The 57,671-nt window shown below is 65.3% G+C and carries 46 protein-coding genes and 1 pseudogene (2 of these 47 only partly in view); 30 read left to right on the top strand and 17 right to left on the bottom strand.

Annotation, left to right across the window (positions count from 1 at the left end; translation table 11 throughout):
• From AB4Z37_RS11825 to AB4Z37_RS11790, 8 genes are all read left to right on the top strand, one after another.
• On the top strand, window positions 1–92 hold the end of the coding sequence (locus tag AB4Z37_RS11825) for a type I secretion system permease/ATPase (RefSeq protein ID WP_441516921.1). The gene continues 2,044 nt to the left of window position 1, outside the view; 92 of the gene's 2,136 nt are visible here — the last part of the coding sequence; the start codon falls outside the window, past its left edge; the stop codon is at window positions 90–92.
• Entirely contained in the window at window positions 79–1,503 is a 1,425-nt protein-coding gene (locus AB4Z37_RS11820; RefSeq protein ID WP_441516920.1) for an HlyD family type I secretion periplasmic adaptor subunit, read from the top strand. The genes AB4Z37_RS11825 and AB4Z37_RS11820 overlap by 14 nt, the downstream gene beginning before the upstream one ends.
• A 1-nt stretch (window position 1,504) precedes the next feature.
• Window positions 1,505–2,008, top strand: a complete 504-nt coding sequence (locus tag AB4Z37_RS11815; protein WP_441516919.1) for a helix-turn-helix domain-containing protein — start codon at window positions 1,505–1,507, stop codon at window positions 2,006–2,008.
• 463 nt (window positions 2,009–2,471) lie between these two features.
• Window positions 2,472–2,942, top strand: a complete 471-nt coding sequence (locus AB4Z37_RS11810) for a hypothetical protein (RefSeq protein WP_441516918.1) — start codon at window positions 2,472–2,474, stop codon at window positions 2,940–2,942.
• Window positions 2,943–3,217: 275 nt separating this feature from the next.
• Entirely contained in the window at window positions 3,218–3,697 is a 480-nt protein-coding gene (locus AB4Z37_RS11805; protein WP_441516917.1) for a hypothetical protein, read from the top strand.
• Window positions 3,698–3,989: 292 nt separating this feature from the next.
• A complete protein-coding gene (locus tag AB4Z37_RS11800; RefSeq protein ID WP_441516916.1) occupies window positions 3,990–4,847 on the top strand; it encodes an imm11 family protein in 858 nt (285 codons plus the stop codon).
• Between the two features lie 99 nt (window positions 4,848–4,946).
• The gene (locus AB4Z37_RS11795; protein ID WP_441516915.1) at window positions 4,947–5,453 is read left to right on the top strand and encodes a hypothetical protein; all 507 of its coding nucleotides are present in this window, start codon (window positions 4,947–4,949) and stop codon (window positions 5,451–5,453) included.
• 18 nt (window positions 5,454–5,471) lie between these two features.
• Window positions 5,472–5,618, top strand: coding sequence for a hypothetical protein (locus AB4Z37_RS11790; RefSeq protein ID WP_441517050.1), 147 nt, complete (start codon window positions 5,472–5,474; stop codon window positions 5,616–5,618).
• Between the two features lie 158 nt (window positions 5,619–5,776).
• On the opposite strand, the pseudogene AB4Z37_RS11785 reads toward AB4Z37_RS11790, so the two are convergent.
• Window positions 5,777–6,546: pseudogene (locus AB4Z37_RS11785) on the bottom strand (IS3 family transposase); the annotation flags it as partial.
• 504 nt (window positions 6,547–7,050) lie between these two features.
• Between AB4Z37_RS11785 and AB4Z37_RS11780 the strand changes: the two are divergent.
• Genes AB4Z37_RS11780 through AB4Z37_RS11770 form a run of 3 tightly spaced genes read left to right on the top strand, consistent with a single transcriptional unit; the run spans window position 7,051 to window position 17,524 of the window.
• Window positions 7,051–7,380: a hypothetical protein gene (locus AB4Z37_RS11780; RefSeq protein WP_441516914.1), complete on the top strand. Its 330-nt coding sequence runs from the start codon at window positions 7,051–7,053 to the stop codon at window positions 7,378–7,380.
• Window positions 7,381–7,432: 52 nt separating this feature from the next.
• Window positions 7,433–16,033, top strand: coding sequence for a S8 family serine peptidase (locus AB4Z37_RS11775; RefSeq protein WP_441516913.1), 8,601 nt, complete (start codon window positions 7,433–7,435; stop codon window positions 16,031–16,033).
• 9 nt (window positions 16,034–16,042) lie between these two features.
• Window positions 16,043–17,524, top strand: coding sequence for a tetratricopeptide repeat protein (locus tag AB4Z37_RS11770; RefSeq protein ID WP_441516912.1), 1,482 nt, complete (start codon window positions 16,043–16,045; stop codon window positions 17,522–17,524).
• Window positions 17,525–17,627: 103 nt separating this feature from the next.
• Here AB4Z37_RS11770 and AB4Z37_RS11765 read toward each other — a convergent pair whose 3' ends face one another.
• The gene (locus tag AB4Z37_RS11765) at window positions 17,628–18,269 is read right to left on the bottom strand and encodes a Cj0069 family protein (protein WP_441517049.1); all 642 of its coding nucleotides are present in this window, start codon (window positions 18,267–18,269) and stop codon (window positions 17,628–17,630) included.
• 123 nt (window positions 18,270–18,392) lie between these two features.
• Between AB4Z37_RS11765 and AB4Z37_RS11760 the strand changes: the two genes are divergently transcribed.
• The gene (locus tag AB4Z37_RS11760; protein ID WP_441516911.1) at window positions 18,393–18,884 is read left to right on the top strand and encodes a cyclase family protein; all 492 of its coding nucleotides are present in this window, start codon (window positions 18,393–18,395) and stop codon (window positions 18,882–18,884) included.
• A 23-nt stretch (window positions 18,885–18,907) separates the two neighbouring features.
• Here AB4Z37_RS11760 and AB4Z37_RS11755 read toward each other — a convergent pair whose 3' ends face one another.
• The 3 genes from AB4Z37_RS11755 to AB4Z37_RS11745 all read right to left on the bottom strand — a co-directional run bounded on the left by AB4Z37_RS11755 (window position 18,908) and on the right by AB4Z37_RS11745 (window position 20,289).
• Complete coding sequence (locus AB4Z37_RS11755) at window positions 18,908–19,096, bottom strand: hypothetical protein (RefSeq protein ID WP_441516910.1); 189 nt, start codon at window positions 19,094–19,096, stop codon at window positions 18,908–18,910.
• A 24-nt stretch (window positions 19,097–19,120) separates the two neighbouring features.
• Window positions 19,121–19,288 carry a hypothetical protein gene (locus tag AB4Z37_RS11750; RefSeq protein WP_441516909.1) on the bottom strand — a complete coding sequence of 56 codons (168 nt, stop codon included), beginning with the start codon at window positions 19,286–19,288 and terminating at the stop codon, window positions 19,121–19,123.
• A gap of 401 nt (window positions 19,289–19,689) precedes the next feature.
• Window positions 19,690–20,289, bottom strand: a complete 600-nt coding sequence (locus AB4Z37_RS11745) for a TetR/AcrR family transcriptional regulator (protein WP_441516908.1) — start codon at window positions 20,287–20,289, stop codon at window positions 19,690–19,692.
• 140 nt (window positions 20,290–20,429) lie between these two features.
• Here AB4Z37_RS11745 and AB4Z37_RS11740 point away from each other — a divergent pair, with 140 nt between their 5' ends.
• The 8 genes from AB4Z37_RS11740 to AB4Z37_RS11705 all read left to right on the top strand — a co-directional run bounded on the left by AB4Z37_RS11740 (window position 20,430) and on the right by AB4Z37_RS11705 (window position 31,258).
• Complete coding sequence (locus AB4Z37_RS11740) at window positions 20,430–21,908, top strand: flavin monoamine oxidase family protein (protein ID WP_441516907.1); 1,479 nt, start codon at window positions 20,430–20,432, stop codon at window positions 21,906–21,908.
• Between the two features lie 234 nt (window positions 21,909–22,142).
• A complete protein-coding gene (locus tag AB4Z37_RS11735; RefSeq protein WP_441516906.1) occupies window positions 22,143–22,661 on the top strand; it encodes a formate dehydrogenase subunit gamma in 519 nt (172 codons plus the stop codon).
• Window positions 22,658–24,214, top strand: coding sequence for a formate dehydrogenase beta subunit (locus AB4Z37_RS11730; RefSeq protein WP_441516905.1), 1,557 nt, complete (start codon window positions 22,658–22,660; stop codon window positions 24,212–24,214). Before AB4Z37_RS11735 ends, AB4Z37_RS11730 begins: the two co-directional genes overlap by 4 nt.
• A gap of 12 nt (window positions 24,215–24,226) precedes the next feature.
• Entirely contained in the window at window positions 24,227–27,103 is a 2,877-nt protein-coding gene (gene fdhF, locus AB4Z37_RS11725; protein ID WP_441516904.1) for a formate dehydrogenase subunit alpha, read from the top strand.
• A gap of 3 nt (window positions 27,104–27,106) precedes the next feature.
• Window positions 27,107–27,928 (top strand): formate dehydrogenase accessory sulfurtransferase FdhD, encoded by an 822-nt coding sequence (gene fdhD / locus AB4Z37_RS11720; RefSeq protein WP_441516903.1) that lies wholly within the window; start codon window positions 27,107–27,109, stop codon window positions 27,926–27,928.
• Window positions 27,918–28,139 carry a formate dehydrogenase subunit delta gene (locus AB4Z37_RS11715; protein WP_441516902.1) on the top strand — a complete coding sequence of 74 codons (222 nt, stop codon included), beginning with the start codon at window positions 27,918–27,920 and terminating at the stop codon, window positions 28,137–28,139. Before fdhD ends, AB4Z37_RS11715 begins: the two co-directional genes overlap by 11 nt.
• Before the next feature lie 58 nt (window positions 28,140–28,197).
• Window positions 28,198–29,850: an OFA family MFS transporter gene (locus tag AB4Z37_RS11710; RefSeq protein ID WP_441516901.1), complete on the top strand. Its 1,653-nt coding sequence runs from the start codon at window positions 28,198–28,200 to the stop codon at window positions 29,848–29,850.
• Between the two features lie 148 nt (window positions 29,851–29,998).
• Complete coding sequence (locus AB4Z37_RS11705; protein ID WP_441516900.1) at window positions 29,999–31,258, top strand: NAD(P)/FAD-dependent oxidoreductase; 1,260 nt, start codon at window positions 29,999–30,001, stop codon at window positions 31,256–31,258.
• Between the two features lie 7 nt (window positions 31,259–31,265).
• On the opposite strand, the gene AB4Z37_RS11700 is transcribed toward AB4Z37_RS11705, so the two are convergent.
• A complete protein-coding gene (locus AB4Z37_RS11700) occupies window positions 31,266–32,480 on the bottom strand; it encodes an MFS transporter (protein WP_441516899.1) in 1,215 nt (404 codons plus the stop codon).
• 92 nt (window positions 32,481–32,572) lie between these two features.
• On the opposite strand from AB4Z37_RS11700, the gene AB4Z37_RS11695 reads away from it, so the two are divergent.
• Window positions 32,573–33,475: a LysR family transcriptional regulator gene (locus AB4Z37_RS11695; RefSeq protein ID WP_441516898.1), complete on the top strand. Its 903-nt coding sequence runs from the start codon at window positions 32,573–32,575 to the stop codon at window positions 33,473–33,475.
• Between the two features lie 119 nt (window positions 33,476–33,594).
• Entirely contained in the window at window positions 33,595–34,662 is a 1,068-nt protein-coding gene (locus tag AB4Z37_RS11690; RefSeq protein ID WP_441516897.1) for an agmatine deiminase family protein, read from the top strand.
• 36 nt (window positions 34,663–34,698) lie between these two features.
• On the opposite strand, the gene AB4Z37_RS11685 is transcribed toward AB4Z37_RS11690, so the two are convergent.
• Window positions 34,699–36,513 carry an ABC-F family ATP-binding cassette domain-containing protein gene (locus AB4Z37_RS11685; RefSeq protein WP_441516896.1) on the bottom strand — a complete coding sequence of 605 codons (1,815 nt, stop codon included), beginning with the start codon at window positions 36,511–36,513 and terminating at the stop codon, window positions 34,699–34,701.
• A 10-nt stretch (window positions 36,514–36,523) separates the two neighbouring features.
• Window positions 36,524–37,000 (bottom strand): YaiI/YqxD family protein, encoded by a 477-nt coding sequence (locus AB4Z37_RS11680; RefSeq protein WP_441516895.1) that lies wholly within the window; start codon window positions 36,998–37,000, stop codon window positions 36,524–36,526.
• A 159-nt stretch (window positions 37,001–37,159) separates the two neighbouring features.
• Here AB4Z37_RS11680 and AB4Z37_RS11675 point away from each other — a divergent pair, with 159 nt between their 5' ends.
• Window positions 37,160–37,954, top strand: coding sequence for a hypothetical protein (locus AB4Z37_RS11675; RefSeq protein WP_441516894.1), 795 nt, complete (start codon window positions 37,160–37,162; stop codon window positions 37,952–37,954).
• A 40-nt stretch (window positions 37,955–37,994) separates the two neighbouring features.
• Here the strand turns inward: AB4Z37_RS11675 and AB4Z37_RS11670 are convergent, their stop codons facing one another.
• Both AB4Z37_RS11670 and AB4Z37_RS11665 read right to left on the bottom strand, forming a co-directional pair.
• Window positions 37,995–38,927 (bottom strand): alpha/beta fold hydrolase, encoded by a 933-nt coding sequence (locus tag AB4Z37_RS11670; protein ID WP_441516893.1) that lies wholly within the window; start codon window positions 38,925–38,927, stop codon window positions 37,995–37,997.
• Window positions 38,928–39,050: 123 nt separating this feature from the next.
• Entirely contained in the window at window positions 39,051–41,438 is a 2,388-nt protein-coding gene (locus tag AB4Z37_RS11665) for a xanthine dehydrogenase family protein molybdopterin-binding subunit (protein ID WP_441516892.1), read from the bottom strand.
• A gap of 224 nt (window positions 41,439–41,662) precedes the next feature.
• Between AB4Z37_RS11665 and AB4Z37_RS11660 the strand changes: the two genes are divergently transcribed.
• A complete protein-coding gene (locus AB4Z37_RS11660; RefSeq protein WP_441516891.1) occupies window positions 41,663–42,757 on the top strand; it encodes a Ppx/GppA phosphatase family protein in 1,095 nt (364 codons plus the stop codon).
• 276 nt (window positions 42,758–43,033) lie between these two features.
• A complete protein-coding gene (locus AB4Z37_RS11655) occupies window positions 43,034–43,717 on the top strand; it encodes an RlmE family RNA methyltransferase (protein ID WP_441516890.1) in 684 nt (227 codons plus the stop codon).
• Between the two features lie 329 nt (window positions 43,718–44,046).
• Here AB4Z37_RS11655 and AB4Z37_RS11650 read toward each other — a convergent pair whose 3' ends face one another.
• Window positions 44,047–45,519, bottom strand: coding sequence for an MFS transporter (locus AB4Z37_RS11650; RefSeq protein WP_441516889.1), 1,473 nt, complete (start codon window positions 45,517–45,519; stop codon window positions 44,047–44,049).
• Window positions 45,520–45,940: 421 nt separating this feature from the next.
• Between AB4Z37_RS11650 and guaB the strand changes: the two genes are divergently transcribed.
• Complete coding sequence (gene guaB / locus AB4Z37_RS11645; protein ID WP_441516888.1) at window positions 45,941–47,434, top strand: IMP dehydrogenase; 1,494 nt, start codon at window positions 45,941–45,943, stop codon at window positions 47,432–47,434.
• A 648-nt stretch (window positions 47,435–48,082) separates the two neighbouring features.
• On the opposite strand, the gene AB4Z37_RS11640 is transcribed toward guaB, so the two are convergent.
• Complete coding sequence (locus AB4Z37_RS11640; RefSeq protein ID WP_441516887.1) at window positions 48,083–48,313, bottom strand: hypothetical protein; 231 nt, start codon at window positions 48,311–48,313, stop codon at window positions 48,083–48,085.
• Between the two features lie 267 nt (window positions 48,314–48,580).
• Entirely contained in the window at window positions 48,581–49,792 is a 1,212-nt protein-coding gene (zigA, locus tag AB4Z37_RS11635) for a zinc metallochaperone GTPase ZigA (protein WP_441516886.1), read from the bottom strand.
• Window positions 49,793–50,058: 266 nt separating this feature from the next.
• Between zigA and AB4Z37_RS11630 the strand changes: the two genes are divergently transcribed.
• Complete coding sequence (locus AB4Z37_RS11630; protein WP_441516885.1) at window positions 50,059–51,090, top strand: NADP-dependent oxidoreductase; 1,032 nt, start codon at window positions 50,059–50,061, stop codon at window positions 51,088–51,090.
• 191 nt (window positions 51,091–51,281) lie between these two features.
• On the opposite strand, the gene AB4Z37_RS11625 is transcribed toward AB4Z37_RS11630, so the two are convergent.
• Both AB4Z37_RS11625 and AB4Z37_RS11620 read right to left on the bottom strand, forming a co-directional pair.
• Window positions 51,282–52,130: a metallophosphoesterase family protein gene (locus AB4Z37_RS11625; protein ID WP_441516884.1), complete on the bottom strand. Its 849-nt coding sequence runs from the start codon at window positions 52,128–52,130 to the stop codon at window positions 51,282–51,284.
• A 279-nt stretch (window positions 52,131–52,409) separates the two neighbouring features.
• Window positions 52,410–52,766, bottom strand: coding sequence for a DUF4870 family protein (locus AB4Z37_RS11620; RefSeq protein WP_441516883.1), 357 nt, complete (start codon window positions 52,764–52,766; stop codon window positions 52,410–52,412).
• 291 nt (window positions 52,767–53,057) lie between these two features.
• On the opposite strand from AB4Z37_RS11620, the gene AB4Z37_RS11615 reads away from it, so the two are divergent.
• Entirely contained in the window at window positions 53,058–54,356 is a 1,299-nt protein-coding gene (locus AB4Z37_RS11615) for an RsmB/NOP family class I SAM-dependent RNA methyltransferase (protein WP_441516882.1), read from the top strand.
• A gap of 435 nt (window positions 54,357–54,791) precedes the next feature.
• Here the strand turns inward: AB4Z37_RS11615 and AB4Z37_RS11610 are convergent, their stop codons facing one another.
• Both AB4Z37_RS11610 and AB4Z37_RS11605 read right to left on the bottom strand, forming a co-directional pair.
• A complete protein-coding gene (locus AB4Z37_RS11610; RefSeq protein WP_441516881.1) occupies window positions 54,792–55,163 on the bottom strand; it encodes a nuclear transport factor 2 family protein in 372 nt (123 codons plus the stop codon).
• 47 nt (window positions 55,164–55,210) lie between these two features.
• Window positions 55,211–55,393, bottom strand: coding sequence for a hypothetical protein (locus tag AB4Z37_RS11605; protein WP_441516880.1), 183 nt, complete (start codon window positions 55,391–55,393; stop codon window positions 55,211–55,213).
• 151 nt (window positions 55,394–55,544) lie between these two features.
• Here AB4Z37_RS11605 and guaA point away from each other — a divergent pair, with 151 nt between their 5' ends.
• Both guaA and AB4Z37_RS11595 read left to right on the top strand, forming a co-directional pair.
• A complete protein-coding gene (gene guaA / locus AB4Z37_RS11600; protein ID WP_441516879.1) occupies window positions 55,545–57,140 on the top strand; it encodes a glutamine-hydrolyzing GMP synthase in 1,596 nt (531 codons plus the stop codon).
• A 294-nt stretch (window positions 57,141–57,434) separates the two neighbouring features.
• Window positions 57,435–57,671, top strand: partial view of a tyrosine-type recombinase/integrase gene (locus AB4Z37_RS11595; protein WP_441516878.1) — the 5' end (the start) only. Its footprint extends 1,044 nt past the window's final position; only the first 237 of its 1,281 coding nucleotides appear in the window; the start codon lies at window positions 57,435–57,437; its stop codon lies off the right edge, out of view.

Genomic DNA, 57,671 nt, shown 5'->3' with positions numbered 1-57,671 from the left:
TCGAAGACGGCCACCATGACGAGCTGGTGCGCACCAACGGCCGCTATGCCAACCTCCATCGTCTCCAGGCGGGCCTGCATGAAGTCGGCTGAAGCCACCGTGATCCCGCTGCGCGCCACTGCAGGTCGTCGCGACGAGCTGGAGTTTCTGCCGGCGGCGCTGGAGGTGGTCGAGACCCCAGCATCCCCGGTCGGCCGCGCCATTGGCGCCACCATCATCGGTTTCTTCTGCCTTGCCGTGCTCTGGGCGTGCTTCGGCTGGATCGATATCATCGCGACGGCAAGCGGGCGCATCATTCCAACCGGCAACACCAAGGTCATCCAGCCGTTCGAGACCGGCGTCGTCAGGGCCATTCATGTCGTCGAAGGGCAGGCGGTCGCGGCCGGCGATGTGCTGGTCGAACTCGATCCAACAGCGAACGAGGCGGATCTTCGACGCCTCACCAGGAACCTGCAGCAGGATCGGCTCGATATCGCCCGGTTCGATGCGTTATTGAGTGGCGATCGCGCCGGCTTTGTACTGCCGCCCGGGAGCGATGCTCAGCTTGCGGAGGCCGCGCGGCGTCAGATGGAGGCGCAGGCGGCCGAACAGGAGGCGAAGCTGGCGAGCCTGGATCGCCAGATCGACCAGAAGCGCGCCGAAGCCGCGCAGGCCAAGGCCGTGATCGAGAAGATCGAGGCGGTGCTGCCGATCCTGCAGGGGCAGCGGGATATCCGCGAAAAGGCGATGAACATCGAGTTCGGCTCGAAGCTGCTGTTCCTGCAGACCGAGCAGCAATATGTCGAGCAGCAACACCAGCTTGTCGCGGAACGCCATCGCCTCGACGAGGTAACGCAGGCGCTTGAGGCGATCGGACGGCAGCGCATTCAGGCCGAAGCTGAATTCCGCAAGTCGCTGCTATCGGACTTGGCGAAGGCCAAGATCCAGGCCAACGAGCATGGTGAGGATGCGGTGAAGGCGGCGCAGCGGCGCGAACTGCAGACCCTGCGCGCGCCGCTCGATGGCACCGTGCAGCAGCTCGCGGTGCATACCATCGGCGGGGTGGTGACGCCCGCGCAACAGCTGATGGTGATCGTTCCGCGCGAGGCGCGATTGGAGATCGAGGCGAACCTTGCCAACAAGGACATTGGCTTCGTGCACGCGGGGCAGGACGTCGAGGTCAAGGTCGAGACCTTCAACTTCACCCGCTACGGCCTCCTGCACGGGACGGTTACGACAATCAGCCGCGATGTCGTTGCCCCCGATGCCGGCGCCTCAGATCGCAGGGATCGCGCGTCCGATCCGGCCCTTGCGCGTGGCGAAGAGGAGCGCCAGGCCCGGCAACCGGCGTATGTGGCGCACATCGCGTTGAAGCAGGCCGGCATCCAGACCGAGCAGGGCTTTACCAGGCTGGAGCCCGGCATGGCCGTGACGGCGGAGATCAAGACCGGCCGCCGCCGCGTCATCGAATACATGCTGTCACCGTTGCTGCGAGTTCGGCAGGAAGCAGCGAGGGAGCGGTAATATGGGAGTTCTTTCGTGCATCGTGCTGTTGATGCTCAAATGCAAGACGCTCATGCCGTTGATTTGTACGATCCCTCCGCCGGCGGCTGCTCTCAAGCGCGACAGCCGGCCGCTTGGCAAGCCGCAGCTGCATCGCATTCAGGTCCTGGTCGACGCCAACATCGCCGAGGCGCTCCCGATCACGCGTCTGGCCTCTGAGCTCGGGATGAGCCCGTCACACTTCAGTCATCGTTTCAAGGCGGCGCTGGGGATCACCCCGCACCTCTTCGTTTTGCGGCGCAAGATGTGGAAGGCGGCGCAACTCCTGGCTGAAGAGAGCCGCTCGCTGGAGGAGGTCGCCGGACAGGTCGGCTTCTCCAATATGAGACATTTCAGGCGCCAGTTCCGCAGGCATATCGGCCGTCGTCCGTCTGAACTGTATCCGGGTGCTCCGGCTGGTCCAGCGGACGATCGCCTCCAGCGGAATTGTAAGGGATCGAACGATCTGCATCTGCTCGCGGATTGACGCAGTAGCTCCTGTTCATCGGGCGCAGGCAGCAGCAACGCGCCAGACCGCTTTTGAGCGCAAGAGCGATGAATTTTCCCGTGAGAGCTGTCCTCTTCGCCCCGCCGACGGCCGTATCGTGTCTCCCTTCTGTCGATCGAGCGGCCCGTCAAGTTCGGTGCGCGATTGGCCGATTGGGATACGGAAATGCCGGCCGTCGGTTTCGAGGGCTGGCGTCACATGCATTGCCGCGTCCACTGTCATTTCTTTTATTCGTTGTCGTGGCCGGTCTCATTCACGTTGCGTCGGCTACGGCTCAGCATGGTCCCGATTGTGAAGAGATTTTTCCTGCTGGGTTAGGGTTGCGGCCGCGCGAGGTGCAGCCACAAGGCGATTTGTCTTTCTTGCAGAAGAGAGAGCGGCAGAACGTTACTTTTTACGTCGCCGACAAGATGCGTCGTGGGCAGAGCGTGCCGAAAACCGTTTGGCTGCTGCATTTGCCCTGGGTGGTCGATCGGCCGCGTTATACGCTCATATTCGAGGAAGGGCCTGCGAAAGCGTATGCCGTGGTGTTGCGGTTGTTCCTGGAAAAAACAAAAACCGTTTACAGGCCTTTTCCTATCGAAAGCATTTTGTCTACGCCTCGGGCGCTTGGCGGTGGGTCAAAGTCGACGGCTTCGAGGAGACGGTGTCGCCTGCTGTTGCGTTCATGGATGAGGATGAGCGGGACGCTATCGAGTTTGTCGATTTCTGGCGAATGCGGCGCCGCGTATTTGAAGGAAGTCCGGAGATCAAGCGGGCGATCACTGATCGATCTGAGGCCAGGATCGAGAGATCTCTTTCCCGCCATTTTGATTTTTCTGCGTGCTTCAGCGGCCTTCTTGCGCAAAAGGCGCAGACGCAGCTTCCATTGATCGAACGCAACGAGCGTCGGCCTGGCGATGCCGTTCGATAGACCTGTCTTTCCATCACTCTTGCCATAGATGGTTGGCTTCGGATTTTCTTTGCGTCATTCAATCGCGTCTGAAGATTGGCGCAGGGCAGGCGCTTCGGCGGAAGTAAGGGGGGCGACGCGGTGAGAGTGGCATGATCGAGACGACAGTAATGAATCGGAAGTCAATGCTATGCCTGCGATGCGTTGTCGAGCGTGCTTTTGTGCTTACTTAAAGGTGCGCGAAATGGTGAATAATAGATTTGCGTGCCATAATGTCACGGAAGGTTATAGTTGAGGTGGCCTACTGGATGCCGCTGATAGTGCTGTTCTCCTTGTCTCTGGGGCTTGCGGTATTGGAGCGGCTCCCAAAGAAACCCTCCTGGGGGAGGCGCTTGCTGATCCCTCCTTTCTATTGCCTCTCGCTACCTGTCGCCACGCTGATTGCAGGGGCAGAGTTTCTTGTTTGGGTTGGCTGCCTCTTGGGCAATGGCGCTGAATCTGGTGTTAGCAGGGGTACTCTACTTCTTGCCAAGCTATTCATGCTGATCATGGCAATATGGCTGTTTCCCCAGGATGCCATAGTGCTCGCAATTTTTGGATACGTCTTTTTAGCCGCGATGACATTCAGCGGATACATGATGATCCGCGCTTTGGTCGATGAACAGAACGATTGGCGATGTCCAGAAAGTAGGTCAAAGAATTGCGTTGAGGCGCTGCTATTGTCGTGCGCCTTCATCTTCGTGTGGTCCGGCGTGCGGTACGTCATCGTGTCCTAAGCGACCTAGCGCGTTCCTTATGTATGAAACCTCGGTAAAAGTCTCGGCGGTAAGCTCATCGGTAGACGCAAGCGCGGCGTTCATCGAAGCGCGAGTGAAAATAATCGCAAGAATCGACCTGTTCGGTGGTGGCGCTTCGGGGGAGGGTAAGGACGAGCCGGTGTGTGTTGTGAAAAGGGAACTGGGCAGCGGTGGCATTGGACACTGCCAGTCGCATTCGGGGGATCGCGTGTGCGCGCGTTACAAGCCGCCTAGCGACGTTCGTGCCGGTGCGCAGGGTGCATATTAGAACGTGGAACGAGAATATTCGCAGGAATCGACCTGTTCAGAACTTGTGTTGGACTTCACTCTGTCGCTGCATGCGATGCGTATCTCTGACGCCAACAATCGGCGTCAAGGCAGTAAAGTCGGGAGACTTGCTATGGCGGTCGAGGCGATTGTTCGGTTAGATTGTGGCTCTGGCAAGAGGGGAACTTCTGAGGAAGTGGCGCAGGCTTTCCCCCAGTCCCGGCAGAGTCGACTAAGGAACTTTACTATGGATCATGGTATTGATGAGGCGCCAGGAGCGCGGCGACATTTCTCTCTCGAAGTAGATTTCAATATAGCGAACAAGAAGCCGGTCAGGCAGTGGGTGAACGAAGCTGCGCAAAGCGTTGGCTTTAGGCCCGACCGAAGTCTGCCATTTCGAGGTTACCGGTTTTCAGAGCCGCCTCAGATTCGGTACGATCGGAAGGGGCGACGTGGGGCAATTCCCGACGCGGACCCGATCACGCTTGGGATCTGGTTGATATCTGATCGCTTGAAGCGGCTGTTCGAGCGAGTTGATTCGGCGGCGTTCGGCTTTCAACGAGTTGTTGTTGATTATAGCAATTTTCCCGAGCCCGGTCCTGATCGATGGTTTTGTTACATTACACGTGTCTTGGATTGCGTTGACGAAGAGCATTCCGTTGTGCGCTACCAGGACCATCTTACTGGAATTAGGGCGTATGCTGCCTTGATCGACGTGCGAATGAAACCCGAAGTGGTTGGTATGGCCCACGCATTCCGGCTCAAATATGCCGATAGCAAATTGATCGTGGACGATGTGATGGTCGACGCTATGTCGGCAAACGATATCAGCGGGTTCGAATACCAGCCTATACAGAAATAGCCGCCAGTACATTTCCATAATTTCGAAGTGACGCCAGGTGATTTGACTGGGAGGATTTGTCGTGCCCGCAGTGATGGGACGACAGGCAAGGCTGCTGCGGTGAACTTCCAGAACGACAGCATCGGCAATATCGTCAGCAGCGGCAGTGGCGGCGAGATCGTGACGTCACTGTCCGAAGGCGGCCCGACCAAGGCCACAACATTCGTTGCCGAGAACACCTCGGGGCATTCGTACACGATCCAGAACGGAAAGCTGACCGACACCACCACCGGGCAGGTGGTGGTCACCTCCGGCGTCACGGCTGCGCTCAGCTCGAACCAGAACGACGTCATCACGGTCGCTGCCTCTGACACCGGCACTTATTGGCTCGGCGGCGGCCCTGGTGCCGACACCTTGACGGGCGGTAGCGGAACCAACGTATTTCTGATCAATCCGACCACTGTGGTGCATGGCGGCACCGGTGCCAACAGCTTCAATATTGCCAAGGTGGTCGGGACACAGGGTGTTGCCATCGATATGGCGAAGACCAATCTGCAGGAGGTGATCGGTGGCTCGGGCGGCGACATCATCAATGCCTCTGGCACCACCTGGAATGTGTTCATCTAGGCCGGCAGTGGCAACAACATCATCATCGGCGGGGCGGCATCCGCGGCAATTTCGGGTGGCACTGGAGATGATCTGATCGAGCTTGGTTCGGGCGGCGGCGTGGTGCATGCCGGGCGCGGCAACGACGTGATCTATGGCGGCTCAGGTCTCTCCGCGGCGACGTAGCCTTCCTATGTCAATGCCGGCGCCTCCTCGAATGCGGCCTATGTCGAGCGGCTGTTCAATGGCGCGCTCGGTCGGGAGGCGGATCTCGCGAGCTTCACAGCTGATGTCGCCGGCCTCAACAACGGCACGCTGACACAGACCTCGCTTGCGGCGGCGATCAGCAGCTGGTCCAGTTCCCGCGCCACCCGGACGCCGGACAGCGAGGTGTTAGCCACCAACGCGAGGCACTTGCGGGTGCAATCATCGACGACCGTCAAGATGCGGAAGCGACGGCCATCGGTGAGCTGATCCGACACGAAGTCGAGCGACCAGCGCTCGTTCGGTGCCGTCGGCACCGTCATCGGCGCCCGGGTCCCGATCGCCCGCTTGCGGCCGCCACGGCGGCGCACTGCGAGCTTCTCTTCCCGATAGAGCCGGAACAACTTCTTGTGGTTGATGGCATAGCCTTCCCGCTTGAGCAGAACATGCAGGCGCCGATAGCCAAAGCGGCGGTGTTCATGGGCAATCGCCTTCATGCGCTGGCGCTGGGCGGTATCGTCTGTCCGGGCCCTCTGGTATCTCATGGTCATGCGGCAGCAGCCGATGGCTTTTCACGCCCGCCGTTCGCTTATCTCGAATGCATCGTGCAGATGGGCGACAGCTTTCCGCTTGGTCGCGGGTGTCACCATTTCTTTCCCAGCAAATCCTTCAGCGCGACGTTGTCGAGCATGACGTCGGCCAGCAACCGCTTCAGCCGCGCGTTATCATCCTCCAGCGTTCTCAGCCGCTTAGCCTCCGAGACCTCCCGCCCGCCGAATTTTGCCTTCCACTTGTAGATGCTGGCGTCGCTGACGCCATGCTTGCGGCACAGATCGGCCACCGAAGCGTCGGCCTCGTGCTCCTTCAAAATCCCGATGATCTGCTCTTCCGAAAAGCGGCTGCGCTTCATGCTCTGGTCCTCGTTTGGGGCCAGAGCGAACTTCAATCTGGATTAAGCCTGTGGGGCAAGGTCAATTTCATGGCCCATAATGGCATGATGCATTCCTCAACGAGATGGTAAGCGCGGATCCCTGTTACGAGGGCGCGCGGATCTCTCGCCAGAATATGAGTGAAAATAATCGCAGGAATCGACCTGTTCGGGCGCGATGTTATGGTGGAATTTAACGGCGATTAGATTGGGGCTGGCCTGTTGAAGTGAGGCGCGGCTGATGAATGTAAAAAACTCACTGCGGCCGCCGCGGATTACTGAAGCGTTGGAAGGTAGATCGCTGTGAGGGCTGAACTCTGGAGGTCGTGGGGGAGGGTGCTGCGAAGCGTATATCTCGCTCTTGCGGTGCCGGCGACGGGTGCTCTTTCCGGATGCTATCTAGGCGATCGCCTTACCGAGAGGATGGGCGCGGTAGTCGCGCAAAGTGGCAATGAGATCGTTTTCTATCTTCCGAGTAGGGTGGATATGGAAAATGTCGTCGCCATAGAGCTTGGCGACTTGGTCGTAAATAAGAGAGAGAGCGGGAGTGAAGGCCGCCTCATCGAGACGACGGTTTGGCGCGTCACGCGGATACCGTCTCCATCGTGGAGCTATCCATCGATCAAGTGGCCTATCAAGTACGGATCTCATATCGATGGCATGAGGCATGAGATTGGGCCAGTGGCGCTTTCGCCAGGAAATTATTTCTTCGAGGCGGATATTTATGTGCGTCGCTCCGGCGAGACGAGCGCTCAAGCAAAAGCCTTGGTGATCGTGAGGGAGTTCACCGTGAATGCCGAGATGCGTTTGGAGTGAAGTCTCGGATTCGTGATCAATATATCGATTTTATAAGATCAGGAGATATTTTATGGCCGGCCGTTCGCTCACCTCGGGTGAAATCACGCTGCTCTATTCCGTTTATGGCAATAGTCTGGATTATGCAGCTGTACGAGTGTCCTCTGGAGGGGTGGGCAGTGATATCGCCATAACCCACAATAACAATATATCGTTTCCATCTTCGTTGTACCAAGATGACTTCTCTCGCGCGGGGCTCGATTTTAAAGCGTGGTTTGTGCATGAAGCTGCTCACGTGTGGCAGCATCAGGTTCAGGGGCTTGATACGTATGCGGAAGGTCTGAAACTGATTATGCAGTTTGGTACGAGTTATATTCCTAATGCGTACTACTATTCTCTGAATTCTGCTCAGAGTTTTGGAAGTTTAAATATCGAACAGCAAGCGCAGGTTATTCAGGATCGTTGGTTGGTTCAGAACGGATTGCCGCCGCGTGGTGACATTGATCTTCGAAGCGGCGCGACAAGTCCGACAGTTGAGCAGTTCAACAGTGCTTTTAGTGGGGCATTGCGTCAGTTTGATGCCAATAGGAGCTATTCCCCCCTTGTGCCGAATGTAAGCCTGTCAGGTTCGACAAAGTTCGTGCAGGGGCAAAAGCAATTCACATATACAGTCGGAGCGAATGATCCTTCGGTGATCACTGATTTGGCTCAAGCATTCGGCATTAGTCCCTACGAGCTTCTCGCCGCGAATCCGAGCCTTTGGGGAGCAAACAACGTATCTCCAGGACAAACGCTCACGCTCCCCGATAACCTTTCCATTCTTGCGGGAGACATGTTGGAGACGCAAGGCGGGACGTTCACGGCATCGCAATGGCAGAGTCAGGTTGCTGCGATCAAGAACAACTGGGGCGCTGCATTCGGTCAATACCTTGGTAAAATCGATTTTTCGCAAGTTCTATCCTTATCGTTAAACGCTGGTGTCGGAACCCTGCCAGCAGGCGCCGTGACGTTGTTCGTTGGTAAGGATGGCTCGGTCTTGTATCGATCGCTGCCGGGAGCGGAAAATGGAGTTGTGGGTATCTATGGCCTGTCGAATCAACCGGGACTGCGGTTCAACAATGGCGAGGGCGATGGTGTCTCGACGATCAAAGCCGTTCCTGGCGGTGGAATTGAACTGGATTACTCGCAAGGCGGATCGCGTAAATTCACTTACGACGTCACAACTGGTTTGACGATGCAGACAGCGTCCGCGGATCCGCAGGATGCCCCGATTAGCCTTATAAAATATACAACAACGGTTACTGGAATCGATACAAACGGACCTCTCGATCCACACGAGGGGATAGTCGCAGCTACATTCAGTAACGGTAGTGTTGTTTCGTTTAGCGATTGGACGACATTCGAGTCCTACAGAAATTTGCTTTTTGGCAAGGTCATTGCCGCTCCGGTCTCGAGCATCAGCATTGATACGGCCGGTTTGCTTGGATTGATTTCGTCAAACGGGTTTGTGTCTTCGCCGTCGCCAAGTGTGCCACTGAACAACGGGCTGCTGTCTGCTGAAGTGCAGCAGCTCGCTCAGGTCGGGCAGATGAGCTTCGGCTCCGGCGGAGACGGGACGCCATTTTCCGGTAATAATGTCATCTATGCCATCGGCGGCGTCATCATCAGCGCCGCTGGCCAAGCCGGTACCGATCTAGCGAGCCTGTCTTCGTCTTCGATTGCTAACGCACTCTACCGGCCGTACTACCAAAGCATCCTTAGTTCTTTCAATAATATCCCGGCGGCGACGGACTGGCTGAATACATCAGCGGGATCGACGACGCTGCCTGGTTCGCAGGTGCCATACTGGGCATTGACGGGCTCCAATATCTGGACCAACCCGACGCCGAGCTTCACCGATCCGCTCCTGATCGATCTCACTGGTGCCGGCATTGGCGTATCCAGCTGGATCAAGAGTCCGGTCTATTTCGATACGAATGTCATACCTGATGCCAACGGCAATCCGACCACGACGCCGGATGGACTGCAGCATCAGACCGCCTGGATGCAGGGCGGGACGGCGATGCTGGTGTTTGAAGCCTCGGGTATCGTCAAGCCGATCACGAATATCACCCAGACGGTTTCGCAGTTTCTTAATGCGGGCCCGACGCCGGCCAAATACGTTGACGGGCTCGGGGCTCTCGCAAGTCTGGTCAAGACCGACCCGACCACCGGCAAACCCTACACGGTGTTCAGCGCGCAAACCGCGGCCATCGACTCCGCGACTGGGGTCTCCTATTGGAACGAGATCATGGTGTGGAACGACGCCAACCACAACGGCGTCAGCGATTCAGGGGAAATCGTCAGCCTCGCGTCGCTCGGAATCGCGTCGATCGGTCTGCAGGGGAGCGGCAATTTCGGCGAGAACATCAACGGCAGCGTGGTGACCAACCGCACGACTTACACCAGGAGCGATGGCACCACGGGCCAGGCCGCAGCCGTCAATTTTCAGAACAACAGTATCGGAGCCACTGTCAGCACCGGCAGTGGTGGCGAGATCGTGACGTCGCTGTCCGAAGGCGGCCCGACCAGGGCCACGACGTTCGTCGCCGAGAACAGTTCGGGGCATTCGTATACGATCCAGGGCGGCAAGCTGACGGACACCACCACCGGGCAGGTGGTGGTCGTGTCCGGCATTACGGCTGCGCTCAGCTCGAACCAGAACGACGTCATCACAGTCGCGGCCTCGGACACTGGCACATACTGGCTCGGCGGCGGCACCGGTGCGGATACTTTGACCGGTGGCGGCGGCACCAACGTGTTCCTGGTCAATCCGACCACGGTGGTGCATGGCGGCACCGGCGCGAACAGCTTCAATATCGCCAAGGTGGTCGGCACCCAGGGCGTCACCATCGATATGGCGAAAGCCAACCTGCAGGAGGTGATCGGCGGGGCCGGCGGCGACATCATCAATGCCTCCGGCACTACCTGGAATGTGTTCATCCAGGCGGGCAGCGGCAACAGCATCATCATCGGCGGGGCGGCATCTGCGGCGATTTCGGGCGGCACTGGCGATGATCTGATCGAGCTCGGCGCGGGCGGCGGCGTGGTGCATGCCGGGCGCGGCAATGATGTGATCTATGGCGGCTCGGGCCTCTCGGCGGCGACGCAGCCTTCCTATGTCAATGCCGGCGCCTCCTCGAATGCCGCCTATGTCGAGCGGCTGTTCAATGGCGTGCTGGGTCGGGAAGCGGATCTCGCGAGCTTCACCGCTGACGTGGCCGGCCTTAACAACGGCTCGCTGACACAGACCTCGCTTGCGGCGGCGATCCTCAGCAGTATGGCCGGGCAGGCGCTCTTTGGCAGCCTGAACAACACCCAGTTTACCAATGCCATCTTCCAGGGGCTGCTTGGACGGGCGCCGAACGCGACGGAGCTGAACAGCTTCGTCTCGGCGCTCAATGCCGGACAGACCCGCGACGTGGCGCTGCAGACGGTTGCGGCCAGCCCCCAGTCACAGACCTATTGGGGCGCCAAGCACCCGGGCGCGAGCGATGTCATCTTCGCCGGACCCGGCAACGATATCGTCATGCTCGGTACCAACAATGCGGAGGTCTATGCCGGCACGGGCAAGCTGACCGTGATCGGCAACGCCAATGGCTTCTCGGTCGTCGGCTTCCACGGCTCCTACGCGGACTACAGCGTCGCCCAAAATGCCGATGGCACCATCACCGTCACCAATATCAACAATATGGACGGCGACGGGACGGTGACGATGAAGAACGTCACGGACCTGGATTTCAAGGATATCAGCCAGGTGCCGCTCGCCAGCACCGCCGGTATGCCGGTCAGCGACCGTCTTTACACCGCCAACACCAGCCAGGTCACGACTAACGCCTCGGGCCAGTGGGTCATCGCCGCCTCGACGCTGCTCGCCAACGACATTGACTATGCCGGCAATCCGCTGTCGATCCGCGAATTGCTCGACAACAACGGCAACGCGATCGCCCGTGGTGCGTCGGGGCAGGTCAACGGCGGCACAGTTGCGCTGAGTTCGGACGGGGCCACCATCACCTTTACGCCGGGTGCAGGCTACAGCGGCGTGCCGAGCTTCCGCTACCACATCCAGGACAACAAGGGGAACAACGGCGCCATCGTCCAGCAGGTCGGCACCGCCAACACGGCCGAGATGACCGGCGCGGTCTATATCAATACGCCGGACATGCCGACCGATACGCTGTTCGACTCCGAATGGTATCTGCCGGCGACCAATGTGCTGGCGGCCTGGCGCGACTATACCGGCGCGGGTGTCAATGTTGCCGTGTTCGATCCTTCCGGCAACGTCAATTTTGCCAACCCGGATCTTGCGTCGAATGCCGGCACCTCGACCAGGCTGGACGGCAGCCCTGGCGTCGAGCAGCTCGGCACCCATGCGACGCTGGTCGCCGGTGTGATCGGCGCCGCGCGCGACGGCAGCGGCGCGGTCGGTGTCGCCTATAATGCAACCATCCACAGCGTGGCGCTGCCAACCGACGCGACACAGAACCTCAACAACCTCCGTCTCTGGAAGAATTACGACGTCGTCAACAACAGCTGGGGCTTCAGCCCGGCCTTCGTCGACAACTTCATCGGCAACGCCAGCTACAAGCAGGCCTTCGTCGATGCGGTCACCCAGGGCCGGCAGGGTCTCGGCACGGTGCTGGTGTTCGCTGGCGGCAACGATCGGGCGAAGGGCCGTTCGGCTGAGGATATCAACGAGACCAACTCGCGCTATGGCATCACGGTCGGCGGCATCAATGCCGCCACCAATCTCGGCTCGCTGGTGATCTCGGGGCTGCCCTTCAGCGAGGCGGGGGCCTCGATCCTGGTGTCGGCGCCGGCCAACAATGTGACCTCAACCGGCGTCACCTACACCAACGACTTCGGCCAGCAGTTTGGCGCCAACTACCAGACGACCCAGGGCACGTCGTTCGCGACGCCGATCGTTTCGGGCGTGGTCGCGTTGATGCTGCAGGCCAATCCCTCGCTGGGCTACCGCGACATCCAGCAGATCCTGGCCTATTCCGCGGTCAAGGTCGATCCCAACAGCGCGACATGGAGCTTCAACGGTGCCACCAACTGGAACGGCGGCGGTCTCCACACCAGCGAGGACTATGGCTATGGCGAGGTGGACGCCCATGCGGCCGTCCGGCTGGCCGCGACCTGGCAGACGGTGAACATTGCGGGGAACGAGCAGTCGCTGAACGTCCAGCAAGGCAAGTTCAGTACTTCGGCGAGCACGGCGACGCCGCTCAACTACGTCATCCCGGTCGACCAGGGGGCGTCGACGCCGGCGATCAACCTGACCTTTGCCTCTGGCGTGCGCGTCGAACATGTCGATGTCGAGCTCAACCTCGTCGGCGTGCGCATGAGCGATCTCATCGTCAAGCTGATCGCGCCGAGCGGCGAGACGAGCACCCTGATCAATCGCGAGGGCAACACCACCGGCCAGCAGGGCACCGACGCGCCACAGAACCTCGACTTCACGTTCGACACGGTGAAGGACTGGGGCGAACTCAGCGGCGGCACCTGGAAGCTCCAGGTCTGCTATGCGGCAGGCACCACGCCGGTCGGCACGCTCGCTGGCGTCAACGCCACGATCTACGGCAGCAGCACCAGCTCCGCGACGCCGCAGACCTTCATCTACACGGATGAATATGCACAGCTCGCGGGAGGCAGCCGCTCCATCCTGCAGGAGCCCAACGGCACCGCCGACATCATCAACCTCGCGGCCACGACCGGCGCGCTCAATCTCAATCTCGCGGCGGGCAGCACCGACAGCACGATCGGCGGCAAGGCGCTGACCATCGCCGCCGGGACCCATGTCGACTGGGTGTATCTCGGCGATGGAACTTCCATCGTCCATGGCAACGCCGATGCCGATACGTTCGTCGCCGGCACGGGCAACGATACGATCTACGGTGGTTCCGCCACCAACACGTTCTTTGCGGGCGGCACCAATGGCCTGCCGCGAAAGGTTGGCAGCGACACCTTCATCGGCGGCGGTTCGAGCAACGTGTTCTATCTGGGCGACGGCGCTGCAACTGTGGTCGGCAGCGCGATCGGCAACAATACGGTTGATTTCAGCTGGGCGAGCTCGGCTGTGGTGATCAACCTGGCGACCGGTATCAATGGCGGAGCGGCCGCCCGTGATACCATCACCAATGTGCAGAGTATCGTCGGCTCGAGCCATGGCGACACGATCAGCGCCTGGGGCGGCAAGACCCTCCGCGGCGGAACGGCGAACAACAACACGCTGGACTACAGCGCCGCCCCGTCGTCGGTCACGGTCGACTTCCTCAACGGCGCGGCGACCGTCGGGTCGCTGGCCTCGGATACGATCAGCGGCTTTCAGCGTGTGATCGGCTCGGCCGGCAACGATACCTTCGTCGACGGCCAGGGGCTGACCTATGTCGATGGCGGTGGAGGCTACAATACGCTGAATTTCTTCAGCAATCCGAACGGGGTGACGCTCAATCTCGCCGCCGGGACCGGCACCAGCGGGTTCGGCGACACGATGGTGATCAAGAACATCCACACCATCTATGGCTCGCTCTACCATCTCAACACGATCATCGGGGCCTACGACACCCAGTACATCGTCGGCAGCATGTATGGCGGCGACAGGATCACGGCCAACAGCGCCAATACCGAGGTCGCGTTCGTCACCTCGGCGTCGGCTGTGATCGTGAACCTCACCACTGGCGTCAATACCGGAGGAGCAGCCCAGGGGGACATCCTGACCAACGTGGTTCAGGTCCAGGGCTCCAGCTACAACGACACGCTGACCGGCAATGGCAGCTTTTCCATGCTGGACGGATACCTCGGCAACGACACGCTGATCGGCGGCGGGGGCTATGACGTCTACGTGCTCGGCGCGAACTATGGCCAGGACGTCGTCTTCAATGGCACCGGCAGCGGAGCGGCGTCCGGCGAAATCACAGTCGGTGCGCCGCCGAGCGGTGTCTGGCTGAGCCGCTCGGGTAGCGATCTGGTTGTGCAGATGCTCGGCACGTCGACCCGAATGACGGTCAAGAGCTGGTACACCACCACATCGGCTCAGCTGCAGTGGATCGTGGCCAGCGACGGATCCCAGATCTCGACCAGCGCCATCGGCCAGCTGCAGGCCGCCATGGCGAGCTATCAGGCGAGCAACCCCACTTTCAATCCGCAGACGGCGACCGCCATGCCGGCGGCGTTGCAGGGGAGTGTGGCCAGCCTGTGGGGGCCCGGGGTTCTGACCGGCACCGGCGGCAAGGATACGCTTGATCCCGGTATCGGCAACACCACGCTGGTCGGCAATGGGGGCAGCGATACCTATCAGTGGCGATCGGGATATGGAGCCGACGTCATCATCAACGGCGTGGCGACGAACACTGGGCCGTCGGGCCAGCTGCAGCTCTCCGCCGGCCTCGATCCGCGCAACCTGTGGTTCACGAGATCCGGCTACGACCTCGTGATCCAGGTGATCAACCAGCCGGCCCAGATGACGGTTCGGGGATGGTTCGCCAACGGCTATTCGCAGCTGTCGTCGCTGGTGCTGGCAGACGGTTCGCAGATCGGCACCGCAGCTGTCTCGGCTCTGGCGACGGCCATGACGGCCTTCCAGAACTCTTCCGGCTTCAATCCCCTGACCGCGATCGCGATGCCGACCGCTAGTGCGGTGCAGGCCGCGCTGACCGCCAACTGGAGCCGAACGATCTCCAGCGCCGCCAGCAATACCACGCTGTCCGGCATCTATGGCAGCGATACCCTGATCGCCTCGGGAGCGAACTCCACCCTGATCGGAGGCAGCGGCTTGTCGACCCTGGTGAGCAATGCCGGCGGCAATACGCTCGTGGCCGGCAGCGGACCGGCGATCGCGGACTATGTCGGCATCGCCAATCTGACGGTCAACCTCGCGACCGGCAAGGCGGCCGTCAATGGTGCGAGCGCCAGCGACACCCTCATCGGCATTGCGAGCGCAATGGCGTCGGGGGCGGGCGATACGCTGATCGCGGGAGCGGTCGCCGGTACGCTGGTTGCCACCGGTGCGAGCGATACCCTGGTGGGCAACGCCCTGGGATCGTCCCTCCAGGCAAGCCAGTCCTCGAGCGTTGCCTGGTACACCGGCAACTATGAGACGATCAACCTTGGCACCGGCACCGCCAGGATGGCGGGCGCGACCGTCGGAGATACCTTGATCGGGTTGACCAACGCCAAGGTGTCGGGAGTGGGCAGCACGCTGATCGCCGGCAGCGGAGTCAATACGCTGATCGCGTCGGGAACATCTGACGTTTATCAGTTCGCGCGCGGCAACGGCCAGGCGATCATTGTCAACGGCGCCAGCACCAACGTGTCTGCCTCGAACGAGCTCGATTTTGCTGCCGGCATCACCGATCAGCAGCTCTGGTTCGTCCGGTCGAACAATGATCTGCAGATCGATCTGATGGGTACGTCGAGCCAGGTCATGGTCGCCGGTTGGTTCAATGCGTCCTCCAGCCAGCTCTCCGAGATCACGGCAGGTGGGCTGAAGCTCGACAGCCAGGTCTCCCAGCTCGTGCAGGCGATGGCGACATATTCTGCCAACAATGCCGCCTTCAATCCGACGGCGGTTGCCCAGGCGCCCAACGATGCGGCCCTGCAAACGGCCATCGCCGCGGCCTGGCACAGCTAGGGCGGGTGCATGTCGGCCTTGCCGGGCCTGGACGCGTTTCATCCTAACGAGGTGCGACACGGTCGCGCCTCGTCAGATGACGTCGTGCGATCGCTGGTTGTGGAGGAAACAGCGAGGAAAGGTACGCCGGTGGCGGCCATGCCGGCTTCAATCGCAGCATTTCGGCAGGCTCAGGCGCTCCACGACAGCAAGCGGTTCGCCGAGGCGGAAGAACTGCTGCGGCAAGCGATCGGGCAGGATCCAAACAATCCCGATCTCCGCAATGCCCGGGGCGTGATGTTCGCGGCCATGGGGCGCCATCTCGATGCGCTCTGGTGTTACCGTGACGCCATCGCTTCAAGTCCCCAGAGCGCCGGGATCTGGACCAACCTCGGAAATTCACTGACGCAGCTGCGCTATCTCAAGGGCGCCATTGCCTGCCATCGGCGGGCGCTCGCCTTGTCGGATGGCCGGGAGCCGTTGTTCCATCAGAATATTGGGACGACGTTGGCCGAGGCGGGGCAGCACGGTGAGGCGGTTGCTGCCTTCACCCGCGCGCTCGAACTCGATGCAGGGCGTCAGTTGGCGCGCTGGGATCGTGCGCGCAGCTATCTCTATCTCGGCAACTACCAGCAGGCCTGGCCCGACTATGAAGCCCGGCGCTTCACCGGGCTGTTGCCATCGAAGCGGTTGCCGGGTGAGCCATGGGCGGGGCAATCCTATGCGGGCAGGCGCCTTGTGCTGCTGGTCGAGCAAGGCTTTGGCGACACGCTCTGGGTGGCGCGCTACCTCGCGCGCGTCAAGGCGCTTGGCGGCGAACTGGTGATGGAGTGTCAGCCAGAGCTTATTCCGCTGATCTCGACATTGGGCGTCGTCGATCAGTTCGTTGTGCGTGACCGGCGGCTACCAGACGCGGACTACCACTGTTATCTTTGCAGCCTGCCGGGTTTATTCACACAGGATTTTGCGTCGATTCCGACGGCACCGGTCTTCCAGGCGCCTCGGGCGCGGATGGCGAAATTCGGGCCGCTGTTCGAGAACGCTGCGCAGCGGCTCAAGGTGGGTATCGTGTGGTCGGGCAGCGTCACCTTCAAACGCAATTCCGAGCGCGCCCGATCGCTGTTGAGCTTCTTTCAGGCTTTCGCACTGCCGGGCGTGCAGCTCTTCAGTCTGCAGAAGGGCTCTCCCGAGCAGGAGTTGCAGGTGCTGCCGCGCGGTGGCCCCATCATCGATCTTGCGCCGATGATCGGGGATTTCGCCGACACGGCGGCGGCGATTGCGCATCTCGACCTGATCATCATGACGGACAGTGCTGTCGCGCACCTGGCCGGCTCGATGGGAAAGCCCGTTTGGGTTCTCCTCGGACATTGGGCCCATTGGCTCTGGTTGCTCGATCGCTCGGATAGCCCCTGGTACCCATCCATGCGCCTGTTTCGGCCGCGGGGAGAAGGTGATTGGGACTACGTCTTTGACACCGCCTCGACGGAGCTGCTGGCGCTGACGGGGCTATAACGGCTTTCTTGTCAACATCATCGGGGGGGGGGCATACCGTCACAATTGTCCTGCGACGATGGCGTCGTTGGTTGACGCAAAAAAAAAACGCCCAAGAAGTGTCTTATCCAGCGTCCGCGGCATCTCGTTCTTCCCTCAGACGTTCGAGGGTGAGGCGGGCGATAGCGGCCGGTGCCTCATCCGGGATCGCGAAAACACTGCTTACGTTGGTTTCGCAGAGCACGTAGCTGTCTTCACCCGCAGCGCTCTTTGGTCCGTATAAAGAGTCCGCATCCCAGATGATGGGCAGCGAGTTTCTCTGCAGCCCGAGGACCTTTATCATCTGCGGCGTCCACTCCGCCTCCATCCTCGTCCGCAAGGTCTGAAATTGCGCAGCGTCAGGTCCGTACATATTGCGTGGCCCAGGCTGCGCAGCAAGCGCATCCGGCCCTTCGAGCGGAGGGGGGATCAGCGCCTTTATCTTTTGATGTCCGAAGCCGACGACCTTGTCGATGCCCATGTAACAGCGGATCATCCCGTCGGGCCGCCGCGGTTGAAAGGGTTGCTCGATGATGCATCCGCCCCAGCCGAAATATGCTTCACAGCGTGACATGAAATTGTCGAGCGGCAAAGTCTCGGGCATGCTGCCGCGGCGCGCTTCCAGTACCGTAACAACGGGCGCGGCACCGGCCGGCTGCTCGCGCCATTCGACCTTCCAGACGCCCTGACCGGCGTTGCCGCGCTTCTGCTTGATGACACGCGGCAGAGCTCGGAGGAAAGAACCAGTTCTGCGCCGGCCTTGGGTGTCGGCACGAGGATCTGCCTGATGGCGAGGGGTGGGGCGCGGAGCGGCTCAGCGACATGTCGTTCCATTGCGGCACGCGTGTCGATGCGCCGCTGCACAGCGGGTCGCGAAGCGGCGGCGCGCCGGCGCGAGCGATCGATCACGATCGAGATGCTCGATCGCGCGATCGCGGCGGTCGGTCGGCCCATCGCTCCGGGCGATGCGGTCCTGATCCGGACAGGGCAGGAGCGCTACGGCATCACGGATCCCAAATATTTCAATCAGCCGGGCATGTCGCGGGAAAGCACGCTGCATCTGACGTCGCTCGGTGCGACCATCCTGGGGACCGATGCGGTCGGCTGGGATCTGCCTTTCCCGGTCATGGCGGCGCGCTTCCGCGCAACAGGCGTGAAGGAAACGCTCCGGGACGGCCACGAGGCGATCACGCAGCGCGAGGCTTTCATCGTGCAGCAGCTCACCAACCTGAAGGCGCTGCCGCCGAACGGATTCGACGTCGGCTTCTTTCCGATCAAGCTGGCGAACTGCAGCGCCGCGCCGGCGCGTGTCGTCGCATTCGTTCCGGACGATGTTGGATAGCGTTGCCGAAGACGAGGGGGGGATCACAGGGGTGTGGCGGCCGTGCGGGCCGCCGCACCCTTTGGCATGCGCTGGCGCAGATCGTCGATGATGAGCTGCGCGTTCTTCAGGAGCATCGCGCCGTAGTCGGCGCGGCTGAACAGCTCGGCCTCGATGGTGTAGGACCCGTGCACGCCCATTAGCATGCACACGATCGATCCGGCGGCCTGCAACGCGTCCTTGGCGGAGGCAGCGGTTTAACGCACGATTTCGTCGCGGATCATGTTGCGGATATGGGCGCGATACGAGGCGTAAATGGGCCGGAACGTGCTGCTCGTGCGGTTCTCGATCATCAGTTTCGAGAAGAAGGCGGCGATCACCGGATCCTCGAAACGGTCGTCTAGTCGCGTGACGAGATCGAGCACGCCGAGGTGGGCGGTGTCGGGCAGGGAGCCCCAGGCCCTTGTGCGGGCTTCATCGAGGCACGCCTTGAGCAGGCCCGCCTTGGTCTTGAAGTGAAAGAAGATGGTGGCCTGGCTATAGCTTGCGACGTTGGCGTCATCGTATCGATTGGCGGCGAGCGCCGCGAGCGCGCCTGGCGGGCAGGGACGACAGGGGCATGGCGCAGGCGCCGATCCACGAACACATCCCGCGCTTTGCAGAACTGCTTGCGATCGAAGCCGATGCTGAGACCGACATGTCGGCGCACCTGCGCGCCGCTGGGAGCATGGCGCGGCCGTTGGGAGACGACGGGTTTCCGTCCCGCATCAAGCTCGCGGAAGAGCAGATCTTCGGGAGTTTGAAGGAGCATCAGGCCCCCGTTCGCTCAGCAAAATCCGCGCAGGATACGGTCGATATAGGTCTGGCTGCTTGCCCAGCGATATTCCGGCATCCCGACGAGCAGGTGGGTGACGCCGATGAGCGCGCAGAACAGGGCTTCACCGGCCGCGGCGGGGTCCGCGGCCGTGTCGTCTTGGAGCGCGGCCAACAGGCGCGAAAACCGTCGGAGTTCGGGCACGACGTCGGTTTCTTCGATGAACCAGCGGTCTTCCTCTGACTCCCGGCGGTCCTCGATCAGGAAGACGACCTTGTAGCGGGCGGGAAATCTCAGCCAGTAGTCGACGAAGGTCTGGGCGACCCTGCGCAGGCGCGCCCTTGGCTCCGTCTCTGCGGCCTCCGCTGCGTCCAGCTCGACAAACAAAGGTGCGAAGGCCTCCGACCAGAGGGCGCGAACAATCGCCGTCTTGTGGGGAAAATAGCGGTAGAGGGTCATGGCCGGCATGCCGGCGCGCTTGGCGATCATCCGGATGCTGAGTCCGGCCACGCCATCGGTTTCAAAAAGCTGCCGCGCCGCCTCCAGGATCCGGGCTTGCCCCTCCTTTCGACGGCGTTCCCTCAGGCCCACCCCGTGATCTGCTCCGCTCATCGAATCCTCCGGACGCGCACAACCTCCTGCGAGGCCACTTGACGATGCGTACGCGTACGCATATCGATTTGCGTACAAGTACCCGTTTGCAGTGATTAGCGGCTCGAACCTCTCGGGTCCAGTCGAAGCGAGGCAGACAGATGAGCGATCAAACAGGCCGCGAGGCGGCGCGGATGTCCCGCAGAAGCGCGATAGGTATTGGGGTGGGGGTTGCGGGGTTGGCCGCCGTGCGAGGGGCTGCGCGGGCGGAAGCGCCGGGCGGTGATGCCGCCTCCGTCGCCTCGGTGGACGTCGTGGTCGTCGGGGCGGGGTTTGCGGGGCTGACCGCGGCACGGGCGCTTCGTGCTGCCGGCCACAGCGTGGTGGTGCTGGAGGCGGATGACCGCGTGGGCGGGCGCACCAAGCCCGGAAGCATCGTCGGCGAAACCGTCGACCTCGGCGGCCAGTGGGTCGGCCCGGCGCAGGACAGGCTGCTGGCGCTCGCCAGGGAATACGGGGTCGCCGTCTATCCTCAATTCACCTCGGGAAAGAATATCGTCGACCTCGCCGGACACCGCGCGACCTACGAGGGCGAGACGCCGGCCCTCGGCCCGATGGCTCTGGCCGAGTTCGCCCTGGTGATCGGCAAGTTCGAGGCGCTTGCCCGCCAGGTTCCGGTCTTGCGTCCCTGGGAGGCGCCCGGCGTCGAAGCGATCGACGCTCAGACCATGGAGACCTGGATTCTCGCCAATGCGCGGTCGTCCGCCGTGCGGTCGGCGATGCGGCTCCTCATCCGCACCCTGGCCTGCGCCGAAGCAGGCGAGGTCTCGCTTCTTGCCATGCTGGCCATGGCGTCTTCCGCGGGCGGATTCAACGAGATGGTTTCCACGCGGGGCGGCGCGCAGGATGCAATGCTGGAGGGCGGGGTCTGGCAGCTCGCGGCCAGGATGGCCAGGGAGCTCGATCCTGCGGTGGTTCTGGAGGCGCCCGTGACCGCCATCGCCCAGGACGAGACCGGCGTCTCTGTCTGGGCAGGCCGGCGCAAATGGCGCGGAAAATATGTCATCGTCACCGCGCCGCCTTCGCTGGCGGCGCGGATCGCGTATCGGCCGGCCTTGCCGGCGTTGCGGGACGGACTCATGCAGCGCATGCCAATGGGCTGCGTGATCAAGGCGCACATCGCTTATGCCCGGCCGTTCTGGCGCACGCAGGGCCTGACAGGCATGGTGCTCTCCGACAGCACGGAGTTCGGGCCATGGTTCGATCACTCACCCGTGCGAGGCGCGACGGGCGGTCTGGTCGGTCTTTTTACAGGGAAGAGCGCCCGGCGCTGGGCGGAGCGATCGCCGCAGGCCCGACGCGATCAGGTCCTCAAGGATGTTGCCGCCTATCTTGGCGACGAGGCCTTGAAGCCCATCGACTACATCGAGGAAGTCTGGGCCGCGGCGACATGGCAGCGCGGGGGGTACAGCTCGGCGCCGGCGCCTGGGGTGCTCAGCGCGTTCGGTCCGGCGCTGCGGGAGCCGGTCGGCCGCCTCCATTGGGCGGGGACGGAGACCGCCGAGGCTTTCTCTGGCTATATCGAGGGGGCCATCCGGTCCGGCGAGCATAGCGCCCAGGAGGTTGCTCGACGTCTGTGAGCGATCGTCGCGTGGAATGGCGTCGCACGACCAAGCCAGAACGTGCAGCCCTCGTCGTGCAATGGAGGCCGTCGGGAGCGTGCCGCCCCGCCGCTATCCCTTGACGCAGAAAACCTCTCAAATCGCGCAAATCGATCGGGTTTTGCTATCGCAGCATAAGACCCGCACCCTTGATCGATTCCAGGTTTTTATTCAGCGTCCGCCCCAACTTGATCAAGCCGGGTGGATGCGCGGATGGGACTTCAGCAGTCGTTTGGCGGCAGGGCGGAACCTGTAAGCGAGCCTTGGAACGAGCCTTGGAACGAGGAGCGCGCGCGGGAAATCATCGCCGGGCACCGGCACCTCGACGGGCCGACCTTGCCCATTCTCCACGCCCTGCAGGAGGCATTCGGCTTCGTTCCGGAAGCCGCCATCCCGCTGGTCGCCGAGGCGCTGAACCTGTCCCGCGCCGAGGTCCACGGCGTCGCCACCTTCTACCACGATTTCCGCCGTGCTCCGGCCGGCCGTCATGTCGTCAAGCTGTGCGGTGCGGAGGCCTGCCAGGCCATGGGCGCCGATCATCTCGCCGCCTGCGCCGAGAAGACGCTCGGCGTGAAGCTGGGCGAAACCACGGGCGACCGCCGGGTGACGCTGGAGCATGTCTACTGTCTCGGCCTGTGCGCGGTCGCGCCGTCGGCGATGATCGACGGCCGCCTCGTTGGCCGGCTGGACGAAACGCGCCTCGATGCGCTGCTGGCGGAGACGCGGTCATGAGCCTCAAGATATTCCTGTCGCGGGATGCCGCCTCCATCGCCGTCGGCGCCGACGGCGTCGCGGACGCCCTTGTCCGTGCGGCCGAAGGTCGCGGCCTTGCCCTCGATCTCGTCCGCACCGGCTCGCGCGGCCTGTGCTGGCTGGAGCCGCTGGTCGAGGTCGCGACCCCGGCCGGCCGCGTGGCCTATGGGCCGGTGACCGCCGCCGATGTGCCGGCGTTGCTCGACGCGCTCGCCGCCGATGGCGCCCATCCGCTGCGCCAGGGGGCGACCGACGACATTCCCTGGCTCAAGCGCCAGACCCGCCTGACCTTCGCGCGCTGCGGCGTGATCGATCCGCGCTCGCTCGACGACTACCGCGCTCATGGTGGCTACCAGGGCCTTGCGAAGGCACTGACGTTCGATGGCGCCGGCATCGTCGCCGAGGTGCTGGCGTCCGGCCTGCGCGGCCGCGGCGGCGCAGGCTTCCCCACCGGGATCAAGTGGCGGACCGTGGCCGAGGCGGCCGGGCCGCAGAAGTACGTCGTCTGCAACGCGGACGAGGGCGATTCCGGCACCTTCGCCGACCGCATGATCATGGAAGGCGATCCCTTCCTGCTCATTGAAGGCATGACCATCGCCGGCATTGCCGTCGGCGCCACCAAGGGCTTCATCTACATCCGCTCCGAATACCCGCACGCGATCGCGGCGATGGAAGCGGCGATCGTCGCCGCGCGCCAGGGCGGCATGCTCGGCGCCTCCGTCGCCGGCTCGGCCCATGCTTTCGACATCGAGGTGCGCACGGGCGCTGGCGCCTATGTCTGCGGCGAGGAGACCTCGCTGCTGGAGAGCCTGGAGGGCAAGCGCGGCCTCGTGCGCGCCAAGCCGCCGCTGCCGGCCCACAAGGGCCTGTTCGGCAAGCCCACGGTGATCAACAACGTGCTGTCGTTCACGGCGGTGCCGTTCGTTCTGGCCGAAGGCGCCAAGGCCTATGCCGACTACGGCATGGGCCGCTCGCGCGGCACCATGCCGATCCAGCTCGCCGGCAACATCCGCCATGGCGGCCTGTTCGAGACCGCGTTCGGCGTCACGCTCGGTGAACTGATCGATGACATCGGCGGCGGCACCGCCACGGGACGGCCAGTGCGCGCGGTGCAGGTCGGCGGCCCGCTCGGCGCTTACTTTCCGCGCGCGCTGTTCGACACGCCGTTCGACTACGAGGCGTTCGCCGCGCGCGACGGTCTGATCGGCCATGGCGGCATCGTGGTGTTCGATGACACCGTCGACATGTCGAAGCAGGCGCGCTTCGCCATGGAGTTCTGCGCCATCGAGTCCTGCGGCAAGTGCACGCCCTGCCGCATCGGCTCGACCAGGGGCGTCGAGACCGTCGACAAGATCCGCGCCGGCTACAACGTCGCGGCCAACCTGACGGTGCTGACCGATCTCTGCAACACCATGAAGTTCGGCTCGCTGTGCGCGCTCGGCGGCTTCACGCCGTATCCGGTGATGAGCGCGCTCAAGCATTTCCCCGAGGATTTCGGCCCAGCGCAAGCGCCGCTGCAGGCCGCGGAATGAGGAAGGCACGTCATGTCGCTGGTGCATGAGATCGATTACGGCACGCCGCGGTCCAAAGCCGAGAAGATGGTCAACCTGACCATCGACGGCCGCCAGGTCACGGTGCCTGAGGGCACCTCGATCATGCGGGCGGCGATGGAGTCGGGCACGCAGATCCCCAAGCTCTGTGCCACCGACATGGTCGATGCGTTCGGCTCCTGCCGCCTGTGCCTGGTGGAGATCGAGGGCCGCGCCGGCACGCCGGCGTCCTGCACCACGCCGGCCACCGAGGGCCTCGTGGTCAAGACCCAGACCGACCGGCTCAAGCAGCTGCGCAAGGGCGTGATGGAGCTCTACATCTCCGACCATCCGCTCGACTGCCTGACCTGCGCCGCCAACGGCGACTGCGAACTGCAGGACATGGCCGGCGCGGTCGGCCTGCGCGACGTGCGCTATGGCTATGACGGCGAGAACCACGTGTCCGCCACCTGTCATGGCGAGGACAACGCCAACTGGTTGCCCAAGGACGAGTCCAACCCGTACTTCACCTATGACCCCTCGAAGTGCATCGTGTGCTCGCGCTGCGTGCGGGCCTGTGAAGAAGTGCAGGGCACCTTCGCGCTGACCATCGCCGGCCGCGGCTTCGACAGCCGCGTGTCGCCGGGCATGAGCGAGAGCTTCCTCGGCTCCGAGTGCGTGTCGTGCGGCGCCTGCGTGCAGGCATGCCCGACCGCGACGCTGACCGAGAAGTCGGTGATCGAGATCGGCCAGCCCGAGCATTCCGAAGTCACCACCTGCGCCTATTGCGGCGTCGGCTGCACCTTCAAGGCCGAGATGCGCGGCGAGGAAGTGGTGCGCATGGTGCCCTACAAGGACGGCAAGGCCAACCGCGGCCACTCCTGCGTCAAGGGGCGCTTCGCCTGGGGCTATGCCACGCACCGCGAGCGCATTCTGAAACCGATGATCCGCAAGAATATCTCTGATCCCTGGCAGGAGGTGAGCTGGGAGGAGGCGTTCAGCTACGCTGCGTCCGAGTTCGCCCGGATCCAGAAGACCTACGGCCGGGACTCGGTCGGCGGCATCACCTCGTCGCGCTGCACCAACGAAGAGACCTATCTGGTGCAGAAGCTGATCCGTGCCGGCTTCGGCAACAACAACGTCGACACCTGCGCCCGCGTCTGCCATTCGCCCACCGGTTACGGCCTGTCGCAGGCGTTCGGCACCTCGGCCGGTACCCAGGACTTCGACTCCGTCGAGCAGACCGACGTGGTCATCGTGATCGGCGCCAACCCGACCGATGGCCATCCGGTGTTCGGCTCGCGGCTGAAGAAGCGGCTGCGCCAGGGCGCCAAGCTGATCGTGATCGATCCGCGCCGTACCGATCTCGTGCGCTCGCCGCATATCGAAGCGGCGTATCACCTGCCGCTGATGCCGGGCACCAACGTCGCCGTGCTGACCGCGCTGGCCCATGTCATCGTCACCGAGGGCCTCGTCGACGAGCCTTTCGTGCGCGAGCGCTGCGACTGGAGCGAGTTCGAGGACTGGGCGGCATTCGTGTCGCTGCCGCAGAACAGCCCGGAGGCCACCGCACTCGCGACTGGCGTCGATCCCATCGCGCTGCGCGGCGCCGCGCGGCTGTTCGCCACCGGCGGCAACGGCGCGATCTATTATGGCCTCGGCGTCACCGAGCACAGCCAGGGCTCGACCACGGTGATGGCGATCGCCAATCTGGCGATGGCGACCGGCAACATTGGCCGTCCGGGCGTCGGCGTCAATCCGCTGCGCGGCCAGAACAATGTGCAGGGCTCCTGCGACATGGGCTCGTTCCCGCACGAACTGCCGGGCTACCGCCACATCTCCACGGATGCCGTGCGAGAGACCTTTGAATCGCTGTGGGGCGTCAAGCTCAACAACGAGCCGGGCCTGCGCATCCCGAACATGCTGGATGCCGCCGTCGACGGCAGCTTCAAGGCGCTCTACGTGCAGGGCGAGGACATCCTGCAGTCCGATCCCAACACCAAACATGTCGCCGCCGGCCTTGCCGCCATGGAGTGCGTCATCGTTCACGACCTCTTCCTGAACGAGACGGCGAATTACGCACACGTGTTCCTGCCGGGCTCGACCTTCCTGGAAAAGAACGGTACCTTTACCAATGCGGAACGCCGGATCCAGCGGGTGCGAAAGGTGATGTCGCCACGCAACGGCATGGAGGACTGGGAAGTCACGATCGCTCTGGCCAAGGCGATGGGTTACGAGATGCACTACGAGCATCCCTCAGAGATCATGGACGAGATCGCGGCGCTGACGCCGACCTTCACAGGCGTGTCCTATGCCAAGCTCGACGAACTGGGATCGGTGCAATGGCCGTGCAACGAGAAAGCGCCGGAAGGCACGCCAGTGATGCACATCGGCGGCTTCGTCCGCGGCAAGGGCAAGTTCGTCATCACCGAATACATCCCGACCGACGAGCGCACCGGTCCGCGCTTCCCGCTGCTGCTGACCACCGGCCGCATTCTCAGCCAGTACAATGTCGGCGCGCAGACCCGCCGCACCGCCAACGTGGTCTGGCATGAGGAGGATCGCCTCGAGATCCATCCGCACGACGCCGAGCAGCGCGGCGTCCGCGACGGCGACTGGGTGACGCTGACCAGCCGCGCCGGCGAGACGACGCTGCGCGCGCTGATCACTGAACGCGTCGCCCCAGGCGTGGTCTACACCACGTTCCACCATCCCGACACGCAGGCCAACGTGGTCACCACCGACTTCTCGGACTGGGCCACCAACTGCCCCGAGTATAAGGTGACGGCGGTGCAGATCCGGCCCTCGAACGGGCCCAGCGACTGGCAGAAGCGTTATGACGAGCAGGCGCGGCAGTCGCGTCGGATATCTCCCATGGAAGCTGCGGAGTAGATATTGCCCAAACCCGTCCACATCGCCCATCGCGGGATCTGGCGCGACAACAGCGGCTTCAGTGCCGGCGATCGCGCGATCCCGGAGGAGACCGCGATCGCGCTGTCCTATGACGGCGGCACCTATGCGGTGATGATGGGAACGCCGACCGATCTCGAGGATTTTGCCGTCGGCTTCAGCCTGTCGGAAGGCGTGATCGACACCAAGGACGACATTGTCTCGCTCGACGTCGTCGAACTCGACGATGGTATCGACGTGCGCATGTGGCTGGAGACGTCGCGCGCGACGCGTCTCGGCGAGCGGCGGCGCCATATCGCGGGGCCGACCGGCTGCGGTCTGTGCGGCATCGACTCGATCGCGGAGGCGATGCGCCCGGCCGCCGTCGTCGATCCCGGCATCCAGGTGTCACCGCAGCAGGTCATGGCGGCGATGCAGGCGCTGGCGCCGCTGCAGAAGCTCAACATGAAAACCCGCGCAGTGCACGCAGCGGCGTTCTGGCTGCCCGAGCGCGGCATCGTCGAGTTGCGGGAGGACGTCGGTCGCCACAATGCGCTCGACAAGTTGGCGGGCACGGTGGCGCGCCAGGGGCTGTCGGCCATTGAGGGGATCGTGCTGTTGACCAGCCGCGTTTCGGTCGAAATGGTACAGAAGACCGCGGCGATGGGCGCCTCGATGATCGTCTCGGTGTCGGCGCCGACGGCGCTCGCGGTGCGGATGGCGGAGGCCGCCAACATCACCTTGTGTGCCATCGCCCGGGCCGACGGCTTCGAGCTATTCAGCCATTCGCATCGTGTGTCGACGGGAGTTTCGATCGATGTCGCCTGACAGATTGGTCCACATGGCCAACCAGATCGGCAGTTTTTTCAGAAGCCAGGGCGATGCCAGGGCGGCTCCCGGAATCGCCGAGCACATCAACAAGTTCTGGGACCCCCGTATGCGTTCCGCGATCCTGGCGCATTGGGAGGCCGGCGGCGAGGGGCTCGATCCGCTCGTGCGCAGCGCGATGGAGGGGGTAAGGCGACCAGGAGCGCAATAGTCGCTTGGGACGACAGACCGCCTCGCCAATGAAGGCGGCTGCCATGGGGAGAAAACGAATGGCTACTCTGGACAATGCGGGGGCAGTGCCCGCAACGGGCGCCGGCATCCTCGACCGCGAACGCATCATCGCGACGGCGGGCTTCAATCGCTGGCTGGTGCCGCCGGCGGCACTCTGCATCCATCTGTGCATCGGCATGGCCTACGGCTTCAGCGTGTTCTGGCTGCCGCTGTCGCGCGCCATCGGGCTGGCGGCGCCCAAAGCCTGCCCGGACATGTCGATCGTGCAGGAGCTGTTCACCACCACCTGCGACTGGCGCGTGTCCAGTCTCGGCTGGATGTACACCCTGTTCTTCGTCCTGCTCGGCGTGTCCGCGGCGCTGTGGGGCGGCTGGCTCGAGCGGGCGGGACCGCGCAAGGCCGGTGTCGTTGCGGCGTTCTGCTGGGCCGGCGGCCTCGTGCTCGGCGCGATCGGCGTTTTCACCCATCAGCTCTGGATCCTGTGGCTCGGCTCCGGCGTGATCGGCGGCGTCGGGCTTGGCCTTGGCTACATCTCACCGGTCTCGACCCTGGTGAAGTGGTTTCCGGATCGCCGCGGCATGGCCACCGGCATGGCGATCATGGGGTTTGGCGGCGGCGCCATGATCGGCGCGCCGCTTGCCGACCTCTTGATGAACAACTTCAAGACCACGACCTCGGTCGGCGTCTGGGAGACCTTCCTTGCCATGGGCGCGATCTATTTCGTGTTCATGATGATCGGCGCGTTCCGCTATCGCCTGCCGCCGTCCGGCTGGCGGCCCGACGGCTGGACGCCGCCGGCCGAAACCAAGTCGATGATCACCCAGCACCACGTGCATCTCGACAACGCGCACAAGACGCCGCAGTTCTGGCTGATCTGGTGGGTGCTGTGCCTCAACGTCTCGGCCGGCATCGGCGTGATCGGCATGGCGTCGCCGATGCTGCAGGAGATCTTTGCCGGCTCGCTGATCGGCCTGCCGGACGTCAAGTTCAACGCCCTCAGCGCTGAACAGAAGGTGGCGATTGCGGCGGTCGCGGCCGGCTTCACCGGGCTGTTGTCGCTGTTCAACATCGGTGGCCGATTTTTCTGGGCGTCGCTGTCCGATCACATCGGACGCAAGCGTACCTACTACACATTCTTCCTGCTCGGCATCGCGCTCTATGCGTTGGCGCCGTCATTCGCCGCGCTCGGCAGCAAGGCGCTGTTCGTGCTGGCGTTCGGCATCATCCTGTCGATGTATGGCGGCGGCTTCGCCACCGTGCCGGCCTATCTCGCCGACATGTTCGGCACCCAGTTCGTCGGCGCGATCCACGGCCGGTTGCTCACGGCCTGGTCGACCGCCGGCATCATCGGACCGGTGGTGGTGAACTACATCCGTGAGGCGCAGCTCGCCGCCGGCGTGCCGCGCGACCAGCTCTACAACACCACCATGTACATCCTCTGCGCCATGCTGGTCGCCGGTCTGATCTGCAACTACCTGATCAAGCCGGTCGATCCGAAGTGGTACATGAGCCAGGAGGAGGTCGCGAAGCTGCAGGCGGCGACCAAGGGCGCGTCGTCAGGGCCGACGGGTTCGTTCGGCATCGGCAAGGGCGGCCTCGACCTGCCGGCGCTGGCGTTCTGGGCGTTCGTCGGCATTCCGCTGGCCTGGGGCGTCTGGATCACGCTGAAGAACGCGGTCAGGATCTTCTGATCGCCGGCACACGACGGGGCGAGGCGGCAGGGCGACCTGCTGCCTCGCCCGTGTGTTCTGCGGGATTCGTGGTTGGGGCTCGACCTTCGGACTTGGCTTTGTGGCGCTGGCGGTCGATAAGCGCGATCATGTCTTGCGACGCGCGCCCGTGACCGTCTCCCCGTCTTCCCAGATTTCCGAGCGGACCGTCGCCGTGATCGGCGCGGGCCCCGCCGGCCTGATGGCCGCGGAGACCATCGCGGCCGGCGGTGGCCGTGTCACCCTTTATGACCGCATGCCGTCCGCCGGGCGCAAGTTCCTGATGGCCGGCCGCGGCGGGCTCAACATCACCCACGGCGAGCCGCTGTCGGCCTTCATGGCGCGCTATGGCGCTGCCGAGCCGCTGCTGCGCGCGGCGATCGACGCGTTCTCGCCGGCGGACTTGCGGGCCTGGTGCGCGGCGCTTGGCCAGCCGACCTTCGTCGGCAGCAGCGGCCGGGTATTTCCCGAGGCGCTGAAGGCGTCGCCGCTGCTGCGCGCCTGGTTGCGCCGCCTGGAGGGGCAGGGCGTGACGCTGGCGCTGCGCCACCATTGGACCGGGTGGGCGGAAGACGGCCATTTGCGGTTCGAGACCCCCCATGGCCTGGTGCATACCGCGGCGGACATGGTCGTGCTCGCGCTCGGTGGTGCGAGCTGGCCGCGCCTCGGCTCCGATGGCTCCTGGCAGGCGATCCTCGCGGAACTCGGTATTGCGATCACGCCGCTGCGGCCCGCCAACAGCGGCTTCCAGGTCGCCTGGTCCGCGCTGTTCCGCGACCGCTTCGAGGGCACGCCGCTGAAAGGCATCGCGCTGACCTTCGGTGCCGCGACCAGCCGCGCCGAGCTGGTGGTGACGCGCGAGGGGCTCGAAGGTGGCGGTGTGTACGCGCTGTCGGCGGTGCTGCGCGAGGCGATCGCGCGGGATGGGTTCGCCGATCTCGTCATCGCGCTGCGTCCGGATGCGACCGCGGCGGAGTTGGCCGAGCGCCTCGCGGCGCCGCGCCGCAAGCAGTCGCTGTCGACCTTCCTGCGAAAGGCGCTGGGACTGTCGCCGGTCGCGGTGGCGCTGCTGCAGGAGAGCGCCATCGCGCGCGGGGGGAACCTCGCTGCGCTGTCGCCTGCCGATCTCGCCGCGGCAATCAACGCAGTGACGGTGCGGCTCACCGGCACCGCGCCGCTCGACCGCGCCATCTCGACCGCGGGCGGTGTTGCCTGGGACGAAGTCGATGCATCGTTCATGCTGCGGCGGCTGCCCGGCGTGTTCGTCGCCGGCGAGATGCTGGACTGGGAGGCGCCGACCGGCGGCTACCTGCTGCAGGCCTCTTTCGCCACCGGCGCGGCGGCTGGGCGCGGCGTGCTCGACCGGCTGCGCGGGGAGGCTGTGCAGTGACGGGCGGTTACGACGATCCGGTCCGGGTGACGAGATCGGTGATGAGTGCGAGCAGCCCGAACAATCCGGCGACGGCGCACACCGCGCTCCAGCCGCCGAGCGACCACGCCGTCGCGGCTGCGGCGGCGCCGATCGCGCCGCCGATGAAGAACAATCCGACGAACAGCCCGTTGAGGCGGCCGCGCGCTTCCGGCCGCAGCAGGTTGACCGCGCGGCGGCCGAGCGTCTGGTCGACCGTGACGCCCATGTCGAGCACCACCGTGCCGATCACCAGCAGCGCCAGCGCCGCGACCTGCGAGTCGATCATCGCGGCCGCGGCGCAGAGCGCACAGGACAGGATGATGGCGAGATGCGAGGCGATCAGCAGCGGACGCGCGTAGCCGCGGTCGCCGAGCCGGCCGGCGAGCGGCGTTGCCACGGCGCCCGCGGCGCCGACGAGGGCGAAGGCGGCGATGCCGCGGGCGTCGAGTTGGAACGGCGCGGCCGCCAGCCGCAGCGCCGCGGCCGCCCAGTACGCCGTGAAGGAGGCCATCACCAGCGCCGCGGTCCACGCCCGCACCCGCAGCACCGGCTCCTCGCGCCACAGCGTCCAGAACGAGCCGAGAAGATGGAGGTAGCCGACCTCAGCGGCGGGGCGCAGCGACGGCAGGCGGGCGCCGAGCGCCACGCCCAGCAGGGCGACGGACGCCGCGGAAAGCGCGTAGTAGCCGCGCCAGCTCCACAGGTCGGCGATGAAGCTCGCCAGCGGCCGCGACAACAGGATGCCGACCATCAGCCCGCCCATCACCTCGCCGATGACCCGGCCGCGGTCGGCTGGCGGGGCCATCGCGGCGATCAGCGGCACCAGCATCTGGATCGCAGCGCACGAGCCGCCGAGCACGAACACCGCGACCAGCAGCAGTGTCGGCGTGGGGGCGAGCGCGGTGCACAGCGCGGCGACGACCGTGCCGCACAGCGTCGTCAGGATCAGGCGCTTGTTCTCGATGCGGTCGGCGAGCGGCACCAGCAGGAACAGGCCGAGTGCGTAGCCGAGCAGGGTGAGGGTGCTGATCAGGCCCGCCTGGGCCGCGGTCATGTGCAGTGCCGGGCCGATCTGGCCGACGAGGATCTGCGGCGCGAACAGGTTGGTGACGATGACGCCGGTCGCGATCGCGCCGAGCCAGATGAAGGAGCGCGTCACGGTTGTCGTGACGGGTGCGGTGGTGGTGTCGCTGGCGCTCATGAAACCCTCGAAGTCGTTGCGGAAGGGCCTTTAAGCAGCCGCGGGATTATGCGACAATTGAAATGGTTTGATATTCAATATGCGAGATATTTATGAATACCAACGACCTCCTGGCGTTCGTCGCGGTGGTGGAAACCGGATCGATCGTGGCGGCGTCGGCGCGGCTCAATCTCACCCAGCCCGGCGTGACGCGGCGGGTGCAGAACCTCGAGCAACTGCTGGGCGCTGAACTCCTCGACCGGCAGTCGAAACCGCTGCGGCCGACGGTGGCGGGGCGGGAAGCCTACGAGCACGGGCGGCGGGTGCTGCGCTCGCTGGAGGACCTGAAATCGGGCGTCGCGCACGATGGTGTGGTGCGCGGCGAGTTCCGGCTCGGCATCACGCCCTATCTGTCGGAAAGCGGGCTGACCGGCCCGCTCGATGCGCTGCGCGGCGCGTTTCCGTCACTCGCGGTGCGGGTGGTGTCCGGCTGGTCGCCGGAGCATATGGCGCGGGTCGGTCGCAACGAGCTCGACGCCGCGGCGGTGTGCCTGCCCGATGGCATGGCGCCGGCGGCGGATCTTGCGGCGGATGATCTCGGCGCGCAGCCAGTGCTGTTCGTGGTGGCCCGCGATATGAAGATCGGCAAGTCGGTTGATTTGGAAACGCTGTCGCAGATGACCTGGGTGATCAACCAGGACGGCTGCGGCTTTCGCCAGGTGCTCAAGCGCCACTTCGATGTCGCGCATCTGCCGTTCAACGTGGCCGTCGAGGCACTGGATTCGGAGTTGCGGCTGTCGCTGGTGGCGCGTGGGCTCGGCGTCGGCATCGCGACGCCGGTGGCGCTGAAGCGCAGCGCGTATCGCGGCAAGCTCAAGGCGATCAAGGTGCCGGGCTTCACGCCGGCGGTGCGCGCCTGGGTGGTGCACCGTCCGCCGGCCGGGCGGCTGGAGCGGCCGATCGCCGTGTTTCACGACGCGCTCGACCGCGAGCTCCGGGCTCTGGTCGGCGGTTGAGCGAGGGCGGTGGCTGACGGATCGTCGTTCTTGTCGCGGTGGCTGGATATGCGTACCCTGCCATTATGCCCGCTCGTCGCGATGTCCTGAAAGCAACAGCCTCTATGGGGCTTGTCCTGATGGCCGGCGACACTTCGTCTGCGACCCCGGACGGCACCACGGCCCGCCGCCTTGGCTATCGGATGCCGCTGGAATCCGAACCGCATACTCGCACTTTCATGCAATGGCCGTCGCGTGCGGCGATCTATGGCGGCGCGAAGGAGCTGGAAGCCGTTCGCAGTCGCATCGCATCGATCGCGCAAGCGATCGTGCGTTTCGAGCCCCTCGTGATGTTGGCGCCAGCCACACAGGTTGCTGCGGTCCATCAGCGGCTCGGCACGCAGATCGAGGTCTGGCCGATCGAAACCGATGATCTCTGGTGTCGTGATGCCGGACCGACCTTCGTGCGTTCGGCGGACGGCGGGTTGGCCGTCGCGGAGCTGAATTTCAATGGGTGGGGCAACAAGCAGCCCCATGCCGCCGATGGGCAGGTTGCGAAGCGCGTCGCTCAGAAGCTTGGGCTTCGCGTGTTCGACAGTGGTGTTGTCGGGGAAGGCGGCGGGATCGAGACCGATGGTGCCGGAACGCTACTGGCCCATGAGAGCTCGTGGGTGAACGCCAACCGCAATCGGCGCGCGAAGGCGGAGATCGAGCGGTTGTTGCTGGACGCCCTCGGGGGCGAGCGCATGATCTGGGCGCCGGGCGTCAAGGGCGCTGACATCACCGACTATCACATTGATGCCCTTGCACGGTTCGTAAAGCCAGGGCAGGTCGTCATCCAGTTGCCGCGGAAGAAGGATAGCAATGATCCCTGGAGTGTCGCGGCGTTCGAGACCTGTGAGATCCTCACGCGGGCGACGGACGCGGCCGGTCGACGTCTCGACGTCGTCGTGATGCCCGAGCCGGATCCCGAGCGTATCCGGTCTTCCTCGGACGACTTCGTGTCAAGCTACGTCAATTACTATGTCTGCAACGGCGCCGTCATCGGAGCGGAGTTCGGTGACGACAAGGCCGATGCGGCCGCACAGGACTTGCTGCGCCAGCTCTATCCGGGCCGCGAGGTCGTCAGCCTCGACATCGATCCGATCGGGGAGGCCGGAGGCGGCATCCATTGTGCCACCCAGCAGCAGCCGGCCGGAGCGGCGTAGCGGCAGAGGCGCGCGCGTCGCCGGGAAGGCCCGCGCTCAGCCCTGCTCGATCTCCTCGCGCAGGATTTCGAGCTCCAGCCACTTCTCCTCGGCCTCGTGCAGCTTGGCATGCGCCGCCGCGAGCGCGGCCGAGCTGTCGTCGAATGCCTTGCGGTCGCGGCTGTACAGCGCCGGATCGTCGAGCCGCTTCTGGTGCGTGGCGATGTCGGCCTGCAGCTTCGCCATGGTCTTCGGCAGCGTTTCCAGCGCATGCTTCTCGTTGAAGCTGAGGCGGCGCTTGGGGGCGGCGGCAGGAGCGGAGGTCTTCTGCTCCTTCGGTTCTTTCGCGGCCTTTGCGGCCTTCGGCGCGTCGCGTCGCAGATCCTCGCCGCGTTGCGTGAGCATGTCGCTGTAGCCGCCGGCATATTCGAGCCAGCGGCCGAGGCCGTCGGGGGCGATCACGGACGTCACGACACGGTCGAGGAAGTCGCGATCGTGGCTGATCAGGATGACGGTGCCTTCGTAGTCGCCGAGCAGCTCCTCGAGCACGTCGAGGGTTTCGAGGTCGAGGTCGTTGGTCGGCTCGTCCAGCACCAGCAGATTGGAGGGTTTGGCCAGCGCGCGGGCCAGCATCAGCCGGCCGCGCTCACCGCCTGACAGCACCTCAAGCGGCGTGCGCGCCTGCTCCTGGGCGAACAAAAAGTCCTTCATGTAGCCGATGACATGCCTGGGCTTGCCGCCGACCATGACATGGTCGCCGCGGCCACCGGTCAGCGCCTCCGACAGCGTCGTCCTGGGATCGAGACTCTCGCGATGCTGGTCGAGGGTCGCCATCTCGATGTTGGCGCCGAGACGGATGCTGCCGCTGTCCGGGGCGAGCCCGCCGGTCAGGATGTTGATGAGGGTGGTCTTGCCGGCGCCGTTCGGCCCGATGATGCCAAGGCGGTCGCCGCGCTGGATGCGAATGGAGAAATCGCTGACCACGGGGCGGTCGCCCCAGGCCTTGGTGACATTCTTGGCCTCGACCACCAGCGTGCCGGAGGTCTCGCCGGTAGCGGCCGTCAGAGTCGCCTTGCCGGCAGCGCCGCGGTAGTCGCGGCGCTGGTCGCGCAGCGAATGCAGGTTGGCGAGGCGCTTGACGTTGCGCTTGCGCCGGCCGGACACGCCGTAGCGCAGCCAGTGCTCCTCGGCGACGATCTTGCGGTCGAGCTTGTGCTGGTCGCGTTCCTCGTCTGCCAGCACCTCGTCGCGCCATTCCTCGAAGGCGCCGAAGCCGCGCTCGATGCGCCGGGTCTGGCCGCGGTCGAGCCACACCGTGCTGCGCGACAGGTTGGAGAGGAAGCGCCGGTCGTGGCTGATCAGCACCAGCGCGCAGCGGCGGCTCAAGAGCTCGCTTTCCAGCCACTCGATCGTCGTCAGGTCGAGATGGTTGGTCGGCTCGTCGAGCAGCAGGATGTCGGGCGAGGGGGCGAGCACGCGCGCGAGCGCGGCGCGGCGCGCCTCGCCGCCGGAGAGGTTCGTGGGATCTTCCTCGCCGGTCAGGCCGAGCTGTTCGAGCAGGTAGCGCGCCGGGTGGACGTCGTCGCCCGGGCCGAGGCCGGCCTCGACATAGGCGAGCGTGGTGGCGACGCCGGAGAAGTCCGGCTCCTGCGGCAGATAGCGGATGGTGGCGCCCGGCTGCACGAAACGCTCACCGCGGTCGGCCTCGATGAGCCCCGCGGCGATCTTCAGCAGCGTCGACTTGCCCGAGCCGTTGCGGCCGATCAGGCAGACCCGCTCGCCGGCGGACACGTTGAGCTCGGCCGACTGCAGCAACGGCGTGCCGCCGAAGGTCAGCGCGATATCCTTCATCTGGATCAGGGGAGGAGCCATGATACGGTCTTCAGGTCTGTTGGGCGCGCTGCAGGCGCCGGATGGTCTGGTCGAGCGCGGACAGGAACGTCGAGCGGTCGCGCGGCGAGAACGCGCGCGGGCCGCCGGTGACGTCACCCGCCGAGCGCAGGTCGGTCATCAGGTTGCGCACGGCGAGGGCCATGCCGATCGAATCCTCGGTGAAGGCCTTGCCGTTCGGCGCCAGCACGGCGGCGCCGGTCTTCACACAGCGGCTGGCGAGCGGGATGTCGGCGGTGACGACGATGTCACCCGGACCGGTACGCTCGGCGATCCAGTCGTCGGCGGCGTCCATGCCGTCGCCCGCCGCCACCCGCTCGATGAGCGGATGCTGCGGCACCCGCAGGAAGCCGCCGGCCACCACGGTCACCCGCAGGTGATGCCGTTCGGCGACCCGGTAGATCTCGTCTTTCACCGGGCAGGCATCGGCATCGACATAGATGCGGCCAGTTGGTGGCGGGGTGGTCATGCGGTGGTTGCGGATGCCTTTGGTTCGGTCGCGACGGGGTAGCCCAGCGGCGGCCGGATTGCGAGTAAAAACCACGCCTTAGACAGGGTTGCGGATGCGGTTTGTTGGCGTACCATCGTGTCATCAACAACAGCGGACCTGCGATCCGCGGGAGGAACCATGGAATTGACGCCGTACCGGGTCGTGGCCTGCAATCTCGCCAAAAGCTCAGAAAACAAGATGCACGACGACACAGTGGCCCGGCAGTTCGGCTTTGTCGGTGGCCTCGTGCCCGGCGTCGACGTTTTCGCCTACATGAGCCATGTTCCGGCGCAGGTATGGGGCCGAGCCTTTATCGAGCGCGGCTGGATGCAGGGGCGCTTCCTCAAGCCGGTGTACGATGGCGAGACGGTCGAGGTCTCGGCGCGCGAGGCGGACGGTGGTCTTGCGATCGAACTGCGCAGCCGTGGCGAGCTCTGCGGCACGGCCATCGCGACGCTGCCGGATGCGCCACCGCCGCTGCGGCTCGACGATTTCGTGGCCATGGGCCCTGTGGCCCGGCGCCCGCCGGTGGGCGAAGACACCTACCGGACGGGGGCGTGGCTTGGCATTGCGGCGTATCGCCAGGATGCGGTCGAACGGCGCGACTACCTCCGCGACATCCACGAGGCGGCGCCGGTCTACGCCACCGAGGCGATTCTTCACCCGGGCACGCTGCTGCGTACGCTGAATTCGGCCCTGAAGGAGAATGTCGTCCTCGGCCCCTGGATTCATGTCAGCAGCGCGCTGCAGCACCTTGCGCCGGCCTTCGCTGGCGACGAACTGACGGTGCGGGCTCAGGTCGCCGACAACTACGAGCGCAAGGGGCACCGGTTCGTCGAGCTTGACGGCGTCGTCGTCGCCAATGGCAGCCGCGCGGTTGCCCGCTGCCGCCACGTCGCGATCTACCAGCCCCGGGAGGCCGCCGTCGCCTGACGGGCGGCGAAGGCCCTGCGTCCCCAGCGAGGTGGCCGGGCTACACCCTGCCGAGCAGGGCGAGGGCGGTGACCGGCAGGCGCGAGCCGCGTTGCGCGGTGCGCACGATGGCGTCGGCGATGCGCGGCTCGACCGCGGCCGGCAGGTCGTGGCCCATGCCGTCGATCACCATGAACTCCGCTCCGGGGATTGCGGCAGCGGTATCCGCACCGCAGGCCGGGGGAATGAGTGGGTCGTCGGCGCCGTGGATCACAAGCGTCGGTGCGGTGATCGCCGCCAGTGCGGCGCGACGGTCCCCGGTGATGGCGATGGCTGCGATCTGGCGGGCGAAGCCGGCCGGATCATAAGCGCGCCGCACTTCCTCACGGACGAGCGCGCGGTATGCCGCCACATCAATGGGATAGTCCAGTCCGGTGATGCGTTGCGCGAACGTCTGCGCGCGGTCGAGATAGCCCTCAATGTCGACGGACGGATCGGGCATCGGCCGCGTCAGCATCGCCATGACGTCCGGCGCCGCCTGCGGCAACTGCGGATTGCCGGTGCTCGACATGATCGAGGTCAGCGACAGCGCGCGGTCGGGATGGGCGCTCGCCACGACCTGGGCGATCATGCCGCCCATCGAGCGGCCGACGAGATGGGCGCGCGGGATCGCCAGCGCATCCATCAGGCCGACGGTATCGCCGGCCATGTCATGCAGTGTGTAGGGCACGTCCGGTCGACCGCCGGCCATCAGCGCGGTGGCGAGGGCGCCGAAGTCCGGCGCCGGATGCGTGCTGAAATGTGTCGAGCCACCGGCGTCGCGGTTGTCGAACCGGATCACGCGATAGCCGCGCGCGACGAGGGCGGCGCAGAACGGCGACGTCCAGCGGATCATCTGGGTGCCGAGGCCGGCGATCAGCAGGATGGGCTCGGCGCGCATGTCGCCGAAGTCGTCATAGGCGATGGTGATGCCGTTGGCGGTCAGGGTCTTCATGGTGGCGTCCGACGGTTGTGCGGTGGCCCGCGCGATGTGGTCTGTCGGACGATTTATTACCCGGGTGATATCTGACGATCAATATCACCCGGATAATATTTATACGAAGCCGGGCAGGAAGACTCAGGCGGCCGCGGTTCCCGCCTTCACCGCCTTGGCGTCCTGGATCGCCCGCCACACCCGTTCCGGGGTCAGCGGCATGTCGATGTGGCTGATGCCGTATTCCGACAGCGCGTCCACCACCGCGTTGACGATGGTCGAGAGGCTGCCGGCGCAGCCGGCTTCGCCGCATCCCTTGGTGCCGAGCGGGTTGGACGTCGCCGGAGCCGGGTGGTCGCCGAGGGTGATCGGCGGAATGTCGCCGGCGCGCGGCAGGGCGTAGTCCATGAACGAGCCGGTCACCGGCTGGCCATTGCTGTCGTAGCGCACACACTCCATCAGCGCCTGGCCGATGCCCTGCACCACGCCGCCATGGACCTGGCCGGCGACGATCATCGGATTGACCACGGTGCCGAAGTCGTTGACGCCGCTGTAGCCGACGATCTCGACAACGCCGGTGTCGGGATCGACCTCGACCTCCGCGACATGGCAGCCATTGGGGAAGGTGGAGGGCACTTCCTTGGTGGTGTGATCGACGTCGAGCGAGGTCGGCGCGCCCTCGGGCAGGCCGCCTGTGCGCAGGCGTTGCGCGAGGTCCATGATGCCGATGCTGCGGTCGGTGCCCGTGATGGTGAAGCGCCCGCCGCTGAACTCGATGTCACCGGGCGCAGCTTCCAGCACGAAGGAGGCCGCGGACTTGCCCTTCTCGATGACGAGATCGGCAGCCTCGACGATCGCCATGCCGCTCGCGGTGATCGAGCGCGAGCCGCCGGTGCCGTTGCCGGTGTGGACGATGTCGCTGTCGCCCTGCATCAGCGTCACCGCGTCGAACGGCACGCCGAGCCGCTCGCACAGCACCTGGGCATACGGCGTGGCGTGGCCCTGGCCGTAGTCGAGCGTGCCGGTCGCGATCTCGACATGGCCGTCCGGCTTGAAGGCGATCTTGCCGAGCTCGACGCCGGGAGGCGCGGTGATCTCCAGATACGAGCCTACGGCGATGCCGCGCAGCTTGCCGCGCTTGCGGCTGTCGCGCTTGCGCCTGGCGAAGCCGGCATGGTCGGACAGCTTCAGCGCGTCGTTGAACACGCCCTGGAAGTCGCCGCTGTCGTAGGTCAGGCCGTTGGCGGCGGCGTAGGGAATCTGCGCCGGCTTGATGAAGTTGCGCCGGCGCAGCGCCAGGCGGTCGATGCCCATCTGGTCGGCGGCGAGGTCGATCAACCGCTCCAGGAAGTAGTTGGCCTCGGGGCGGCCGGCGCCGCGATAGGCGCCCATCAGCGTGGTGTTGGTGACCGCGCACTTGATCGCCACCTCGATCAGCGGCGTGCGATAGACGCTGGCGATGTTCTTGGCGATGTTGATCGACAGCGGCACCGGCGCGACGCCCATGATGTAGGCGCCGAGATTGCCGTAGCCCGACACACGCACCGCGAGGAAGCTGCCGTCGGCGGCGAGCGCAAGCTCCGCGACAATGTCCTGGGCACGGCCGTGGCTGTCCGAGAGGAAGCTGGTCGAGCGCTCGTCCGTCCACTTCACCGGGCGATTGAGCTCCCGCGCCGCGTGCAGGATGCACATGTATTCCGGATAGTTGACGTTCTTCATGCCGAAGGAGCCGCCGACATTGTGGGTCAGCAGGCGGACCTTGTCCTTCGGCAGGTTGAGATTCTTCGCGAGCATGGTGCGGTTGCCGGCAACGCCTTGCGTTGGCGCGTGCAGGGTGAAGTGGCCGTCCGCCTTGTCGTAGACGGCAAGGCCCGAGCGTGGTTCCATCGGCACCACCGCGAGGCGGGTGTTGGCGATGTCGAGCTTCACCACATGGGCGGCCTTGGCGAAGGCGGCGTCGACCGCGGCGGTGTCGCCGGAATGGAAGTCGAGCGCCACGTTGTTCGCGATGTCGTCATAGAGTTGCGGTGCGCCCGGTTTGGTCGCAGCCTCGGCATCGGTCACCGCCGGCAGCGGATCGATGTCGACGGAGACGGCTTCTGCGGCATCGCGGGCCTGGGCTTGCGTTTCGGCCACCACGAAGGCCACGGGATCACCGACGAAGCGCACCTTGTCGCGGGCGAGTGGCGGGCGGCGGGTCTGGCGGACCGGCGAGCCGTCACGGCTCTTGAGCGGCACCGCGGTGCCGAACGTGCCATAGCCCGCCGGTTCCAGATCCGCCGCTGTCCATACCCCGAGCACGCCGGGCATGGCACGGGCAGCCTCGGTATCGATGCCGCGGATCACGCCATGGGCATGGGCGCTGCGGACGATCCAGGCGTAGGCCTGCTTGGGCAGGCTGAGGTCGTCGGTGTAGGTTCCCTTGCCGCGGACCAGGGTATCGTCCTCCTTGCGGCGGACGGGCTGGCCGACCCCGAATTTTTGCGTTGCAATAGCGTTCTCGAAGGTGCTGCCGAGGGGGCGGTCCTGCATGGAGACATGTCCGGTCTGGAGGCGTGCATCAGCGGCGTGGAGGCGCGCGAACCGCGTTTCAGAAGGCCGCTCGACCAGAGATAGTGCAGCTTTCGCTCCTGCACAACGCCACCTGGAACATGCCGTATCTGCACGATGGTTGCACCAGATCGTCCGGCTGATACACTTCGTGCGAGCAAAGATTTGACCCGTCGCCGCAGGCCGGTGCCGGAGAACGGACTTGTATGATGGAAGAGACACGGCTCCGTGACAGCCGTGAGCTGCGCGGAGAGCCGGACATCTCGGGCGTCGCCATCGGCGCGGGCGGGGCGGTGCCTCTGACCCATGGCGTCGGGGGGACGCAGGCCGCGTCCGGGGCCGTTTATGCGGCACTCGACCTCGGCACCAACAACTGCCGTCTGCTGATCGCGCGTCCGGCGGGCGAGAGCTTTCGCGTGGTCGATTCTTTCTCGCGGATCATCCGTCTCGGGGAAGGTGTGTCCACCACCGGGCGGATCAGCGAGGCGGCGATCGAGCGTGCGATGGCGGCGCTTGCGGTATGTCGGGACAAGATGGTTGCCCGCAACGCGCGCCGGCTGCGCCTGATCGCGACGGAAGCCTGCCGCGCCGCCGAGAATGGCGACGCGTTCCGGTCCCGCGTGGCCGACGAGCTTGGCATCCGCCTGGAGGTGATCGACCGCGAGACGGAGGCGGGGCTCGCGGTGACCGGCTGCTTGCCGCTGGTGGATGCGGCCGCCTCCGGCGCCATCCTGTTCGACATCGGCGGCGGTTCCACCGAACTGGTCCGGCTCGACCGGCCCGGTGGCCAGCGCCATGGCAGTCCGGCAATGGCCGGTTGGGCCTCGATCCCGCTCGGCGTGGTGACGCTGGCGGAGCGGTTCGGCGGCAGGGCGGTGACGCGGCAATCCTACGACGCCATGGTCGCCGAGGTTGCGCGGCATCTCGCGGCCTTTGCCGCGGCCCATGGCAAAGATCTTGCGGGCATGCACCTGCTCGGCACGTCCGGCACGGTCACCACCATCGCCGGCGTCTACCAGAATCTCGCGCGCTACGACCGTCGCCGCATCGACGGTATCTGGATGAACGACGCCGACGTCAGCCATGTCATCCAGAGCCTGCTTGCCACGAGCTACACCGACCGCGCCGGCAATGCCTGCATCGGGCCGGACCGGGCTGATCTCGTGCTCGCCGGCTGCGCCATCCTCGACGCCATCCGCAACGCTTTTCCGCTGCCGCGGCTGCGGGTCGCCGATCGCGGCCTGCGCGAAGGCATGCTGATCGAGATGATGCGCGAGGACCACGCCATCGCCGCGGCGTGAGCTGACGGCACAACTCGCTCAAGCTTTGCCAATCGACCGAGCTAAGTCAGCGCCAACCTTAACCCTCATCCTGAGGAGCCCGCGCAGCGGGCGTCTCGAAGGATGAGGCCCGTACGGCTCATTGGCCTCATGGTTCGAGACGCGCGGCCTTGCCGCGCTCCTCCCCATGAGGGGATAGAATGCGATGGAGCGAACGATTTTGACCCTCGTTCGTGKTTTTGACCCTCGTCCGCCGCTCTGGCCAGGGCGGCGCGGCTCTGTTAGAGGCATCCCATCATGGCCAAGGATGACACCGGACGGCTGCACGTCACCGTCAAGACCGGCGGCAAGCGCAAGCTGTCCTCAAAGCTCTGGCTCGAACGCCAGCTCAACGATCCGTACGTCGCGCAAGCCAAGCGCGACGGCTATCGCTCGCGCGCGGCGTACAAGCTCAAGGAGATGGACGACAAGTACAAGCTGCTCAAGAGCGGCCAGGCGGTCATCGACCTCGGCGCCGCCCCGGGCGGCTGGAGCCAGATCGCCGCGCGCAAGGTCGGCTCCGTCGAGGGCCGCGGCAAGGTGGTGGCGATCGACCTGCTGGAGATGCCCGAAATTCCGGGCGTGGACTTCGCCCAGCTCGACTTCATGGCCGAGGAGGCGCCGGCGCGGCTGCGCGAGATGCTCGGCGGCGGCGCCGACGTCGTAATGTCGGACATGGCGCCCAACACCACCGGCCATCGCAAGACCGACCAGCTGCGCATCCTCGGCATTGTCGAGAGCGCCGCGGCGTTCGCGCTGGAGGTGCTCAACCCCGGCGGCACATTCCTGGCGAAGGTGTTCCAGAGCGGCGCGGATGCCTCGCTGCTGGCGGAGCTCAAGCGCGACTTCGCCGTGATCCGCCATGTCAAGCCGGCGGCGAGCCGGCAGGATTCCTCCGAGCGCTACCTGCTGGCGACCGGCTTTCGCGGCCGGGCCGAGTAGCCTGTTTCCGCCGGGATCAGGGCGGGCCTCCGACACGATCGTTCGATAACGGTTAGGCAGAGATTCCGGGTTTACGCCTGCGGCGTGCCCCGGAATGACATCTCTTTGCAGCCGTCATTCCGGGATGGCCCGAAGGGCCAGACCCGGAATCTCGACCGACATCTCAAACGCTGTGCTCGGGGGACGTGGAGAGCGGTCAATCGCCCTACAGGAGGCCCGTGCGTTGCAGCTCATGGGCCTCATGGTTCGAGACGCGCGGCTTTGCCGCGCTCCTTGCCATGAGGAGATAGAATGCGACGCAGTTTGAGCGAGCTTCGGCTTCAATCACCTCACAACTTGTGGTCGCGGGCATCCGCAGTGCCTTCGCTGGCTTTCTTCTCGACACCCTTGGTTGCGCCCTTTCGGCTGGAGATCTCGGCGGCCTTGCGGCCGGAGATCTCGTGGCCGGCGTCCGGCGGCAGCTGGTAGAAGATGATCGACGACAGCGCGGTGATGGCGGCGACCACCAGGAACGCCGGCCAGAAGTCCTCCGCCGACAGCGTCGTGGCATGGCGTAGCAGCATGGTGCTCTCGACCGAGAACGCGCCGATGGCGACGCCGGCGGAGATGGCGAGCTGCTGGTTGACGCTGACGATAGTGGTGGCGCGGCTGAGCTGCGCCTGGTCGATCTCGGCATAGGCGATGGTGTTGATCGCGGTGAACTGCAGCGAGCGGAAGAAGCCACCGACGATCAGGATGATCAGGATCAAGAGCAGCGGCGTTGCCGGCGTGAAGATGGCGCAGGCGGCGAGGAAGGCGGCGCTGACCACGGCGTTGACCGTCATGATGTTGCGGAAGCCGAAGGCGCGGATGATGCGCGCCGCCAGCGTCTTCATGCCCATGGCGCCGACCGCTGAGCCGAACGTCACCATGCCGGACTTGAACGGCGACAGGCCGAAGCCGATCTGCATCAAGAGCGGCAGGAGGAACGGCAGTGCGCCGATGCCGACGCGGAACATGAAGCCGCCGATCAGGCTGGCGCGCATGGTAGAGAGGCGCATCAGCGAGAAGTCGAGCACCGGCGAGGAGGTCGCGCGGGCGTGCTTGACGTAGAGCGTCATCGAGATGGCGCCGCAGACGATCAGCAGCATCACCACCTCCCACGGCAGCAGGTTGAGGCCGGCGACCGACAGGCCGAAGGCGAGGCCGGCGAGCCCGATGCCGGCAAGCATCAGCCCCTTGAGGTCGAACGGCTCGGGATGGTCGCTGCGGATCGGGTCGATGTAGCGCTGCGCCATGAAAATGCCGAGCAGCCCGATCGGGATGTTGATCAGGAAGATCCAGTGCCAGGAGAAGTAGGTGGTGATGAAGCCGCCGAGCGGCGGGCCGATCACCGGGCCGATCAGCGCCGGCGTCGTCAGCCAGGCCATGGCGTTGACAAGGGCGCTCTTGTCGATCGAGCGCACCAGCACGAGGCGGCCAACCGGGGTCATCATCGCGCCGCCGATGCCCTGCAGGATGCGGGCGAACACGAACTGGGTGATGGAGGAGGAGAGCGCGCAGCCGATCGAGCCCAGCATGAACACCGCGATCGCGGTGCTGAACACCGTGCGGGCGCCAAAGCGGTCCGCGGTCCAGCCGCTCGCGGGAATGAACACTGCCAGCGAGAGGAGATAGGAGGTGATGGCGAGCTTCAGCGTCAGGGGGCTCGTTCCGATGTCGGCGGCGATCGCCGGCAGCGAGGTGGCGATCACCGTGGAGTCCATGTTCTCCATGAACAGCGCGGTGGCCACGATGAGGGGGATGAGGCGTTCCTTCTGCATGCGTGACGTCGAACCCCGGTTGGCTGCTGCAAGATGGCCGAAAACGGCAAGGACTCCATTGTCCGTCTGATAGGCCACCGCCCGGATTGGTCAATCAAATCCTTGGGGCGTCGCGGGCCGCGGGGCGGCTTGCGCCCCCGAGGCGTAGTCCGGTGCCCAGCAGTATTTGGAAGCCGTTGAAATCATGGCGTTTTGCGCTTTGCCGCAACCGTCGCGGGAGGCCTGGCCCGGCCGCAGACGAGCCATACCCAAAAAGCGCCTGTGAACGGGGGATGAGGCTCTTTGAATCGTCATGCTGCCATGCTATCGACCACCGCCAACCCCAAAGAAGGGCGACGATTCGAGCGCGGTGCCAGGTGCCGGCGATCAATCCGTCTTTCCCGAAGGATTTTTGCGGCGTGCGCCGCCAGAGGAGTTGGCAATGGCTGTCATTCAAAGACCGGGTTTCCAGGAAGCATTCACGTTCGACGACGTGCTGCTCAAGCCTGGCCTGTCGGAAATCCTGCCGTCGGAGGCGGATGTCCGCACTTTCCTGACCAAGGCCGTTCCGCTCAACATCCCGGTGATGGCGTCCGCCATGGATACGGTGACCGAGGCGCGCATGGCGATCGCCATGGCGCAGGCCGGCGGCATCGGTGTCATCCATCGCAACTTCGACATCGAGGGCCAGGCCGCCCAGGTCCGGCAGGTCAAGAAGTTCGAGTCCGGCATGGTGGTCAACCCGCTGACCATCGGCCCCGACGAGACGCTCGCCGACGCGCTGACCTTGATGAAGGACAACGGCATCTCCGGCATTCCGGTGGTGACTGGCAGCGGCCCGGGCCGTCCCGGCAAGCTGGTCGGCATTCTCACCAACCGTGACGTGCGCTTCGCCACCGACCCGCGCCAGAAGGTGTCGGAGCTGATGACCCATGAGAACCTCGTCACCGTGCGCGAGGGCGTCGGCCAGGCGGAAGCCAAGAAGATGCTGCACCAGCACCGCATCGAGAAGCTGCTGGTGGTTGACGACCAGTACCGCTGCGTTGGCCTCATCACCGTGAAGGACATGGAAAAGGCGGTGGCCTATCCGCTGGCGTCCAAGGACGAGCAGGGCCGTCTGCGCGTCGCCGCCGCCACCACCGTCGGCGAGAGCGGCTTCGAGCGCACCGAGAAGCTGATCGAGGCCGGTGTCGACGTCGTCGTCGTCGACACCGCCCATGGCCACTCGGCCCATGTGCTCGCCGCTGTCAGCCGCATCAAGAAGCTGTCCAACGCGGTGCAGGTCGTGGCCGGCAATGTCGCCACCACGGAGGCGGCGCAGGCGCTGATCGACTCCGGCGCGGACTCGATCAAGGTCGGCATCGGCCCGGGCTCGATCTGCACCACCCGCATCGTTGCCGGCGTCGGCGTGCCGCAGCTCACCGCCATCATGGACGCGGTCGAGGCGGCGCATAAGGCCGGCATCCCGGTGATCGCCGACGGCGGCATCAAGTTCTCCGGCGACATGGCCAAGGCGCTCGCCGCCGGCGCCAGCGTCGTCATGGTCGGTTCGCTGCTCGCCGGCACCGACGAGACGCCGGGCGAAGTGTTCCTGTGGCAGGGCCGCTCCTACAAGGCCTATCGCGGCATGGGCTCGGTGGGCGCCATGGCCCGCGGCTCCGCCGACCGCTACTTCCAGCAGGACATCAAGGACACGCTCAAGCTCGTGCCGGAAGGCATCGAGGGCCAGGTGCCGTACAAGGGCCCGGCCGGCAATGTCGTGCACCAGCTCGTCGGCGGCCTGCGCGCCGCGATGGGCTATGTCGGCGCCAAGACCATTGACGACTTCCACCAGAAGGCCCAGTTCGTCCGCATCACCGGCGCGGGCCTGCGCGAGAGCCACGTCCACGACGTCACCATCACCCGCGAAGCGCCGAACTATCCGGGTGGGGCGTAAGGGCGGCGGGTGGCGACGCCATCGTCAGGCTTTCACGTCACGTACACACCTTGCAATCTTCTCCGTCATGCCCGGCCTTGTGCCGGGCATGCTCGTTTTCAGGCGATCTCGGGCTCGACCCGCGCATCCAGCTTGCTGCGTGGTGCCTTTCTCTTCATCCTGAGGAGCCCGCATTAGCGGGCGTCTCGAAGGGCGAGGCCACGGCGTCTCAACGTGTAGCGGATCAGCACGGCCTGGGCTGAGGCGATGGCCTCATGGTTCGAGACGCACGGCGTTGCCGTGCTCCTCACCATGAGGGGATGGTATGGCAATTGCTGGAAGACGTGGATGGCCGGGAGACCCGCGTCCTGGCGATCCGTCGAAGACGGATCGCGCTGCCCGGCCATGACGCTGAATGAAGTGATGCGTTTCCGCTTGTATCGCCGTCATGCGCGGGTTTGACCCGCGCAAGCTTGCCACGCGCTGTGCCTTTCCCCCACCCTGAGGAGCCCGCGCAGCGGGCGTCTCGAAGGGCGAGGCCACCGCGCTTCAACGCGTGACGACCAGCATGGCCTGAACCGAGGCGGGGCCTCATGGTTCGAGACGCGCGGCGTTGCCGCGCTTCTCACCCTGAGGGCTAACATCCGCGTTTCGTTCTGACGAAGCCGCTCAGGCCTCGCCGTCACCTTTCGGCCTGTACCGTAGCCCGGCCGCCGGCGTGCAGCCGCAGTCGTCGCCGCAGGTGAAATGGCGGCCCTCGCGCGGCAGGTCGGCGGCGGACATCACGCGCCAGGTGGATTGTCGAGGGGATTGGCGCTTGGGCTCCTGCTGCGCTTGCGGCGTGTAGTCGGGCGCACGCAGCAGGGCGGCGAGCAGTTCGCCGAGCAGATTGTTGGTCATGCGTCCCCCATTATGCGTCCTCAATACCGCCGCGCGTGCTGATGATAGCACAGTGAGCGGATGAAAGCGGCGAATGCGCGGCGCCAGCGCGAGGCCGGCGCCCCGGATGCGATCGTGCCCCGTTGCCCGCCAGTTCATCCGGCATTTGCCGCCATGTCATCATGGCGGCTCCATCTGGTTGTCAGGGACAGCCAAGCCGCGAGCCACACGGCCGGTGCGCGACGTCTGTGCAGGTGCGTCGAGATGCATGGAAGTCCGCGCCCACGATCACGCCGCGCCGGCGCCGCGACGCCAGCCGGGGAAGGGGTCGCGGAGGCCCGTCCAGCGCTTGGGCCCGAGCGCCATCTCGGCGCCGGTGAGCAGGCAGGCGTCGAGGGCGGCGATGGTCTCGTCCTTCTCCATCTGCGGCGTGCCGATGAACACCAGCTCCTGGCGGCGGTCGCCGTAGGGTTCGGTCCAGTTGGCGAGCACGCCGGCGCGCCAGTCGGCGTCCGCGGGCCAACGCTCGCGCGGCGTCGCCGACCACCACACGCCGGCGGGCTCGTGCCGCACGATCTGGCCGGCGCGCGACATCGAGCCGGCGAAGTCCATGCGCGACGCCAGCCAGAAGAAGCCCTTGGCGCGGATCACGCCCTGCCACTGCGCGGTGAGGAAGCGGTGGAAGCGCTCGGGGTGGAACGGGCGGCGGCTGCGGTAGACAAAACTCCAGAAGCCGTAGTCCTCGGTCTCCGGCGTGTGGCCTTGTCCCTGCAACTCCTTGAGCCAGCCGGCGGACTGGCTTGCCTTGTCGTAGGAGAAGCGGTGGGTGTTGAGGATGCGGTCGAGCGGCGCCTTGCCGAACTCCGTGAACACCAGCTCGGCCGAAGGATTGAGGCGCGTCAGCACGTTGACCAGAAACGCGCGTTCGACCGAGGTGACGAGATCGGTCTTGTTGACGACGATGACGTCGGCGAACTCGACCTGCTCGGCGAGCAGCTCGGCCACTGCGCGGGTGTCGCTCTCGCCGGCGACCTCGTTGCGGTCGGCGAGCATGTCCGCCGAGATGTAGTCGCGGGTGAAGTTGAGGGCGTCGACCACCGTCACCATGGTGTCGAGGCGCGCGAGGGTGGACAGTGTCTTGCCGGCCTCGTCCTCGAACGCGAAGGTCGCCGCCACCGGCATCGGCTCGGAGATCCCGGTGGACTCGATCAGCAGGTAGTCGAAGCGGTCCTCGCGCGCGAGACGCTCGACCTCGACCAGAAGATCGTCGCGCAGGCTGCAGCAGATGCAGCCGTTCGACATCTCGACCAGCCGTTCTTCCTGGTGCCTGAGCTCGGCGCCGCCATCGCGCACCAGCGCGGCGTCGATGTTGACCTCGCTCATGTCGTTGACGATGACGGCGACGCGCAAGCCCTCGCGGTTGAGCAGGACATGGTTGAGCAGGCTGGTCTTGCCGGCGCCGAGAAAGCCGGAGAGCACCGTGACGGGCAGACGCTTCATGGGATGGCCTTAATATGTTATGTTATAACATAACAAGTGTAAATTGAGGCAGCAACAGGGCGGGGCAGGGAAATGGGCGGCGGATGTCCCCCACACATTCCGGCGCGCGGCAGGCCGGCGTCGCGCCGGCCGCGGAAAGATCCGGCATGGGTCGCATGACCCCCGTGACCTCTTGCCCCGCGGCGGCGCGCGCCCCTAATCAGGGAGCGAAGCGGCATCGTCGCCGCCCGCGCGCCAAGCGCAGCCAACCAGGAGGAAGACATCCGATGTCCAGCGAATCCCAGCGCATCGTCCTTGCCGCCCGTCCCGTCGGAGAACCGAAGGCCACGGACTTCCGCCTCGAAAGCGGACCGCTGCCGACGCCGGGCGAGGGCCAGGTGCTGCTGCGCACGATCTGGCTGTCGCTCGATCCCTACATGCGCGGGCGCATGAGCGAGGGGCCCTCCTATGCCGCGCCGGTCGAGATCGGCGGCGTGATGGAGGGTGGCACGGTGGCGGAGGTCATCGCCTCCAACAGCGACAAGTTCAGCAAGGGCGACATCGTGCTGGCGCACAGCGGCTGGCAGACCCACGCCGTCGTCGACGCCAGGGGGCTGCGCAAGATCGATCCGGCGCTGGCGCCGATCTCGACCGCCGTCGGCGTGCTCGGCATGCCCGGCATGACCGCCTACACGGGCCTTCTGGAAATCGGCAAGCCACAGCCCGGCGAGACGGTGGTGGTGGCCGCGGCGTCCGGCGCGGTCGGCTCGGCGGTCGGCCAGATCGCCAGGATCAAGGGCGCTCGGGCGATCGGCATCGCCGGCGGCGCCGACAAGTGCCGCTATGTCACCGAGGAGCTCGGCTTCGATGCCTGCCTCGATCATCGTGATCCCGATCTTGCGGCGAAGCTCAAGGAAGCCTGTCCGAAGGGCATCGACGTCTATTTCGAGAACGTCGGCGGCAAGGTGTGGGACGCGGTGCTGCCGCGCCTCAACCCGTTCGCGCGTGTGCCGGTGTGCGGCCTGATCGCCGACTATAACGCGCTGACCGGCGATGCCCCGGGGCCGAACCGGGCGCCGGCCCTGATGCGCGCCGTGCTGGTGAAGCGGCTGACGCTGCGCGGCTTCATCGTCCGCGACTTCGCAGCGCTCCATGGCGATTTCCTGCGCGACATGTCGCAGTGGGTGCGCGAGGGCAAGATCAAGTATCGCGAGTTCGTCACCGAGGGTCTCGCCAGCGCGCCGGAGGCTTTCATCGGGCTCCTGAAGGGCAAGAACTTCGGCAAGCAGCTGGTGCGGATCGGACCGGATAAGGTGTGACGATTACGACGCAAAAGCGGGGCGAGTTCAGGTTGAACTATCATCCGTCATCTTTGAGCGTCTGACTCGAAAAGCAACGACAGGTCTCCCGGCGACCCCGATAAGGAGGGCAGTGCGTCCCTGAGCGGGGTGGCCGGGACAAGCCCGGCCACGACAGAGAAAGTCGTGATGGATGACATAACTCTCAATCATCATGCGCTGGCTTGCGTGGCGGAGAGGTCGACTGTCGCCAGATCAATATCGACCTGGCCCGCCGCGCGCAGGTGGTGCACCTCGACGTGATCGGGCGTGAAGGCGTATTCGACCAGGCCGACCTCCTTGACGCCGATCGGCTCCTGTTTTTCGTCGGAGCGGATGATGAAGGCGGCTGATGGCGCCCAGATGTGGCGCACGCCGGCGAGCATGACGTCGCGGCGCTGGTGGACATGGCCGCAGGCGACGAGGCGCAGGTCGACACTGTTCAGCATCGCGATGAGATCGCTGCGCGCCGGCAACGGCACATAGCGGAACGAGGTCTCCGCAAGCTCCGGATCGTCCGGCGTATCGCGAAACAGCGGTTTGTGCAGGAACAGCGCCAGTGGCCGGCCGCGCACGGTGGCGAGCTCGCCGGCGAGCCAGTCGCGCTGCTCCGCTTCGCTCGCAAGGCCCGTGTTGAGGATCAGCGAATTCAGCCCGATGAAGCTCCAGCCGGCAGCGTCGAAGCGCCAGCGATCGGCGCCGCAGGTCGCGATGAAGCGCTGCCGCGCCTCCTCGGTCGCCTGCTGCAGCAGCGGTGCGCCGACCAGGGTCGGGTTGTCGCCGATGTCGTGATTGCCCGGCAGCACGCGCACCTCCACCGGCAGCGTGTCATGGCGCGCGCGGGCGAAGGCGAGATCGTCGGGACGGTCGGGGCCGTCGAAGGCGAGGTCGCCGGTGTTGATCACGAGGTCCGGCCGCGTCGCATCGAGATGTGCGGCGACACGGTCGAAGTTCTGTGTGAACGCGGGAAAGCGCGGGCTGAGATGGGTGTCGGTGATCTGGGTCAGGCGGAACACGGACATGGTGGGCTCCCGGGCTGCTGAGGTTTGGGCTAGAAAGTGTTCCGCGGCTGAATTCGGCGAGCGTTTTCATGTCTTCCGCGTGCCCGGCAATGACGCAGGGGGCGGGACGAGATTCGAAGTTGGATCGAACAGCCATGGCCCGGTGCCGCGCATCTCCTTGCCTTCGGCGCACGCGCTTTTCTACCGCCGCCGCATGTCAGTGCGATGGCGCGAGCCTGGACGAACGGCCGTTTGAAACGGGCGAGCGCTGATTGTCGATCGGGAGGCCGGCGCCTCTCGTCAGAACCAGCCTTCGGGATCGTCGATCGGGCGGCTGTCGAGGGCGCGGATGAGGCCGCGGATGACGCGGAACAGCTGCCAGATCGCGGCGGCGCCGAGGATGATGAAGCCGATGCCGACGAACAGCAGGATGACGCCGATGATGCCGACGACGAGGCTGATCCAGAAGGTCCGGATCGCCGAGGTCATGTGCGAGGCGAACGGCGTACCGGCGAGGTCGCCGCGCTTCACATAGGCGATGATGACAGCGACGATCAGCGTCAGCGTGAAGGTAAAATACGAGGCGATGAAAAGGCCCCAGACGACGAGCGCCCAGGTGCGTGGTGATGTGGTGTTGTCGGTGGTCTGCAGTGACATGATGCTCCCTCGTGCACGGCGATCCGGCGCGTGCCTGTCCCCGCGCACGAAGCTATCGGCGAGGGGATCGGCTGTCCAGCGCGTGCCGTGGCGCGCGGCCTGGCGGCCGGTGCCGGTGGGGTGGGAACCTGTGGCGCGATCCGGCGGCGGAGGCGTCGCGAGCCCGGCGGGCCGCCCCATGGCGGCGAGCGCCCTTGTGCTGCTGGCGCCGGGGAGCTATGCCGCGCGGGAGAGTCCGGTGGTGCCCGTGCGGCGCCTGCACGGCCTGAAACATCCATCTGAAAGACCGCCATGACACCCGCCGCCCGGCTGTCCGCCGCCATCGAGGTTTTGAGCGCGATCGACGCGCAGCGCATTCCCGCCGCCAATGCGCTGAAGGACTGGGGCACCGCGCACCGTTTTGCCGGCTCCGGCGATCGTGCGGCGATCGCAGGGCTGGTGTTCGACGTGCTGCGCCGCCGCGCCTCCAGCGCGTGGCTGCTCGATGCCGACACGCCGCGCGCCCGCGCGCTCGGCATGCTGCGGCTCGAGCGCGGCCTCGATGATGCGGCGATCTCAGCGCTGTGCGATGGCGCACGCTTTGCGCCGGAGCCGCTGACCGAAGCCGAGCGCACGGCGCTGGCGACGCGCTCGCTCGATGGCGCGCCGGCGCATGTCGCCGGCGATTATCCGGAGTGGCTCGATGCCTCGCTCGTGCGGGTGTTCGGCGAGGCGCGAACTGAGGAGGCCGCCGCGATGGCGCGGCGAGCGCCGCTCGACCTGCGCGTCAACACGCTGAAGTCGACGCCGGAGAAGGCGCTGGCGGCGCTCAAGCATCTGGGGGCCGCGCCGACGCCATGGTCGCCGCTGGGCCTGCGCATCGCGCTCGGCGCCGACGCCCGCAATCCCGGCGTGCAGGCCGAGGAAATCTTCATCAAGGGCGGTGTCGAGGTCCAGGACGAGGGCTCGCAGATCGCGGCGCTGCTGACAGGCGCCAAGCCCGGCGAGCAGGTGATTGATCTGTGCGCCGGCGCCGGCGGCAAGACGCTGGCGCTGGCGGCGATGATGCAGGGCCGGGGACGGCTGATCGCCACCGACCATGACAAGCGCCAGCTCGCGCCGATCCATGAGCGGCTGTCGCGCGCCGGCGTGCACAACGCAGAGGTGCGCGCGCCCAGGGGCGCCGCCGATCCGCTCGCCGACATCAGCGCCTCCGCCGACCTCGTGGTGATCGATGCGCCGTGCACCGGCACCGGCACCTGGCGGCGCAACCCCGACGCCAAGTGGCGGATGCGCCCGGGCGCGCTCGACGTGCGGCTCAAGGGGCAAGCCGAGGTGCTCGACCGCGCCGCCGCGCTGGTGCGTCCCGGCGGGCGGATCGTCTACATCACGTGCTCGGTGCTCACTGAGGAGAACGGTGACCAGGTGCGCGCGTTCGTTGCGCGGCAGCCGTCGTTCACGGTGATGCCGCCGAAGCAGGTGGCGTCCGTGCTCGGCGACCGCGCTGATGCCTTCCTCGCCGCAACAGAAGCTTCCGCCGAAGGCCTCCTGATGACCCCGCGCCGCACGGGGACGGACGGCTTCTTCGTCTCGGTGCTGCGGGCGGCGTGAAGCGGCCGGGCGCGAGGGCGCTCCACATTCGGCGTCATTCCGGGACGTCGCCAAAGGGTCCGCGCAAGGCGAGGCCCGATGACAGGCTCCGCGACGGACCCGGAATCTCGATCGCCATTTCCTGCTGCGGCTTTGAGATTCCGGATGGCCGCTTCGCGGCTTCCGGAATGACGGTTGACTATTTGCGGTGCTTGAAGCTGGATCACCGGGTCACGGCGCTGCGCGCCGGCCCGGTGATGACGCAGAGAGGATGAAGGCGCTGTCCGTGGTGTCGTGCTCTCCTGGCTGATCCCTCAACCCTCTTGGTGAGGAAGCGCACTTGCGCCGTCTCGAACCATGGCGATGGCGCCGGAAGCGCCCGGGCCTCGTCCTTCGAGACGCCCGCTTCGCGCGCTCCTCAGGACGAGGGGAGAGACTGCGTTGATGCTACGCCCCTCAATGCCCCAGATGGTTCGCCGAGCCCTGGACGATCTTACCCGCCGCATTCAGCCGCAGGTATTCGCAGATCTTCTGACCGCGCTCGTTGGCGTAGAATACGACGAGGCTGTCCGGGCTGACGAAGGTGTCGATCAGGGTGAAATGCAGCCCGGTGATCATGGCGAGGGCATGGGCCCAGTAGCGCCGCAGCGCCTCCTTGCCGCGGACGATGCCGTCCGGCGCGGCACCGAGGCGGATGGCGACCGTCGAGCTCATCTCGCAGTCGTCGGCGTAGAGTTTCAGCACCCGCTCGAGGTCGCCGGCGTTCCAGGCGGCGACCCAGTCGCGGCCGAGGGCTTCGAGGTCGGCGGTGGGGAAGGGCGATGGCATGGGGTTTCCTCCCTGGTTGCGGTTCTAATTATGTCAGTATTACTTACCTATATGGCGCTGTCCATCACGCTTCCGCAGGCATCCACGGCCCGGGCGCTCCGCTGCCTGCCGTATCGTTCCTGCAGCCCGAATCCGTAAGTCTTTGCCGAAGCAAGAAAATAATCCGCTTTCTCTGTCATGGCCGGGGCAAGCCCGGCCATGACGAACTCAGAACAGAGGCTCTGTTTCATCGGCTTCTTGTCGAGGCGCCCTCAAGGGGAGCGCGGAGTCCCTCCATCGAGAAACGCCCTGCCCGACATGAGAGCAGGTCCGGCCGCCAAAGAGTGTGGGCACCGCATTTGCCCGGTTGCCGGATCGCCGCGGGTCGCGTATTTGCTGTCCATGACAGCACACAGCCAGACCTCCCGCCCGGCAGCCTTCACGGCGCCGGAACATGACAAGATTCTGATTGTCGATTTCGGCAGCCAGGTGACGCAGCTCATCGCGCGGCGTGTCCGCGAGGAGGGCGTGTATTCGGAGATCGTGCCGTTCCAGAAGGCGGAATCCGCTTTCCAGGAGATGAAGCCCAAGGCCGTGATCCTGTCCGGCGGGCCGGCGTCCGTGCTCGACGACAACGCCCCATCCGCACCGATGTCGATTCTGACCGCGGGCATCCCGGTGCTCGGCATCTGCTATGGCGAGCAGACCATGGCGCAGCAGCTCGGCGGCACGGTGGAGGCGGGGCATCACCGCGAATTCGGCCGTGCCACCATCGAGGTCACCGACGACTGCGCGCTGTTCGACGGCGTCTGGCACAAGGGCGGTCAGTACGAGGTGTGGATGAGCCATGGCGACCGCGTCACCAAGCTCCCCGAAGGTTTTCGCGGCGTCGCCAAGGCGGCGGGTTCGCCGATCTCGGTGATCGCCGACGATGCCCGCAAGTTCTACGCCATGCAGTTCCACCCCGAGGTGGTGCACACGCCGGACGGCGCAAAACTGCTGCGCAACTTCGTGCGCAAGGTCGCGGGGCTGACCGGCGACTGGACCATGCGCGCCTTCCGCGAGGAAGCGATCGAGAAGATCCGTGCGCAGGTCGGCAAGGGCCGGGTGATCTGCGGCCTGTCCGGCGGCGTCGATTCCGCGGTGGCGGCGGTGCTGATCCACGAGGCGATCGGCGACCAGCTCACCTGCGTGTTCGTCGACCATGGCCTCTTGCGTCTCGCTGAAGCCGAGACGGTGGTGGACATGTTCCGCGACCACTACAACATCCCGCTGGTGCATGTGGATGCGTCGAAGCAATTCCTCGGCGAGCTGGAAGGCGTCACCGATCCCGAGGTGAAGCGCAAGACCATCGGCAAGCTGTTCATCGACGTGTTCGAGGCGGAAGCCAAGAAGATCGGCGGCGCCGATTTCCTGGCGCAGGGCACGCTCTATCCCGACGTCATCGAGAGCGTGTCGTTCACTGGCGGCCCGTCGGTGACCATCAAGTCGCACCACAATGTCGGCGGCTTGCCAGCGCGCATGAACATGAAGCTGGTGGAGCCGCTGCGCGAGCTGTTCAAGGACGAGGTACGCGCGCTCGGCCGCGAGCTCGGCCTGCCGGACGTGTTCGTCGGCCGCCACCCGTTCCCGGGTCCGGGCCTCGCCATCCGCTGCCCCGGCGAGATCACCCGCGACAAGCTCGACATCCTGCGCAAGGCCGATGCGATCTACATCGAGGAGATCCGCCGCGCCGGGCTCTACGACACCATCTGGCAGGCGTTTGCCGTGCTGCTGCCGGTGAAGACCGTGGGCGTGATGGGCGACGGCCGCACCTACGACTATGTCGTGGGCCTGCGCGCCGTGACCTCGACCGACGGCATGACCGCCGACTTCTATCCCTTCGATATGCGCTTCCTGGGCGCCACCGCGACGCGCATCATCAACGAGGTGAAGGGCGTCAACCGCGTGGTCTACGACGTGACGTCCAAGCCGCCGGGGACGATTGAGTGGGAATGATTTTGGCCCTGCCGGGAGTATCCGGCGACACGCCAGAATACGACGTAACACGCTGATAACCAAAACATAATCATCCATAGACGTTCAGGGTCTATCGGCCGGCAGAGATGGCGGCTGACGTACTCGCTGACGGTACGCCTCTCTCTTGCGAAAGCGGAATTTGTCCGATACCGTCAGGGTCTGAGCGCCCTTGACGGTCTTTTTTTTTGATCTAACTAGCTGTATAAAAAAGAGATTTTGTTCAGATGGCGCCCGAAAACAGCCTGACGGTCTTTTTTCGCGGAGGCGGCTCAAATGCTGACGGATGCAGCCCTTAAACACCTGAAACCAAAAGACAAAATTTACAAGGTGACGGACCGGGACGGCATGTATGTGCTTGTGAAGCCATCGGGGACCCTCACTTTTCGGCTGGATTACCGGATGAACGGGCGGCGTGAGACCGTCACGTTCGGCAAGTACGGCCCGGCCGGCCTGTCGCTCGCTCGCGCTCGCGAGCTATGCATCGACGCCAAGCGAGCCATCAGCGAAGGG

The organism is Bradyrhizobium sp. 2TAF24 (assembly GCF_052115025.1).
Classification (GTDB): domain Bacteria; phylum Pseudomonadota; class Alphaproteobacteria; order Rhizobiales; family Xanthobacteraceae; genus Bradyrhizobium_A.
The sequence above is the reverse complement of the archived record's forward strand: the minus strand, read 5'-3'. Positions and strand labels throughout refer to the sequence as shown.

Coding starts and splice junctions, on each gene's coding strand:
- guaB (WP_441516888.1), top strand. CDS start 45,941: ATGGCTGTCATTCAAAGACCGGGTTTCCAGGAAGCATTCACGTTCGAC.
- fdhF (WP_441516904.1), top strand. CDS start 24,227: ATGTCGCTGGTGCATGAGATCGATTACGGCACGCCGCGGTCCAAAGCC.
- AB4Z37_RS11605 (WP_441516880.1), bottom strand. CDS start 55,393: ATGAAACAGAGCCTCTGTTCTGAGTTCGTCATGGCCGGGCTTGCCCCG.
- AB4Z37_RS11625 (WP_441516884.1), bottom strand. CDS start 52,130: ATGTCCGTGTTCCGCCTGACCCAGATCACCGACACCCATCTCAGCCCG.
- guaA (WP_441516879.1), top strand. CDS start 55,545: ATGACAGCACACAGCCAGACCTCCCGCCCGGCAGCCTTCACGGCGCCG.
- AB4Z37_RS11780 (WP_441516914.1), top strand. CDS start 7,051: ATGGAAAATGTCGTCGCCATAGAGCTTGGCGACTTGGTCGTAAATAAG.
- AB4Z37_RS11680 (WP_441516895.1), bottom strand. CDS start 37,000: ATGACCACCCCGCCACCAACTGGCCGCATCTATGTCGATGCCGATGCC.
- AB4Z37_RS11670 (WP_441516893.1), bottom strand. CDS start 38,927: ATGAAGACCCTGACCGCCAACGGCATCACCATCGCCTATGACGACTTC.
- AB4Z37_RS11690 (WP_441516897.1), top strand. CDS start 33,595: ATGGCCGGCGACACTTCGTCTGCGACCCCGGACGGCACCACGGCCCGC.
- AB4Z37_RS11620 (WP_441516883.1), bottom strand. CDS start 52,766: ATGTCACTGCAGACCACCGACAACACCACATCACCACGCACCTGGGCG.
- AB4Z37_RS11740 (WP_441516907.1), top strand. CDS start 20,430: ATGAGCGATCAAACAGGCCGCGAGGCGGCGCGGATGTCCCGCAGAAGC.
- AB4Z37_RS11675 (WP_441516894.1), top strand. CDS start 37,160: ATGGAATTGACGCCGTACCGGGTCGTGGCCTGCAATCTCGCCAAAAGC.
- AB4Z37_RS11700 (WP_441516899.1), bottom strand. CDS start 32,480: ATGAGCGCCAGCGACACCACCACCGCACCCGTCACGACAACCGTGACG.
- AB4Z37_RS11715 (WP_441516902.1), top strand. CDS start 27,918: ATGTCGCCTGACAGATTGGTCCACATGGCCAACCAGATCGGCAGTTTT.
- zigA (WP_441516886.1), bottom strand. CDS start 49,792: ATGAAGCGTCTGCCCGTCACGGTGCTCTCCGGCTTTCTCGGCGCCGGC.
- AB4Z37_RS11665 (WP_441516892.1), bottom strand. CDS start 41,438: ATGCAGGACCGCCCCCTCGGCAGCACCTTCGAGAACGCTATTGCAACG.
- AB4Z37_RS11610 (WP_441516881.1), bottom strand. CDS start 55,163: ATGCCATCGCCCTTCCCCACCGCCGACCTCGAAGCCCTCGGCCGCGAC.
- AB4Z37_RS11735 (WP_441516906.1), top strand. CDS start 22,143: ATGGGACTTCAGCAGTCGTTTGGCGGCAGGGCGGAACCTGTAAGCGAG.
- AB4Z37_RS11730 (WP_441516905.1), top strand. CDS start 22,658: ATGAGCCTCAAGATATTCCTGTCGCGGGATGCCGCCTCCATCGCCGTC.
- AB4Z37_RS11615 (WP_441516882.1), top strand. CDS start 53,058: ATGACACCCGCCGCCCGGCTGTCCGCCGCCATCGAGGTTTTGAGCGCG.
- AB4Z37_RS11640 (WP_441516887.1), bottom strand. CDS start 48,313: ATGACCAACAATCTGCTCGGCGAACTGCTCGCCGCCCTGCTGCGTGCG.
- AB4Z37_RS11820 (WP_441516920.1), top strand. CDS start 79: ATGAAGTCGGCTGAAGCCACCGTGATCCCGCTGCGCGCCACTGCAGGT.
- AB4Z37_RS11685 (WP_441516896.1), bottom strand. CDS start 36,513: ATGGCTCCTCCCCTGATCCAGATGAAGGATATCGCGCTGACCTTCGGC.
- AB4Z37_RS11770 (WP_441516912.1), top strand. CDS start 16,043: ATGTCGGCCTTGCCGGGCCTGGACGCGTTTCATCCTAACGAGGTGCGA.
- AB4Z37_RS11760 (WP_441516911.1), top strand. CDS start 18,393: ATGCGCCGCTGCACAGCGGGTCGCGAAGCGGCGGCGCGCCGGCGCGAG.
- AB4Z37_RS11710 (WP_441516901.1), top strand. CDS start 28,198: ATGGCTACTCTGGACAATGCGGGGGCAGTGCCCGCAACGGGCGCCGGC.
- AB4Z37_RS11660 (WP_441516891.1), top strand. CDS start 41,663: ATGATGGAAGAGACACGGCTCCGTGACAGCCGTGAGCTGCGCGGAGAG.
- AB4Z37_RS11745 (WP_441516908.1), bottom strand. CDS start 20,289: ATGAGCGGAGCAGATCACGGGGTGGGCCTGAGGGAACGCCGTCGAAAG.
- AB4Z37_RS11630 (WP_441516885.1), top strand. CDS start 50,059: ATGTCCAGCGAATCCCAGCGCATCGTCCTTGCCGCCCGTCCCGTCGGA.
- AB4Z37_RS11650 (WP_441516889.1), bottom strand. CDS start 45,519: ATGCAGAAGGAACGCCTCATCCCCCTCATCGTGGCCACCGCGCTGTTC.
- AB4Z37_RS11695 (WP_441516898.1), top strand. CDS start 32,573: ATGAATACCAACGACCTCCTGGCGTTCGTCGCGGTGGTGGAAACCGGA.
- AB4Z37_RS11655 (WP_441516890.1), top strand. CDS start 43,034: ATGGCCAAGGATGACACCGGACGGCTGCACGTCACCGTCAAGACCGGC.
- AB4Z37_RS11775 (WP_441516913.1), top strand. CDS start 7,433: ATGGCCGGCCGTTCGCTCACCTCGGGTGAAATCACGCTGCTCTATTCC.
- AB4Z37_RS11815 (WP_441516919.1), top strand. CDS start 1,505: ATGGGAGTTCTTTCGTGCATCGTGCTGTTGATGCTCAAATGCAAGACG.